A 44,285-nucleotide genomic window follows, 5' to 3' on the forward strand; every position below is an offset into this window, starting at 1 on the left:
AAGGCACGCCAGAAGCTCGGCGTCCTGCCCGCCCAGACCTACTCGACCTCACAGCGCGACGAGCCCGGAGTCGACGGCCACCCCCTCGGCAGAAACCCCGGCGACGTCTGGTCAATCCCCACCCGCCCCTACCCCCAGGCCCACTTCGCCGTCTTCCCCATCGACATCCCGCTCCGCTGCATCAAGGCCGGCTGCAAGCCCAACGGCACCGTCCTCGACCCCTTCAGCGGCTCAGGAACCACCGGCGCCGCAGCACGACAGCTCAACCGCAAGTACATCGGCATCGACCTCAACCCCACCTACCACGACCTCGCCAAGGAGCGCTTCGCCCAAGGCGTCCTGGACTTCGGAGGAGCCGCATGACCCTCACCCTCCCCGACCTCACCACCCCGTACGACTGGGAGCCCGCCCCCCGCATCCACGTCGTCGTCCACGGCATCGCAGGCCCCCAAGGCAGCAAGACCGCCGTCGGCTACGGACGAAGCCGCAAGACCGGCCGGACCATCCCCCTCATGCGCGAGTCCTCCGCCAAGGTCAAGCCCTGGCGAGACAAGGTCACCGACGCCATCAAGGCCGCCATCCTCCGCGGGGAAGCCCAGCCCATCGTCGGCCCCGTCTACGCCGAGATCACCTTCACCATGACCAAGCCCGTCCGCGCACCCAAACGCCGGCGCACCTACCCCGCCGTCACGCCCGACATCGACAAGCTCGAACGCTCCACCTACGACGCCATCACCAAAGCCCTCGCCTGGAAAGACGACGGCAGCGTCATCGAGAACCACAACCGCAAGGTCTACCCCGGCGAGCACCCCGACGCCCTTGCCGAGCCCGGAGCGATCATCCGCCTCTACGCCCTCAACGGAGCCCTCTCATGACCACAGCCCACGCCCCCGTGGAGACCGCGCGCAGCACCGCAACTGGCCGCGCCACAACAAAGGCCGCGCAGAGCACCCGTACGGCCCTTCCCGAGCCGGCCGTCAGCGGCTGGTGGAACCTGGCCGCGTGCCGGGAGGTGGACCCTGAGCTTTTCTTCCCGGCCAACTGCAACGACCTGGCCCGGAACGCGAAGAAGGTGTGCGGAGGCTGCCCCGTGCAGCTGGAGTGCTTGCAGTGGGCGTTGGATGCCCGGCAGGACTTCGGGGTGTGGGGCGGGCTGACGGAGCGGGAGCGGCGCCAGCTGCACCGCAGGAAGCCACGGATGTACAACACGTCGATCCTGTCGGCGGTGGATCACATCCTGGCTTACCGGCTGGATGAGTTCCGTGCGGCGCAGGCGCGGGGGCTGACTTCGGGGCAGATGGCGAGGGAGCTGGGAACGAATGTGCAGACGATCAGCAAGGTGGCGGCGGCGCTGAAGGGCGCGGAGGCCCTGGACGCGGCCGCGGAGGCGGTGGACTCGGCATGACGGCAATGAGCGCTGAGGAGCGCGGGGACCTGGCGCAGGCGCTGCTTCCGGAGGCCGCCGGCCTAGTGTGCGCGGTGCGGGAGGAGAGGCCGGAGCAAATCGCCGCACGTCTGCGGGGCCTGTCACGGTACGAGCTGGAGGCGCTGGCTGTAGTGCTGGCGGCGATCGTCGACCCGGACCGTGGGCTGAAGGAAGCTTTGTCGTGGGTCGACTTCGATGAGTACGGAGAGCCGACGAAGTACCGGCCGTCGACCCGTCGGACTGTACGTGAAGCCGCCCCGGATGTGGCGCCTCGAGGCCGCGGCGTTGACCGGGTTGCAGTGGAGCGGGCCCTGCGCGGCGGCCAGGTCAACCTCAATGCCGCCGAACGTTCCATGGCTGTGGACATCGGGCTCCGGCGCGGCATGAGCTACGACGACGTTGCCGCGGCGCTGCGCATGGACCGGGAGGCGGTCAAGCGGTCGTGGGAGCGGTCGAAGACCAGGGCGCGGAAGGAAGGGCGCTGGGTTCCTCCGATGCAGGTCGGCGAGATCAGCGGTGTGGCGTGACCGAGTACAGCCCCAGGCGCCGTGTGGTCCTGGGTCAACCGAGTTGAGGAGTGCAGCCTGATGGCTGGAGAGTGCGTGATCACAATCGTCGGGAACCTGGTGGACGACGTGGAGCTGCGATTCACCCCGGCCGGCGCCGCGGTCGCGAAGTTCCGGATCGCTTCGACGCCGCGGGTGTTCGACAAGCAGACGAACGAGTGGAAGGACGGCGAGGGCCTGTTCCTGTCGTGCTCGGTGTGGCGTCAGGCGGCTGAGAACGTCGCTGAGAGTCTCACTCGGGGCATGCGGGTCATTGTGCAGGGCCGGTTGAAGCAGAGGTCGTACGAGGACCGTGAGGGTGTGAAGCGCACGGTGTACGAGCTGGATGTGGAGGAGGTCGGCCCGTCGCTGAAGAGCGCGACGGCGAAGGTGACGAAGGCGTCGGGTGGTCAGGGGCGTGCGGGTGAGCAGGCGCGGCCAGCTCCTGGTGCCGGGGCGGGGGATCCGTGGGCGTCGGCTGCGCAGGGGGCTGCTCAGCAGGGGGCTGGCGGTTGGGGTGCTGGGCGGGAGGACGAGCCGCCTTTCTGATCATGGCGGTGTGGTGTGGGGCCCGGTCCTGGGTTGGGGCCGGGTCCTTTTGTGTGGAACCCCCCGTGCGTAAGTCATTGCGTACGTAGCGACTTACGGCTAGTCTGGTGGAGCCGACAACGACCCGCACACCGCGGGCCGGAGTACCCAAAAGGGGCCCACCATGCAGGAACTCCGCCTCATCGACCCGTATGGCTACACCGTCCCCGGCACCGTCCAGTCCAACGTCCCGGACGCCAACGCCGGCCAGGTCACCGACCGCCTCCTCCACGAAGTCGCCCCCGGGCACGCCGCCGCGTGGGACAGCGCCCAGCACCGCTTCGACGCCCGCGACTACACGGTCCAGCCCACCCGGGTCTGACCCCCTCAGCAGGCGCTCCCTTCACCACCCCTCAACGGAGGACACCATGCCGAACTACCACCCCACCGCCGGAGACCGCGTCCGTGTCACCCGCACCAGGCCCAACGGCTCCACCCACTTCATCAAGACCGGCACGATCCTCAGCACCGACCGGCCCGACATCTTCGGGTACCACTTCCAGGACGACACCGGGCCCCGCGTGCACATGGCAACCGGTGCGCAGCTGGCCCAGTCGATGCGCGGCTGGACTCAGGTGATCCGGCCCCTCTAGCGGCGCCGGGGGCGGCCTCGCCGCCCCCCTCATGACCGGTCTCCCCTCGCCCCCTTGCGGGGAGACCCTGCCGCCGTACGCCCCGGCATCCCCCACCGGGGCGTACGGCCCACCCCTCGCACTGCCACCGCGCGAAAGGCGCCCCATGGCCACGTCAGACCCCACGAAGCACCTGCTCGGCTACGGGCGGCAGGACCCGGCGACCGGCATGCTCCACGGCCACGTCCGCCACCCCGACGGCAACCCGCCCGTTCCTTACGGCTGCCGCTGGTGCGGCACCGCCCAGGGAGGTCACGGCCGCCGGTGGAAGCCCGGACAGGGGATGCACGCGTGGGAGCAGCCCACCCAGGCGCAGATCAAGGCCCGCATGCTCGCCCGCCGCAACGCCCGACTGACCGCCGAGCCGGCCAAGTACCACGCCACCACGAACTGGGCCGCAGACCTCACTGGAGAAGAGGGCATCCCGTACTGCGCGGACTGCAAGACGGACACGTGCTTCCGCTGGATGCGCATCCAGGCCCGCCTGGACCCCGAGGGTTGGGGCGTTCCCCGGCCCAGCGGCCGTACGCCTGGCGGCTGGGGCTGCGACGCCACCTCGCCCTGGTGACCACGTGCCTGCTGTGGCCGCTGGCCGCCCTCCACCTCACCCCCCGCGCCCTCACCCACTTGTACCGCGCCCTCACTCCGAAGAAGGCCCCATGAACCCGTACAGCCCTGCACAGGCCCGCGACGACGTCACCCTCCAATGGACCCGCCGCATGACGAACAAGGGGCGCATGCCCGCCCCGCTGGACTGGGACACCAGCACCGCAGCGGACGGCTCCCCGCTCGTGTCCGCTCGTATCGACAGCCCCTTCGCGAACAGCTCCCTGCTGATCTTCGTCCAGGTAGGGACGCTGGTCTTGGACGAGTCGGGGCCGTGTCAGCAGCCGCAGTTCGACTACAGCATCCCGGGCCGCACGGCGTGCCTGTGGCGTACGGGCGGGGTGTGGGTGGAGCTCTGGCACCCCGAGTCCGCCCTGGCCGTCCCCGCCCAGCCTGCCGCCCCTGCGCTGGCCTCCGTGCGGAAGCCCCGCCTGCCGCGGTTCAGCCCGTCCGCACGACTCCCGCTTCGCCGCAAGCAGCGCGCCGCTGCCCGCACCACCAAGGAGAACTGACCTATGAGCGACACCGCCCTCGAGCCCGGCCCGTTCAACCTGTCCGCCGGCCCCGGCCACCAGCCCTACACCGTCGAAGCCATCCAGCCCCAGCCCGGCCTGTATGTGTACCGCTACCCCGAGGACATCCCCGACCAGGACCCCCTGTACCGGTGGCGCCTCGGCCACCACTCCGGGTTCTCCATCGCCAAGTTCGAGTACCCCGGTGACGCCCAGGACGCCGCTTGGTACCTGCGGGACGTGGCGGACTGGACGGCGGAGGCAGATGCCTTGAGGGCCCAGGAAGGGCTCGGCGACAAGATCCGCGACCTGATCTACGACACCCCTGGCGTGTTCATGAGCCGCCCCGACACCGCCAAGCAGACCACCCCGAAGCGGAGTGACCGATGAGCGCCCACAAACCCGGTACGCGCATCGCCGCCGTACGTAATGCCGACGACACCACCGTGTACTTGTACGGGCGTGGCGTGTACGCCGGCGACTTCCCCCGCCCCGGATCCGGGAACTGGCCGGAGAGCACCCGCCAGATGGCCCGCAACGTCATCGAGGGCGAGGACGACAACGTCGATGAGCTGCGGGCCGCTGACGATGCCTGGATGGTGCGGAAGCTGGCCGAGACAGTCGAGGCGGGCAAGCGGACTCAGGAGGAAGCCGACCGTGAGCTCGCTGAGTACCGGCGTATCCGTCTTGAGCGTGAGGCCCGCCGTGCGGCCATGTCCGTGGAGGACCAGGTCGTCGAGCTGCTCACGAACATGGACCTGAACCCGCGCCTGGACCTGGACGGTGGGGGCACGGTGTGGGGCTGCGAGTGCTGGTGGATGCCGGAGGAGGAGTTCGACAAGTTCCTCGGCGGCCGCACGGTCGTGGAGGTTCCCGAGCCGAAGCGGGATGGGTCATGACCGCCCTCGCCCGCGCGTTGGTGGGCCCGTCGCCTTCGGGTGGCGGGCCCGTCCCGTCCCTGACCGACCGCGAACTTGAGCTGCTCCAGCGCGTTGCTGATGGGACGACCTACGTGCAGCTCGCGGAGGAGTGGGTGCTGGCCGAGGTGTCAGTGCGTTCCATCGGGGCGCGGGTGCTGCGGAAGCTGGGCGCGGCCACGATCGCCCATGCCGTGTATCTGGCCTGCCAGGCCGATCTGCTGGATGGCCGGCCGCGCCGTCATGGGGACCATGCGGGTTTCCGTGCGCATGAGCGCCGCGGTGAGGACCCGTGGCTGTGCCCGCCGTGCGCTCAGGGGGAGCGGGCGTACCGGGCTGCGCGGAAGGCCCCGGCACGGCAGCTTTCTGACGCTGCGTAGCTGTCGTAGCGCCGTATCGGCCCGTTGGTGATCTCTGGGCGCGGGGTGGAGACCCCTACCCGCCAGTACCGCGCCCGTTTCAGTAACCCACCGTCACACCCCTGGAGTTCGTCATGCGTTACCGCCCCTTCGTTGTGTTCTCCCTCCTCGCCGCCCTCCTCGGGGCTGGCTTCGCCCTGGTGTGGATAGCCGCCACCGGCGAGTACCGGCCCCCGATCTGGGTCACCTGCCTGGCCGCCATCGGGACCGGGTGGGTCGCCGACGTCCTCGAGCAGGCCCTCGCCCGTCGGCACACCCGCAAGGCCCGCGCCCACGTGGAGGGCCCCAAGCCCACGAACCCTGACGGCACCCCGTACGGCTACCACCAGATCAGGGCCTTCGGTTGGGAGCACTGCGACGGCTGCCACAAATGGGGCCAGACCTGGACCCCTGAGAACCCGCACGAGTGCCGACAGACCTACACGAAAGGACCGGTCGCATGAACGACTGGTACACCGCAGGCTGTGCCCGAGCCTGCACCATCAACCACACCCGCAAGCCCGGCGAGTGCTTCTACGCCCGCACCACCGACCCCGAGCCCTGCCTCACCGTCCTGCGCACAGAGAGCGCGTCAGACGGGGGGATGTCGATCGTCGGCGTCACGTACACGCTGACCGAGCTGGCCACCCTGCTGGAGGTCGCGATGCGGGAGGTGGGCCTCACGCTCAGCCCGACGTCGCTGGCCGCGCTCAAGGCCGGGAACCGGATGGACCTGCCCGGCGCCGAGTACCAGGCCCTCGCGCTGACTGCCGCACGGTCCCTGATCAAGCCCGACAACCCCACCGGAGGCCCCAATGCCTGACCAGCCCGCAACCGTGAAGCCCACGCCCCTCTGGGAGCGCCTCACCGAACTGTCCAAGCTGGAGCCCGGTTGGCTGGATGGCCACGGGGCGGCGCCCTCCACTGAGGTCCTGGAACTCACCAGCCGGCTCGTCTCTGCTCTGCCCCAGGATCTTGCGCCGATCCTGGTGTGCCCCACGGAGGCAGGCGGCGTGCAGCTGGAGTGGAAGGACCAGCATGGTGGGCACGAGATCGAGATCCTGCCCGACCTGCATCTCTTCCTCCTTACGGTGGAACCTGGCGGGCAGGAGCACGTCTGCAAGCCCGGCGCCAGCCTCTACTACTGCCCCACCGTGGGTGAGGTCGAGTCCGACTGCCACGGCGGGTTCGACGTCTGCTGCGGCAAGCCCGAGCTGCACGTCCCCATCGACCGCACGGCGCACGAACTGGCCCAGCTACGCGCCGAGGTTGCGGCCGCCCGCCAGTACGCGGCTGAGATGCGGGACTTCGCCTCCCCACACGGTGTGTCCGTGCACTACGCGGACGCCCTCCTCGAGGCCATGGACCACGCGAAGGAGCAGAGCCGATGAACGAGAAGCCCGACCAGGAAGTACGGGAGCGCGGATGAGCGTCTACGGCAGCATCCCCGGCGTCGACGCGGAAGAGGAGTGTGGGCCCCCGTGGGTGTACCTCGGGTCGCACATCCTGCCCGCCGACGAAGACCCCCGCGGCGGGCAGATCACGCTGGCGGAGATTCCTTCGCACATCACCCGGGACGGGCGTGACGACCAGCCGGAGGACGGGGTGCCGTGGCCGTGGCTCCGAGTGTCCGTTGATCCTGACGACCGCACGTGCGAGCCGACCATCCTTCTTAATCCGAAACAAGCCCGACACCTCGCCGACCAACTCACCGCATGGGCCGACAGCACTGAATGCGCGGGAGCAGCCGTGACCTGGACCCCGCCTCCGCCTGGCAGTACCGCCGAGCAGCTCCCCGACGATGTCCTCGCTCTCCTGCTGCCGGGCCGGTACTACCTGTCGACGGCGTGCCAGACGTCCCAGTACATCGACGGGGCGGTCATCCGGAACCCGGAGCGGGAGGATTTGCCGGGGTGGTCGGAGCGCATGCATGCCCGGTGCCGGCTGAATCACAAGTTCACCGGCACGTTGTGCGCCTGCCACTGCCACCGGCCTGAGGGGGAGCAGTGAGCGCCGCGGGAAGGTCGGCGGACGCGTGGGCTAAGTCGTTGCGCGCGGGGGCCAGGCGGGGCCTGTGGCGGCGCCTCCTGGCCTGGCTGGGGGTGGGCTCGTACGTGCGGCGCGCGGAGGCTCAGGCGGCCCAGGCGGAGGCTGGGGCGGAGGGAGAGCGGCGTACCGCAGCACTGCTGGCCCCGTTGGCTGAGGAGGGCTGGTACGGGCTGTACGACCGGGCGCTGCCCCGCGGTGGGAAAGCGAACGCGGACTTCGTGCTTGTGCCGCCGTGTGGCCGGCTGGTGGTGAACGTGGACGCGAAGCTGTGGTCGGGGCGGTGGGAGGTCCACTGCGAGGGCGGCCCGCTGTTCCACGGAACCCATGACCGGTCCCGGTCCGTGAGCTCGCTGCTGTACGAGACGCGGGAGATCGTGGCTGCCCTGGGTGTTCCGGTGGTGCCGGTGATGGCGGTGCATAACGCGCCGGTGGCCGACGGCCGGTTCGTCACGGCGGGGATCACGGTGCTGCCCGCGGATCAGCTGGTGGTCTTCCTGCGGTCTCTGGTGGGCCGGCCGGATCCGGGGCGGGCGGCTTCTTTGGCTGGTGCGGCGGGGCGGGTGCTGCTCCCTTACGTGGAGCGTGGGTAGGGCGTACGGTGGCGGTCACCGCGAGGGGGCTACCCGCTGGCGGGAGCGGTCCGGCATTCCTGGGGGATTGCCGGGCCGCTTTCGTGTGCCTGGGGGTGTTGTCAGACCCGGCGCTTAGCATCCTGACCTGTGGCGAAGAAGAAAGAACTGGGCGATGAAGAGCGTGCCGAGCTTGAGGCGCGTGAGCCGCTGGTGGAGTTGAAGCGGTCCGTGGAGGCGGCTCGGGCGGAGGCGGTGTCGCAGCCGTACACGAAGGCGGGGTGGGCGCCGTGGTTGGCGGCGGCTGAGGAGCTGGAGGTCGCGGTGACGGAGCACGCGGACCGGTATGGGGTGAGCCGGCTGGTGGTGCACGAGTACGTCTCCTCGCGGGTGCTGCACCCGGAGCTGCATGCCGGGTCGGAGGCTGCGGAGTAGCGAGCGAGGGGGCAGCTGCCCGGCGCGGGCGGAACGTTTCGGCGCCCGCTCCCTGAGGTCAGTAGGGGGCGGGCGCCGACGTGCGCCACCGTGGTGGCGAGGCCGGACGGGCTGGGGATCCGTCCGATGGGGTACCTGGCACGATTGTGACACCAGTGGCCGAAAATGCACCCTGTTACGCGGGAATCAAGCACGCTTCATCCCGTCCGTCACCGCGCCCCTCTCTGGTCATCACCGTCGAGCTTTACGATCATCGGGTCGACCACGGCCTGGCCCGACTGGAGGTCGTAGATCGCCTCACCCCCGTCGTAGTCGCCTCCGTGGCGGATGACGATCTCCTCAACCTCTAGGTGCCGCTCCACCAGGCCACTGATCTCAACGTCACGCGCGGCCAGGAGCAGCCACCGCGGGACGCCCCCAATCGGCTCACGGACGCGTGTCACGTAGTCCGCCAGGCCCTGCGCGCACTGCTCGGCGCTGGACCGGTCTGGGAAGTACGCCCAGTGCGTGTAGGGGATCTTCAGAGCTCTCTCCACGTCGGGAAGGGGGCAGGGCCAGTCTGCCCACACAGGCAGCGGCGAGCGTTCGCGCGCCGCAGGTCATTCCACCGCTGCGTCGCCATACGGGCCGCCGTTGTTCTTGGCCAGCACGACCGGCATGACCTGCTCGCACTCGGCCCCCTCCTGGCCACTCATACGGGAATCCACCGGCCGCTGCTACTCATGGTCATACGCGCGCCGCACAGCGGGCAGGTTTCCGGCCGCTCCTCCGGGTCGTCGAAGACCAGCATGCTGTGTGGGCAGTGGCTCTCGAGGATGTGCCAGACGAGGGTGCCGTACGGGGTGATGGCCGTCGCAACGTGCGAGGCGCCGGCAGGGATGGACTGCCCGGTGCCGACGACCTGGAACGTGCGGTGCATCGGCTCCATCCTCTCGGGCCGCGCGTACGCCCACACGTCGACCACGCCGTGGCGCCGGCACGCGGCGTGCAGAATGCTGCCGATCAGGTCGATGAGGTGCGGCCGGTCGTCGATGGGGATCTCGAAGCGGTCAATGACCCGGGTGTCCATCAGCCGGTTCCCTTGACTCTGAGCTCGGCCAGCTTGGCGTGGCCCTTGTCGGTGAGCCAGCTGGTGCGGAGGCTGACGCCGCACTCAAGGTGGCCGCGGTCGTCTTCGCGGATGTATGCGGCGGTGACGACCTTCTCGGGGTAGGCGGTGCCCAGGATCCACCAGGCGCCGGGAAGTTCCCACCTGTACTTGCCCAGCGGCACCTCACGGGTCGCGTGGTCGTCGATGGCCGTGAGGAGCGCGAGGGTGGTGATGTCGCTGCGCTTGGGCTGGGGCGGCCGGGTCTTCAGCGGGGTGCTGCGCGCTTCTGAAGCGGGCTGGTTCGGGCTCTCCGGGGTGACGTACCTGTGCCCGGTGGCGTTGCGGAGGTGCACGGTGTGGTGAATGGCCTGGGTGCCGTCAGGCGTGGTGATGATGCTGAGCGGTTCGTCCACGGACACGTCGGCCGGGTCGATGCCGTTGTCGGCCAGCCAGGCGTTGAGCGCCTTGTGCCGGGGTGTGCCGGCGATGTACGGCCACGTCTCGGGGGTGACCAGCAGCTCTGTGGTGGGCTCTTGGGCGTCCGCCTTGGCCATCAGCTGCTCGCCTCCGCCTCAGCGGCCCGCGGGACCGACTTGGACCGGTGGAGGGGCGTGGTCAGCAGGTCACCTGCGGCTTCCTGCTCGGACAGCAGGTAGTACGTCTTGCCGCCGTCCTGGCTGAAGGCTTCCGAGTTGCGTACGGACTGCCAGAGCGGGGAGGGAGCCATCCCCTCGGCGTGCCGGTCGATCCACTCGGCCGGGTCGTCGGTGAGCTCGGACAGCGGCTGGTACCGGAGGAGCTTGTCCAGGTACTGGGCGGCGAAGTGGGCGCTGCTTCCGCTGTGTCCCATGTTGGCGAACGCCTGGACGACTTTGCAGAGGCCGCGGATGGTGTCTCGGTCCTCGCCGATGATGCGGAGTTCGCGTCGGGCGTGGGCGACGAGGTTCGATTCGTGAGTGCGGGCGGCGGCGCGGCTGCGGCGTCCTGCCGGGGCCGACTCGAGTGCACCGGGAACGGCGGGGGCGTCAGGGCTGCTCTTCGGGGAGGGGGCCATGTCCCCATGCTGGCGCTGATTCGGGGTTTCGTTCCCCCCGCCCAGTCTCGGTGCCCGGCGGCGGCATCGGCTTCGAGGTGACGGGCGCCGCCGGGCAACTGGTCCAGGGTGACACGGGGCACTGACAACGGGCCGGCCGCGGGTCAGCTGGGGCCGGGGCAGAGGAACGGGTACGGCGGGTTGGTGCCGTCGCAGGCCGGGCAGTCTTCGGCGTTCCCGCCGACGTGGGCGGGGGTCTCCCTGTCCTGGATTTCCACGACGCCGTTGGGGTGTCCGAGCTGGGCGAGCTTGAAGAGGGCCTCGTCCCGCTGGCGTTCCGCACGAACGGCCCGCTCGGACAGTTCGCGGGCCTGGACGTGGTCGTAGCGGCCGGTGTGCCCGCGGTACAGCTCCTCCCAGGCCCGCTGGAGGTCCCGGAAGCGCTGGCGGATCTCTTCGGGGTCGTGTTCGGCGCGGAGTTCGGCGTTCTCCTGCTCGAGGCGCCGCATGTCCTCGGCGGTCCACTTGGCCTGCCTCTCCTTGCCCCTGTCCCAGCCGCGGCGGAACGCGGCCCGGCGCTCCTCCCGGGGCGCCGCCTGGATGTACGGGAGGAGGGCGTGGGCGGCGTCCATGTGCTTGCGGGCGTCTTCAGGGCTCTCCTGGAGCGTCTCGTCGTAGCCCACGCCGTACGTGTAGGCGTGGCACAGCTCCTCGGCAAGCTCGAGGAGGCGCTGCTCCTTGGTGCGCTCCGGGGCGTCGTCCTCGGGCGGCTGGCCTGCTGCCTGTCGGCGCAGTCGGCTGAACTCGGCCAGGAGCGCCTCGGACTCCTTCGGGTTCTGGGACTGGGCGGCGCGGGCCTCAAGGTCGGCAAGGTGGGCTTCCAGGCCGGGGGTGCGGGCGATGGCGTACTGGGTCTCCCACAGGCGCATGAACGCGGGAACGGCGGCGAGGTCGAACGCGTCCCCGATCGTGCGGTGCCAGTGTGCTTCGAAGTCGGGTAGCAGGTGCGGGGCGTGTTCCTGGATGGCGAGGCGCAGGGCTTTGGGGGTGCGGTCGGGCGGCTGCTCACTCATGGGGGGCCTCGGTCCTGTTCGAGGGTGGAATGGGCCGGCCCTCGTCGAACAGGGCGCCCTGCTGCCAGGTGAGGTTGAGCGGCAGGGCGGCCTGTCCGGCCAGGGGTTCGGGTGTGGGGGTGGTGAGCTGCTCCTTGAGGGTGCGGAGCCGGGCCCGGGTCTCAGGCGTCGTCACCCGCAGTCCCCAGGTTGCCGACGACAAGGCGGAGCCGTGCCCGTTGCGGCACCGGGTCCTGTCCAGGGATGGGCCAGTCGTCTGCTCGGACGCCGTACACGGCAGGTGGTTCCCACGTTGGGTTGTGGGTGGCCCACCGGTAGAGCTCGGTCCATTCGGATTCGAAGTACGACGGCAGGAGACCACCGCGGTTCGGGACCGGCGGGGGTGCGGCCGCGTTCTGTTCGGCGATTTGCGCAGCGACGCGCTTCAGGTGGTCTTGATGCCGGGTGCAGAACCAGTGATTGGTGTGCCATCCGGTGACCGGGTCCTTCTCCACGACCATGTCGTGGGTCTTCTCTCCGCAGATCTTCATCTTGTTGCGGAAGTCGTCCGGGCCGTTGGGGTGTACGCGAACACGGGGGCCGCGGCACCTCTGATCCAGGACGTTGCTGCGTGACCACCGCCCGGGCGGCTCGTAGCGGGGGACGTCCTGCCGGACGCAGCTGCGCAGGTCGTCCCAGCCGCGGACGGAACTCCCGATGGCGTTGCAGATGGCCCGCCACACGGTGGTCTCTTCGTCCAGAGCGGCCATGGTGACGGCGTAGGCGGTGGCGAGGAGGAGTTGCCGGGCCTGAGTGTCGGCTCGTTCGTCTTGGTAGATGCGGTGGGCGATCTCGGCGAACTTGCTGCCGTCTCCGCCGCCGGTGCGCTTCGGCCGGCGCTTCTTCACCGGGGCCTGGTGCACGTGGGCCAGGTGCAGGGCTGCTCCCATGCGTTACTCAGCTCCTCTCGGCCGGGGCGGCCTTCGCTTCGGGATCGGAGATGGCGTCGAGGGTGGGGCACGGGTGCGGGATGAAGGCCACCCATTCCTCGTCCCGGGGGCCGGTGGAGCGGCGTACGGAGCATGCGGAGCACCAGGTCTGGCCAAGGTGCTGGACGGGCTGGTGCAGGGCGGTGACCTGGTCCAGCTTGGTGCGGAGGCGGTCGAGTTCGGGCTGGACGATGGCCATGGCCTCGTCGGCGGCCGCCTGGGAGTCCTCGGGGTGGCCGTCGTTCTCGAAGCGCAGGTAGTAGGCGCCGACGATGCGCTGCCACAGGTCGTCCCGCAGGTCTTCGGGGAGCGGCTTCGGGGAGCACAGGGTGCCGAGCGCCTGGGCGACGTCGGCTGTGCGGATCGTGTCGGGCAGGTTCACCAGCCACGCGTGGGCGGTCTGCTTGACCTGCCGGATGAGCTGCCGGATCGCGGCCGCGTACTGGGCCCGCTCGAAGGCCAGGCGGTGCTGCTCGTCCTCGGTGGGCTGCGTCTCGGTGCTGATGGCCGGGTACAGGTCGGGGAACGCCATGCACTCGCCGACGACTTCGGCGAGGACGTGACTGTCCTTGGGGTGCGGCTCGCCCTTCGGGTGCGTCTTGCCGCGGACGTAGCCCATGACGGCGGCGTCCTTGATCAGGGCTCGCTCCCAGTCGGTGTACGAGGCCAGCTTGGCGGCGAGAGTGTTGGCGCGCCGGTCGTCTTGCCGTTCCAGGTAGGCGACCAGTTCCGCGGGGAGGGCGTTCGTCATGGGGTCGGCTCCTTGCGTGCTGCGCGTCGTACGGCGGTGGCGATGCTCGGGCCTGCCATCAGAATCGCCACCAGCCGTCGTAGCCGTCGGGTACGGCCGGGAAGCTGGCGAGCATCGGCTCCAGCACGGTCATGTCGAGCGCCATGCGGAAGGGCTCTTGTGCACCCCAGTAGCGCTCGCCGTCCCAGCGCGCATGGCAGTCGCCGCCGTAGCGGCCATCCAGGTCTGCGTTGAGCACGGCCACCGGGTCGCTGGCGTCCAACGGCTCAGTCAGATAGTGGCGCCACAACTTGAGCGAGCCCATGCATGCCCGGGTGATTCCTGCCTTGCGCCGAAACCAAAGGGCGTCCGCCGATCCGCTGAACGAGTAGCGGCCGGAATCGCCGTGCTTCTGGCCCGAGCCGGACAGGGTCGAGAGATCGATGGCATAGGGCTTGTTGGAGATCAGGAAGCGGTCTTCGCGGATCATCGGGTCGGCTCCTGCTCGAGCTGCTGGTGGATGGCGTGCAGGACGTCGGCGGGCGGTGTCCAGAAGCTGAGCGCTCCCTTGCACGGGACGGGGACGGCCAGGGCGGTCACGTTGTCGAGGGTCCAGTGGTAGGCGTTCTCGAATCCCCAGGGGCCGCAGCATTGGCCGTCGTCGGACCAGTGGCAGTCGGTGAGGGTGGCGGTGCCGATGATCGCGCCGTACACGCCGAGGTTCGGGCCGTAGATGGTGGCGTTCGGGTCGAGCTGGGCGCCGGCGTGGATGAGGATGCGTGCGCCGTGCTGCTTGGCGGGGAGTTTCCAGGTGCGGTTCTCGACCCGCTTCGTCAGGTGGACAATAGCGCCGGCCCAGGGTTGACGGATCGTGAGGGCGCGTGGTTTGTCTGTGGTGGGCATGGGGCGGCTCCTTTCGGAGCTCCATGGTGGGGTGGATGTGGGGTGGGGGTTGCCCCCGGTGGCCCATCATCGCAGTAAGTTACTACGTACGCAATAATTTACCCGTCGCGGTGTTGTCATTCCGTGACCGCCAACTCCCCCTGGACGTCGTTGGGCAGGGCGAAGTACACGAGACCCCTAGGCGCATCCCGTCCCGCGCCTGGGGGTCTTTCCATGCCGCGTGCCGTGCGGGGCCGTGCGGCGCTGCTGGGGGGTTGGTCAGGCGCACCAGGTCGTACGCAGGGCCGCGGTGGTGAAGCCTGGGCCGAAGGCAACGGCGATGCCGCGGGACTGGTCGGCGGGCGGGTCGGTGTGGGTGCGGTCCAGGACGCGGAGCATGCTGACCCCGCCCAGGTTGCCCTCGTCGGTGAGGGTGTCGATGCTGTGGCGGGTGTCGTGGTCGTCCATGCCCAGGCCTGCGGCGACGGCGTTGATGATGGGCCGGGATCCGGGGTGGATGAGGGTGTAGTCGAGGGCGTGGGGGCCGGCCCAGCCGGTGAGGTGGGGCAGGACGTCGGCGGGGGCGTTCAGGGCGGCTTTGGTGGAGTCGAAATGGAGGCCGGTGGGGTCGAGGCGTCCGGTGTAGCGCTCGGTGGAGGCGGGGAGGAGGTACTCCCAGGTGTCGTCGATGCGCAGCCCGGGTTCGAGGGGTTCGCTGGTGACGAGGCAGGCGCCGGCGCTGTCCCCGAACAAGGCTTTGTAGATCATGCTCTCGATGGTGTTGTCCGCGTGGTTGTAGACCGCGGATATGACTTCGGAGACCACGACGAGGACGGTGGTGCCGGGGCGGGCGGTGACCATTTCGGCAGCGCGGATGAGGGCCTGGGTGCCGCCGGCGCAGGCCAGGGTGGTCAGGCCGAGGCGCCGGGTGGTGGGGGCGAGGCCGAGGGATTCGGTGAGGAGGATTTCCAGGCCGGGGACACCCCAGCTGGTGGAGTGGCTGGTGATGATGGCGTCTACGTCGTGGGGGAAGAGGCCGGCGGCGTCGAGGGCACGCTGGGCGGCGTCGTGGGCCATGGCGACCGCGTCGGCCCGGGCGGTGGTGATGCGTTCTTCGAGGGGGGCGGTGCCGGAGATGGTGGCGGCATCCAGGGGCTGGGTGAAGTACCTCGTGTTGACGCCGCATCCGGCGACGACGCGCAGGATCGCGTTGAGCCGGGGGTGGTCGGGGTGGTGGGCGGCGATGTCGTCGAGGATCTGCCCGGTGGTGATTTTGTGGGCAGGGAGGTGGATTTGAGGGCGTGTGACGTAGGCAGGCACGATTGGTCTCCCACAGCTCGGAACGGGGGCGCAGGGGGTGCGGCTTAACCTACGTTGGCTTGATCGTGTTGTTCCCCTGTGCGGGAAAGAACGGCGGCCCCTTCCCTGGTGCGGGAGGGGCCGTGGGGGGTGCCGTTGCGGTTGGTGCGGTGGTGGCGCGTTCGTAACGCCAGGGTTCGCCTCCGCGGCGCCGGGGTTGCCGGGTTAGTGGAGGTGCCGTTAACGAGCGGCGAACCAGGTGACAAGCAACCCGCCAGTTAGTGGGCGCGCAGGACCGGGGGGCGCAGGTGCAGGCGCTGCTCCCCGGCCCGGAATATGAGGATGATCAGGCGGGAGCCGGGGGCGGCCATGGGCTGCGCCGCGCACATCGTGACCCAGCCGGGCCCTTTGCGGGCGTGGTAGAGGGGGCGTTCGTCGCCGTCGGGGTGGATGTAGGGGACCCCGGACTCGTAGATTTTCCGGGTTACCGGGTCGGCCAGGACGTCGGCTTCGATGCCGTGGAGGATCGGGTCGTCGGGCCGGGCGGCGATGGCCGCACGCAGCTGGGGCAGGACGAACGGCGCCCAGGCGTGCTCCCAGTCCAGGAGGATCTGGCGGGCCTCGGAGGACAGGAGCATCCACCTCATGGTGTTCTGCGGGACCACCCCGCTGGGGAACATCTGCTGGCAGGGCGCGTTGTGGGCGACGACCTCCCAGGAGCAGTCCGTGACGTACGCCATGTCGACCATGCCGTCGAGGGCCCGCTGCCACGCCCCGGGGACCTCTTTGCCGGAGCGGGGGTACAGGGGTCCGGGCGGGTCGCCCTTGCCGGCGTACCGGTACAGGGACACCCAGTCCTGTTCGTCGAGGCCGTACAGGAGTGCCACGTCCCGCAGTACCTGGTCGGGTGGGTTTTTCCAGCGGCCGTTCTCGAGGCGGTAGCAGGAGCCGGGTGAGCGGTTGATGAGCTGGTCGACCTGGTGCTGGGAGAGGCCGGGGGTGCGTCGTCCGCGCTGATCCGCGCGGACAAAGCCGTAGTGCTCGGGGTTGATGAGGCCGCGTCGGCCTTCCAGCAAGTCCTTAAGCGCCTGCTTATCCACGAAAAAGTTCTCCTTGGCGCGGTAAGGGGGGTTCCCTAAGTGTATTTGTTCGTACCGTTTTTAGGAGTAAAAACCAGCAGAACATACAAGTCGTTTGGTAGGGCATCCTGGTGTTCGTGGGGCGCTGGCCTGCCGGTACGGGGGCAGTAAGGGTCCCCTGCATTACCGGAGCGAAGGTCTGCCAAGACGCCCCAAAAGGGCATTTTCGCTTCCTGCTTGACATTGCATGACCGCACGGTTCACCGGGCGGGGAGGGTCAGGAACGTCCGGCCGCAATTCACATCGTGGTGGGTGCGGATTTCGCAGCGGGCCGGTACGTGGCAGCCTCTCCCCGCCGAACCCGCGGCCAACCAATTTCATACCCCATGGACTAGTCCAATGGCGTCTGCCCCCAGCTGCCACTGGACAGCGCGCAGGCCCCGACCCCCATCGCAGCGGGGGCGGGGCCTGTGTCGTGGGCCGACAACAGGGTCAGCGAATCCGGTCTCCGTGAGCCCGCTCGCCCGACAGACTGCGGCCATGAACGACCCGATCCCGCACCTGCCATGGCCCACCCCGGACCCCAGGGCCCGCCACTGGGCCAGTACCTACGCGGACATGCACACCATCGTCGAGGACCTCGTCATCCCCGGGGGAGCCCCACCGGCGGCGGTCAGCGTGATGACCACCGCTCGCGAGCTGATCCGCCACAGCTACTACCGGCACGAGTTCACCAACGTGGCCGTGGCCGTTTCCATCATTTCCCTGGAAGCTGCGCTCGTCGACCGGTATGGCAAGAAGGCCCTGGTCCGCCTCATAGACGAGGCTGCGGCTGAGGGGCTGATCGACGAAGAGCAGCGCGACTTGCTCCACACCGGCCGTGAGATCCGTAACCGCTTTGCGCACGGCAAGACCACGGGCGCGGCCCTCACGCCGCCGATGGCAGTGGGCATGGTGCAGACGTCGCTGAGGATCCTCATGGTGCTGTCCGACCCGCCGGCCCCGGCCGTGGAGCACACCCCGCCCGGGCCCGCGGCGGCCGCCCTCGGCGTTGTCGACTCACCGTAGACGCGCACCGGGTCAACTGGCGCTCCCGCTGTCGGCCTCGCGCGCGACCTCCAGGCGCCGGCGCAGCATCCGCAGGTCCATTCCCGCCCCGACGGCCGCCTGGACCTCGCTCGTCGTCAGCGGCCTCGGCGTGCTGCCTGTCCAGGCCCGTACGGCACCGGCCATGCACCCCTCGCACAGTGCCAACGGCTGGCGTGACCCGAGGTCGCGGACCGTGTCGTGCTGCTGCCCGCACTCGTCACATGTCTGGAGCTCCCCCATGCCCATGGTTGAAGGGTGAACGCGGAGCCGTGTGCGGGCCAGAGCGCGAACCAGCCGCGCCGGGCGAGGAGTTGGCGGACCAAGGTGCCGTGAGACGCCACAGGGGCCGTACAGGGCCGCCGTGGGGCCATGCGGCGGCATCCTCGCTACTGAGTGAGCGTGTCGGCCGGTGGTGGGGCCGCGAGGCGGGGGACAGTGGTCGGAGTCCAACTGCACGACCGACGGAGTCAACCCATGAGCCTTGGCGTCTACACAACCTCGGAGAAGCTCCTTGCCGACGTGACCAGGGGGATCGGCAATGAGCAGATGCTCGCTGCGACCCGGCTGCTCGCTCAGCATGATGACGCCTTCTGGCTCCGTCAGTTCCTGGACGCGGAGGACTTCGCCACCCACAAGCGGTACGAGCGCGCGACGGAGATCCCGGACGTAACCCGCCGCTCGCCGTACCACCTGGGTCCCATCCAGCATCTGCGCTGGGACCAGATCGGCGACCTCCTTCGCGAAGGGCTGCCGACGTCCAGCAGCGCGACGGCCATCCTGGCTGTTGCGGCGTCACTTGTCGGGGAGTACAGCATCAACTTGCGCGACGTCCTGGCCGTGCTTGACGACCACCAGGTGCAGCTCGTCATCGCCGCCATCGCTGCCGCTTCGTGAAAGCCGCACGGGTCACCGCCATGGAGGGGTAGGGCTGCACCGAACTCCACCACCGCGGTGCCGGCCGGGCCTACGCTGAGATCTCCGGGCGGTCCGCGGGCCGTCGCATCCCCGGGGAGGGCACATGGAACCGCGTACGGACACCGCCGCCGAGCACACGCCGAGCTACCCGCCGAAGACCCCGCCTCCGCCGAAGCGGCCCCTTTCCCCGCCCAGGCCGACCACGCAGGCCCCACCCACCACCCCACTGGCCACGACCGCGCGGCGTGGGGTGGCGATGCGGAACCGGCGCGGGGTGAACTGGCCGATGGAAGCCGCCCCCTGGACGATCGCGAAAGCCCGGCGCCGGGTACTGGTCCAGCTTCAGGAGTGGGGCCACCGGCCCGACGAGGCTGTTGCCGCCGTCATCACCAAGCTGGTGGGCGGGGTCCTCGAGGACGGCAGCCGCCGCATCAGCGTCCACCTGTCCGACCAGGACGGGCAGGCGTGCATCCTCGCCCTCTCCCACCAGCCCGCCCTGACCGCCGGCCAGCCGCCCGCCGGCGACGACGTCCTGGCCGCGGTCGGCGCCATCCCGATCGTCTCCAGCTGCGGCACCGACACCGCCCCCGACGGCCGCCGCCTGTGGGCCGTCATCGACCTCTGACCCTGGTGAAGAGCAGTGCGACACTCCTGGGCATGACCACCGACCGGCCGAAGAGGCTCACCGAGGCGAAAGCCCGCGCGGTTGCCGACGCCGCCCGCATCGTGAAGGCGCCGTCCTGGTCCACGACGCGGGAGTGGGATGTCGAGGCCGAGGACGGGGCGGTTCTCCTGGTCGTGGTGCCGGCGTACCGGGCAGGGTCCCGCGGTGGGTGGACGTACCGGTTGGAGGCGTCCGCGGCGGCCGGCCGGTGGCCTACCCGGGAAGCGGCCGCCGTTCAGGGGCTGATGGCGTGGATCCGCTGGGTGACCGCACCCCGGTAGCCGCCGCCGGTAGGCCGTCATCAGCCTCTGCCCCGTTCCAGAGCTGGGGCCTGCTAGTCGCTACGCCCCAGGCGTCGCCCTTCAGGGCTCGGAAGTCGGCGGTTCGCCAGCCCACATACAAGATCCAGTTCTCGTTTCGCCACGACCGCGCTACCGGAACGATCCGTGAGCGGGCTCAGCCGCCGTAGCGTCCGCCGTACGCGGCCGGCACGCAGGAGCATGCTCAGGCGCTGGTCCAGGAGGCTCCGCATCCACCAGGTGCCCTCGTCGTCACAGAAGAGGACGGCGGTGGGCCGGCTCCCCTCAGGAGCGACAGCCTCCATGTGCTCGTGGTCGGCGACACCAGGCGCAAGCACTTTGTAGAGCAAGGCCGGCTTGTTCACCGTTCCGGTCTTGCTGTCGGAAGTGAGCAGGTAGACGTGGTAGATCGGGCGTGCGCTGCGGTTATCGACATTGGCCGTCCAGGAGCTGGCCACCATGCCGTATCCGCAGCAGTTACGGCGCCCGTCCCGGCAGCCCACAGCCTCGGCTGCCTCCCGGTCCTCCTTGAGGCGGGAACGCCGGTAGGTGAGATAGCCGACCCCCGCGGTTCCGAAGGTGGCGGCGCCGAACCAGGCGGGGAAGGAGCCCAAGTCGATGGTCATACCGGAAGCCTGACGGAACACGGGCCGGGCCGTACGCGGCTTGAGCGGGTCCTGAGCTTCCCAGGACGGGCCGCCTTCCCCGGCGGCTTCGGTGGACACCGGCACCACCGCGGTGCACACGACAACGCCCCGACCTCACCAAGGCCGGGAGCGTGTCGCTGCTGGCGCTACTCCGTGGTCATCTCGCCCCGCAGAGCCTTGCGGACCTGCTCCGGGCCGAGCCCGATCTGCCGGGTGATGGTCTCCCGGTCCACGCCGTTCGCGTACGCGGCGCGCATCGCGGCGTTCCGGCGGGCGACGTGGGCTTTACGGCGGTGCTTGCCGGCGACGGTGGATTGAAGGAGCCGCGCCCATGCGAGGAGGGCGCGGCCTTTCCAAAGGGTGATCGGGCTGGGTGCGGGTGTGGTCGGTGCGGCCAACAGGTCCCCCTCGATCGGCTGAGTATCCGATCCGACAGTGGGGGCCGCGGCTGGGGCTGACAAGGGCGCGCACCCACCAAGTGGGGGCAAAGCCGGGAGCACGGGTCGAGACGGCGCCACTGGAGCCTCACCAGTCTCTAGGCTGCGGGATGAGCCCTGATGAGCGTGAACTCCTGCGCCTGATCGCCGAGGCTGACAAGCCCGTCGCGATGTCCGACTTCTTCCACACCATCCACCCGCCGAACTTCAACAGCAGCGTCCCCGAGGACGACCCCGACCGTCTGGCGTGGACAGAACGCCAGTTGGGTCTGTACGGGGCCTCCATTGCCTTGTGGGAGGGCGAGCTCGTACACGTGGTGCAGCCGGCGAACGGGCACACCTCGGACCTGGTGCAAGTGACCGATGCCGGCCGGGCCGCGCTCGCCTGACCAGACACGACAACGCCCCCCGACCTCGCCGAGGCCGGGGGGCGCAGTGCGTGCTCTGGTCAGTAGTTCCCGTTCGCCATGATCTCCCCGTCTTTGTCATAGACCGTGACCAGACCGTTCTTCGAGTCCCGCCAGTCCGCGAACGCCGACGCGATCAGCTTCGCGTCGGACTGATTGGCGCTCATGAACCCACCCGTGTAATCCGTGTACACCTCAGCCGTGTCCAAGATGTCGTTCTGCTTGTCAGCGCCCTGGACCTTGGTGATGTGCTCGGCCGCGGCCTTCTCGGTGGCCGTGCCGTTCTTCGCCACGTACGCCTTGAACTCCTGGGCCTGCGACAGCTCCTTCTTGGGAGCCGGGGCGGGCTTCTGCTTCTCCTCCGGCGCCTTCTCGGGGGCCTTGTTGTCGGCGGACTGTGACGGGGCGGTTGTCACGGTGCCCGCGTCCTCCTCCTGGTCGCCGCCTCCGACCGCGATCCCCAGGATGATGAAGAACCCGATCACGCCGCCGGTGATGGTGAGGCCTTTGTGCCGGGCCGGCCAGCTCTTCTTCGGCGGTACCGGCGGCTGGTAGGGGGCCGGGGGCACCGGGTAGCCGTGCTGCGGCGGATAACCCTGCTGCGGCGGATAGCCGTACTGCGGCGGCTGGTTCGGGTGGTGCGGGGGCTGGTTCGGGTGGTGCGGGGGCTGGGTCACGTTGGTGCCCTTCGGGTGGGGTTGGTGAGGTGTGTGACAAACGGGGGGCTGGGATGGTTGCACCAAAGTCGCCGGCGAACTCAGGACCGGTTTGGGGCCGGCGGCAGGCGAGGTACAGGGCCGTGACGCTGGTGATGAGAGCACCGACAACGGTGGTCAGGTACTGCAAGCCGCCCGGGCTGAAGGGAAGCACTGCCGGAGCGAGCAGCAGGAGGAGCAGCGGGGGCAGTATCCAGGCGCGGAATCCGAACGGGCGTCGGGTACTGGCTTGGATGGGGGTGGTCGGGTGGCTGGTCATGGTCTTCCCCGTAGCGGTCTTGTAGGTCAGGCTCGACGGGCCTGCCGTAGTCCGCTACAGGTGGGTGGAACACCGTCCCGGGGGCCCTCTTGTCAGGGGTAAGCCCCCGGGCGGTGCACCTACAACCTAGCCGTAAGTTACTACGTCCGCAATAACTTGGGCTGGGGTCTCGGTCAGAACGGCGCCGAGCTGCTCTGCTTTGCGGCCACGGACTCCCTCCAGCGGCAGTTCGCGCAGATCCGGTCGGCCGGCGGCTCCCCCTTCCCGGAAGCATCGCAGGACACGCAGTCCCACCACACGGCCTGCTCGAACCGCTGGGCGGGCATACGCGGCTGGGCGCCAACCCCGTTGGCCCGGGCGGACTCAGCCTGCTCCAGCGCCCTCACACGCCGCCGCTCCGCCTTCCGCTCCTCGAACCGGGCCGGGCACGTCTGGCACGCCTCGCCCGTGTCCACGTCCACCCCGGCATCACACCGCGGGTTCGCGCACCCGTACCGGTCGTCGGCCTTCAGCGGCCGCACCATCGCGACAGCGGCACCGACCAGGCGCTCAATCTCCCCGGCGTAATACTTCACCGCCCACCCGTGGTGATTCCACCGCTGCTCAATCCGGGCACCCAGCTGGGCCGGCGTACGGTCGGCGCCCGGAACATCACCGGCGAGGGCCTCGAGGATCGCGTCAGTCAGCGGCGGCACGTCCGGCAGCGCCTTCACCTCAAGCCCGGTCTTCGAGCTGATCCACCCCTCAAGGAAGTCCTTCGGGAAGAGGGCCCGCACGGAGCGCGCCAGCTCGAGCTGCTCGCGGGTGTGCTTGGCCTTCTTGCTGCCGCCCTTCTCCCCACCACCCGACCGCCGGGTGCCGTCCATCAGTTGATCGACGGGGCCATCCTTGCCGGACGCGGCGGAGCCGCCTTCAGCCGGATTTCCCCTACTACCCGAGGTTGAAGTCCTACGGACGTCCCCACCGCTTCGCGGCGAAGCTGCCTCATCCTTCTTGTTCTTCTTGTTAAGGCTTCTTCTAGTTACCACCCCCATTTGAGGGGCCACGTGGCCCCCCGTTTGAGGGGCTACGTCTACCCCCGTTTGGGGGTAGACGGCCTGACCTGCTGTTTCTTCTTCATACGCCTCGTTCAGTCTGGAGTAGAAGACACTCAGGGACAGTGGTCCGGCGTAGTCCGGAGGTGGGTTCCGGCGCAGCTTGTACGTATTCCGAAGTTGCGGCCCGTTCCCATCTGGAACGGGAATGACGCGGACTGCGCCGATGGCGACAAGCTCGTCAACGAACTTCTTGATCTTGTCGCCGCGCGAGTAGCCGAGCATGTGGGCCAGGATGGACGTGGTTGGCCATACGTACCGATCACCCCGGGTCTTGTTCAGGTGCATGGCAAGCATCCAGTACAGGGCGAGCGCGCCGGGACTGACGCCCGACAGGGCGACCCAGTGGCCGAGCATCACGAAGGGGAGGTCGTCCTCGGCCTCTACTTCGAAGGGGTCGTCGGTACCGTCCTGCTCGCGGATCTTGTTCAGCATCTTGGCGATGCCGCGGATGCTTGCGACGCTCATGCGATCACCTCGTGCGTGTGGGTGATCACGTTGCGTGGGCTTGCGGGAGTGACGCCAACTACGGATACCCTCATTGGTGAGAGCCCTTTCGAGAGGTGCCTTCTCGTGCAGCGGGGTGCGAACCCGCTGTTGTGCTTGGACGGCCGGTGGGGCTGCGATCCCGCCGGCCGTTCGCGCGTCCTGGACCAGGACGTAACCGGGCAGCGTCAGCTGCCGTCACAGTCGTTTGGGCGGCCGGCCGCGCCCACCTCGGGGCGGGCCCGTCCGGAAGTAGTCGAGGAACACCTCGGTGTCCATCGTCTTGGCATTGCCCAGATGGCCGTACTGGTGCTTCTTGTCCGGGCCAAATGGCCAGTCGCGTCGGCGCGAGATGTAGCGCAGGCCGTCAGGGGTGATGCTGTCGACCAGCCCCTCATCCATCAGAAGCGCTGCTCCTGTGGTGAAGGTGACGACGGGGGGCAGTGACTTACCGGGGGTCACAGGGGACCTCCCTCGGCAGAAACTTCGATGTCACCGAAGTTTCTAGATACAGTCGACACACGCAGGTCCTCTCGCAAATGAAGTGATCTGTGCGGCCGCTTGTCTTCGCAGGTCGGCGGCCGAAAGGGCGGTCGATCGGTCTGGTAAACCGGTCGGCCGCTCGCCTGCTTTACGGGGGACTGCGCATCCGCTGCTCCTTCCTCATCACGCCGCCAAAGCGTTGATCGCAGCGACTGCTTCAGCCGCCGTACGGTTCCCGGCATACCGGGGCGCACTAAGCATTCCGGCCAGACGATCCATGCGCTTCACGATCCACGAGATCTGCTCTTCCACTGGCAACGACAGCACCGGCCGGATGGCGTCGGCCGCACCCTCGACGTCGTCGAGCTGCACCCGCGCCGTCGCCAGGTAGACGTGCGCCAGGCGCTCGTCATCCAGCGAACGGTCCGCCTCCGGGCCCGTACGCCACATCTCAATGGCCTCCGAGGCTTCCCGTGCCGCACGCTCCGCGTCGTGCCCACCGTCCAGCCAGATCAAGCTCGAGCCGGCGTAGTACGACTGCTTCGCCCGGCTGAACCCGAACAGCCCACCCAGTGAGTCCTCCCGGCGGATCCGCTCCCGTGCCAGCTCGGCACCATCCAACGCAGCGTTTGCCGCGCGGCTATCTCCGAGATTGGCCAGGCACTGCGCCTCACCGCACCGGAGCCGGGCCTCCCCGGTCCCGTGACCGGACCCAACCCACTGGTAGCCGTCCTGGATGTACTCCATCGCCTGCCCGTAATCACCCTGGAACCGGGCGATCAGCGAGCGGGTGCCGGCCACCCAAGCGGCCAGTTCCGTATCTCCGGCGTACTCCGCGCACTGGCCAGCTGCCACGGCGTGAGCCATGGCCTGCTCCGGATCGCCCAGGTCGAGCAGCGCGTACGACAGGACCCCAGAGAGGCGACCCGCCGTTACGTACAGATCGGCCCGGTCTGCCTTGCGGTGATGACCGGAACGCAGGCGCTCACACGCCTCTGCGCGCATCGCGTGAGTGCGCTCCAGCATCGGCCCAGGAGGAGAGGCCAGGTAGTCGACCGCGGTCGCGGCTACCCCTTCCTGAAGCTCGGCGATGTCGAGATCTGCCATCGCGGTCAGGTCCCTCGACATGGCCAGCGCTGCCGCACGGACCTGGTGTGACGCTGCTTCCTCTCGGCGCTTGGCGTCCTCGCGTGTCCACACCTCCACCAGCCGTCCATTTGCGCCCAGCGCCTCGTCGGCCTGCGCGGCCATCTCGAAGGGCGCGGTCCGGCGGCCGGTCTCGAAGGAGTGCACCGAGGTCCGGTCGTACTGGACGTGCGCAGCGAGCTGCTTGAGCGTCAGGCCTGCTTCCAGGCGCAGGGATCGGAGCGTTTCTGGGAAGGTCGTCATGCGACTGAGTGTTCCTCCTCTCCGTGTTCAGGGGCAGTGCTTCATGCGGCTTATGAGCGGGATGTCAGGAGCTTCGCTGTTGTCAGTCTGTCGAGCATCTGATTGACAACAGCCGCCTCATCCCGCCCGGGCCGGGCTGGTGTTGGCATGGCAGACGTGGTCGACCGCGTCTCGCTAAGGAGCTTCATGGCGCCGCTAATCGACGTCCCCTTCCTGTCCAGCCACTGGCCGGCGCCTGCTGTCTCGTGCGGCAGCCTTTTCGGCGTGCGCTGCGAGGTACGGCTTCAGCAGGCGCCAGTCGACGACGTTGGCTCGACCGATCTTTCGCACGGGAGGGAAGCCCTCCTTCTTGGACAGCTGCGATACCCGTTGGTGGGTCAGGCTCGGGGTGACGCCTTCGTCCACCGCGCGCCGCGCGGCCTCTCTGAAGGTCACCAAGTCCTCTCCTCCTTCTTCGGTGATGGTTTCTGCCTCCATTCTCACCTAGTGACTTGCCATATGGCAAGCCACGGTCTAGCGTGGTTCTCAGCACAGCAGAACGACCCCGGGCCAGCAGAAGCCGGACCGGGGTCGCGTGTCCCGAGCAGTGGTCTCAACACCGCGACGGACGTGAACCCGCCCACCTGCGCTTACAGGGAGGCCGATCCGTATGGATCGTAACCGCCATATGGCTACCCGCACCATCCACCCCACTGAGGCAATCTCCGAGATGGACGTGGCGCTCAGCCAGGTCGTCGCCGACGAGATCGGCCCGCGCCGGCCCGGCGTCCTCTACCGCAACGTCGACGGCGTCTTCAAGGTCCTCAACGTCACGACCGACCGCAGCGAAGCCCGCCGGATCCTCAAGCGCCGCGCCGCCCAGTTCGCGATCACCGTCATCGACGTGCTCCGCCCCGACGCCGAGCCGTTCACCATCTGCACCGTGTGGACCGGCAGCGACCGCGTCCTCAAGGCGGTGGCCTGATGGACGCCAACGACCAGACCGCCCTGCGCCTCCTCGCCGAGCTCCTGCGCCTCAACTCGGCCGGCAGCAGTGACAACGCCGCCCCGGCCGTACGGCTCACGATCCGCTCCGCGACCGGCGAGTACATCGGTGAGGTGCCCTTGTCGCTGAAGCCCGCCCAGTCGCTGACCGACGCGGTCAGTGCCGTCGGGGACTATGCCGAGGCGATGCCCGCCGACTTTAAGGCCGGCCAGACCCCGGTCCCCGACCTCGACCCGGCCCTCATCGCCGACATCGAAGATCACTTCGCGGCCATCAGCCCCAAGGACTTCCTCGACGACGTTTTCGGTTCCCCCGACGCCGAAGCCTCCCTCGCCGCGTACGAGCGGCTGGTCACCGGCGAGTGGGACGGGGACCTGTGATGGGCGGCCGCTGGGACGACGAGCCCCTGGCCCCGAAGACATGCACACCGCCGCCAACGCCGTCCCCCCGCTCGACGACGAGCTCGAAGGTCTCCTCGAGGACCTGGACGGCATCCACCCCGGCATCCAGCAGATCATCGACGGCTTCCGGCTCCTCGCCATCGCCCGCCTCACCCCCGACCAGACCCAGACCACCCTCGCCGTTTTGGCCGGCGCCAACGGGATCGACGTCCTGACCCTGATGGCCACCACCATCCAGCGCCTCACCAACCCCGCCACCAACCCCGCCCTGCGCCACCTGCCCACCGACCAGCAGAAGCTCGCCCAGCACCACGGTGAGCAGGCCGCGTACCTCCTGAACGACCCCGAACTCCACCAGCCCGCAGCCGAAGCCTGCGCCGCCATCAGCGGCATCTGACCACCCTCCCCGCGGGGCCCGGCCGCCGAGCCGACAGACGACCGGGCCCCGCACCCCCCACCACCCCAGCCACCGAAGGGAACCACCGTGACCCGCACCCAGCGCGCGAAGGTCTGGATCTTCTTCCTCACCCACCGCAACCTCCGCCGCTCCTTCCGCACCCCCGCCCCGGCCGCCAAGAACTACAACCCCGCCCACATCGGGCCCTGGACCTCCGACGACTTCGAGACCGTCCAGCACCTCGCCCCCACCACCCCGACCGCCGCCTGACCACCGGGAGGAACAGCGTGCTCGCCGACCTCATCACCCGCCACGCAGCCCAGGCCGCCCAGGACATCGCCCACGAGATCGCCGCGCAGCCCGAGCAGAGCACCGAGCTCATCACCCAGCTCGAACGCATCTGGCGCGCCGAGCGCGTCGACCACGACGCGGCTGACCGGATCTGGCTGACGGCCCTCACCCACCTCACCCACGACCAGCGCAAAGACCTCTACGCCCGCGCCTACAGCAGCCAGCAGTACGCCGCCGCCCGCTGCCTCGCCCACCACAACCTCTGACCGCAGCACCACCAGCCAGAAAGGACCCGCCCATGCTTTCCCAAGTGCAGACCGCGGTCGAGCAGGTGCCCGTGCAGGCATGGGCCGTCCTGCTCGCCCTCGTCACCCTCGCCTTCGGCTACCGCATCGCCCCCGCAGTCCGAGCCCGCTCCGCCGGCCGGAAGTCCCGCGACCCCAAGAAGCGCCGCAGCCTCGTCGGGTTCCTCGGCATGGGCCTCGTCGTCATCGCCGGCCTCGCCCTCTCCACCAACACCTCCAGCCGCTTCGCCGAGCAGCGCCTCCACATGGAATCGCCCTGGCACATGACGGTCGGCCTCGTGCTCGAGGCGATCGTCCTCGGCCTGTCCGTGTACTCGTGGGCGTTCAACGACAAGGGCGCGGCAAGGGCCGCGTACGTCCTCGTCTTCGCCCAGGCGATCGGCGCTATCGAGGTCGTCCGGCAAGAACACGAGGACATCGGTACCGCCCTGGTCCGCATCGTCGGCCCGGTCATGCTCGCCTACGGCCTCCACAAGCTCCTCGGCCTCGAAGCGAAACTCGGCAAGGTCGAGATCAACGCCGACGGACTCCTCGCCCGCGCCTGGCGCGACCGGAAGAACCGGATCGAAAGCCGACTCGGAATCGGGGCACGCGGCGCCGATGCCGAAGCGATTTCCCGCAGTAACGCCGCCGACAAGTTCGTGAACCTGAATTCGGTTGGAAAGCCCCGCCGCATGACTAACCGGATGTACCGGCGCGCTCTCGTAAAGACCGGCCGGGCCGCACTGCACGGCTTGGAAGGACTTGAGCGGCAGATGGCGGAAGCACACCTGGTCGACCGGATCGCCTACGAGAAGGGCATGCAGGTCGGTGGCGACCACTTCGAGACGGCACTGATGCGGGGGGTGCGGTCGAACACCGGGCCGACGTACCCGGACGCGGCCAGTCCGGATGGAGTCAGCCTTCTGACCAGCGCGGCTATCGAAGCCGCACCCACCAGCCAAACCGAAGACACGGACGAGCCGCAGCCCGACAAGCCGCAGCCGCGTTCGAACCCCGCAGCGACCGACGCCGAACGGAAGTCCCGTGCCTTCAACGTCTACGCCGACCTCGGCCAGCCCTCACAGCGCGCCTTCATCAAGCTGTGGCGCCAGCGCGGATTCGGCGAGTCCGACCAGACCGTCCGAGACCTCTACAACGAGATGCACGCCGCCTTCGAGAAGTCCCGAAAGGGGAGCACCGACTGATGGACAGCCAGGAATTCGTCTACCTCGTTGGCATCGTTCCGGGCCCGCCAATCCCTTACGTGAAGATCGGATACGCACGGGACGTGTGGAGCAGGCTCGGCGAGCTTCAGTGCGGGAACCCCTTTGAGCTGCGTGTTCTGTCGTTCCTTCCCGGAGGCAGAGAGGTGGAGGGCTCGATCCACTGCGCACTTGCCGCGCACCGGGTGCGAGGCGAGTGGTTCAACCTGGGAAACGACCCCCTGAAGATGTTCATGGACGCTTACCAGGGCCGCCCAGTCATGCTTCCCCGGATCACCAAGATGCCGGTGCCGAGGCAGAGCGCACAGGCTGAGAAGCGTGCGTTCGACCTCTTCTTCGACCTCCGCCAAGGGGACGACCACCCCTCGCAGAACGCTTTCGAGCGTGCATGGCGCAAGGCCGGCTACGGCCTGAAGACCGACGACATCCGCGCCCTCTACAAGGACATCCACACGAAGGTCACCGGCCAGTGAGTAAGTCCCTTCAGACCGCCCAGCCTGAACTCGTTGAAAGGAAGTGCAGGAGGTGAGCGCAGAGACGATTGCCTCGCTTGATCCCGGCTTGACGACACCCCCGAACGCTACGTTGAGTGACAACGTTGGCGGCGGGGCGGGGCGGGGCGGGGCCGACAACCCCTCACAGGGCCCCCTTGTGGTCGTCCAGCAGCCCCGATCCGCTTCCCCGCCCCGCCCCGCCCCTCGCCAATCTCGGGGTGATGCTGACAACTCGTTGCGAAACGGATACGCGGCAATCTCACATAGTGTGAGCGGCGAAACGGCAGCCATCGGCCTCGGATTCCTCGTCGCCGGACCCGCCGGCGCCATCATCGGCGGTGCCGCCCTGCCCGTCCTTGTCGCCGCATCCATGTGGCGCGCACGCCGCCGCGAGCACGACGAGAACGCCAACAACGGCACCAACGAGGCAGGCCGGAGCGACCGCAGCGGCTCGGGCCGCGACCGCTCCGGCTCGGATTCCGGCGGCCGAGGCAACAGCGGCGGTCGCGGGAACGGCAGGGGAGTGGCGGCGGCCGGCACCGCTCGCCCAACGGATCAGCGGGCGGCCGGCACAAGACCCGAAAAGCCCCGACACCGGCAAGGACAACGGCAGCGGGACCGGACTGGGCGGCGGTAAGAACCGCAAGCCGAAGGTGAAGGACCCGGTCGTCGACAAGCTGAACAAGCTCAGCAAGGGCCTCGCCGACAAGGTGAAGCCGAACAAGGCCGCCAAGGACAACCTCCCGGAGAACGGCAAGGGAGCTGGCGGCACCCACCCGAAGGGGAAGGGCGACAGCGGGAACGGCCAGGGCAACAAGGCGAAGAACGACAAGGGCTCCGGAGACTCGTGGACCAGCTCCCCCGACGGCCTGGACCCGAAGAAGCCGAAGGACAAGAAGGACCGCAGGCGTAAGGACCGGAAACACAAGGACGACGACGCATCGAGCTCGACGGCGCGCGACGGCCTCGACAAGAACGACCCGAAGGGCCCGAAGGGCGGCGGAGGAGATGCTCTTCCGCCGAAGCCGGATTACGACCCGGACGAGTACGTCGACGCCGAACTCGTCGACGACGACCTGCCACCGAAGCCGGACGGCGTACCCGACGAGGTCATCGACGCCGAAGTGATCGACGAGGACCGGATCGCCCTCGTCAAGGCGAAGCGCGAAAGGCAGCGCCGCCGTGAAGCGATCGCCGCAGGCAAGAAGGCCGAGAAGGAAGCCGCTCGCGACGGCACCATCGGCGACCCGCACACGGTGAAGGTTGAGCGCATCCGCACCGAGAACCAGCGGATCGACCTCGAACTGCACTGGCAAGACCAGCTGCTCGCCCTCGCGGCGGGAACCGAACAACGAAGGAGCACCCCCGTGACCTACCCCGTAGCCACCACGCAGCCCGCGGGAACCCGCACGGCCGGCGTAGCGGTTGCCCGGCAGATCGACATGCGCGCCTCCACCGCGTACAAGCTCCTCGTCGCCGCGGCGGAGCAGCTCGCCAACGGCCTCCACAACGACGCCGACGCCGACATGGCCGACCACGTCGTGGAACTCGTCGGCATCCCCGCCCTGTGCCGCAACCTCTCCCTCGCCGTACGCGAAGCCGCCGCCGCCCTCCAGAAGACAGCGCCGCTCCACCCCAGCGTCGTCAAGCACCTCAACAACGCCGCCGTCTCCGCCCTCACCGCCGCCCGCATGGCCGACACGATCATCGTCGTGTTCGTACAGGCACACCGCGAGGACATCTACCGCGTCATGGAACCCCGCATTGGCGAAGAACGCTGGAACATCCGCAACGCCGCCGGCACCCTCGACGCCGCGAAGATGCGGGCCGCCATCATGTCCTCCGGGCAGAAGCGCCTCGCCCTCCCGCTGGCAGCACCCCGACCGGATCCACCAACAGCGGCACCGGCAAGCTCGCCCCCGCCTCTGCCGACAGCACCAAGAAGCTCATCCACCTCATGGAGGGCATGGACCGCGGCCACATGGTCGTCTGCCTGTCCGAAGTCGCTGGTGCCGCCGCAGGCGTCGAGACCGTCGCTGACGCCGTCACCAAGCTGTATCGGCGCATGGCCAAGACCTGGCCCACCGAGACCGCCGTCGACAACACCGTCCTGGCCACCGCTTCCAAGGTGAAGAACGTCGCCGCCGAACTGCGTAAGGCCATTAAGGCCGCCCAGCGCGCCCACCAGCGCGAACTGAAGCTCAACGCCAGCCCTCGCAAGGGGGCCCACGCCGAACAGAAGTGGGACGTCGTCGGCCGCCCGGGCCAGCACTGAACCCGAGAAGGGAGATGAAGACCATGACTAAGACCGAGATCCCCGTCGGCCTCGAAACCCTGTCCGACAAACCGAAGCGCTGGGACTTCAGCCGCGACGCCGTCACTCCCGGACGCCTCACCGCATGGGGCGCCGAACTTGCCTGCGCCAGCGCCCTCGTCGCACCCCTTGCCGACATCCCCTGGCAGGCTGGCGCATCCGCCGGCGTCGTCTGCACCGGCGCAGCTGTCCTCTACGAGAGGGCCCGCGGGTCCTGGCGGCGCGTAATGGTGGCGCGCGCCTCCTCCTGGCTGGCCACCACCGGATGGCTGTCGTACGCGCTCGCTACCCGCCCGACCTTGCTCACAATGACGGTCGGCGTCGCCACGTGGGGCGCCGGCGCCGCCGTGAACATCGGGATGGACCGATGGGGAGAGCAGACCCGCGAAGCCGAGGCCGAGCTCGACCGCCGAATCGAGCAAGGCGAAGAGATCGCGAAGGCTCAGCAGGGTTGGGCGAAGCTCCTGTACGACATCTGCGGGATCGAGGGCGCCGTCGCCGACCCCATTGTCGACCGCTGGCCCTCCGGTGCCGGTGAAACCGTGAAGATCACCCTCCCGGCGCACCTCAACATCGACTCTCTCCGCGGCTACGAAGCCGAACTGGCCGGGGCGCTGCACCTGCCTAAGGGCGGCGGCGTCGCCTTCTCCGCCGGCGGGCCCGAGGTGCCCCGCAACGTCGTCTTCATTGCCATCACCCGCAAGAACATGATGTCCGGCGCCATCCCCTACCCGAAGCTCACCCCCACCACCATCAACAAGCCCGTCGGGTTCGGCCGGATCGGCAACGGCGACGAAGCCGCCCTCAACCTGAAGGACGAAGGCGTCATCGCGGTCGGCGCGCAGGGCTCCGGCAAGACCGCCCTCATGAAGACCCTCGGCCTCGGCTTGGTCCGCTGCGTCGACGCCCTCGTCTGGGACCTGGACACCTCAGCGAAAATGTCCGCCGTCTTCGTCAACCCGTACCTTCGCCACGGCATCGGCGTCCCGCTGGTCGACTGGCCAGCCACCAACGACGACGAATGCAGGCTCGTCGTCCAGGCCGCCCGAGCAGTGATCGCCGCACGGAAGACCGAATACGCCGACCTTCTCGAAGACGAAGACGTCGACAACCTGCCCGCCACCGCCGAAATCCCGGCGATCCACATCCGTGTCGACGAGACCAAGTCGATGGCCGACGACGTCCTCGAGGGCATCGACTTCATCATCGAAGAAGGACGATCGGTCAACGTTCGCGTGGACACCACCGGCCTGCGCGCCACCCGCGACTACATCACCGCCACCATGGACGAACTGACCCCGGGCCGCATCGGCCTACGCACCAACAACGCCAGCGAACTCGACATGCTCTTCCCCGGGTTCGGCGCCCCAGACATGGCGATCTTCACCGATCCCGGAACCGTCGTCTACATGAGCGCCACCAAGGGCCCCTTCCAGCCCGCCCCCGCCAAGGCCTACGCCACCATGGCTGAAGCCTTCCCCGAGGGCAGCGAAGAGCACAGGCGCATGTCGACCCTGTTCATGGATGCTGCGCGCCAGCTGTCCAGCATCCGCCCCGACCTCGACGAAGTCTCAGCCCGCGCCGCCGGCCTTGCTTATGGGCAGCGCTGGGCCCGCTGCATCCCCAACCTCCGCGGCGACTCCTACGGCAACGTCGGCCCCGACCGTATGCACGAATCCGTATGGGAGCTCTACCGGTCCTGGCCCACCCCCGCCTCCTACGACGTGCTCCTTGGTCGGGCCATCGACGAGGACGGTGACACCGTCACTGCGCAGGGCGCATCCATGACGATCCCGCGGCTCACCGAGACCATGCTCGACGAAAACGAACTCGAGCGGGCCGCAGCCCAGGAAGCAGCCATCGAACTCGCCAAGACCCGCGTCGCCCCCAAGTCCAACGACGAACTCGCCATCGAACTCTTCGCAGCACGACGCGCCCCGGCGAAGCCGTCCGAGGTGTACCCGCTGATGGTGAAGGCCGGCTACGACAAGTCGGACCGCACTTTCCGCGACCTGTGCGCGAAACTCGCCCTTCAGGACAAGCTCATCAAGGGCGATGATGGAACCTACGCGGCTATCGAATGCGGTGAGGTTCCCGATGCAGTCGGACGAGTTCCCGGATCTGAAGATGACCCCGATGGACGAGGCGATGCTCCACATGAGTGAGCTGATCTCCGGCCTGAAGAAAGCCGGTCTCAGCGAAAACTCCGCTGTGCGCTTCGCAGCCATCTACTTCGCCGAGTCGTCAGGCAGCGTCGACGACTCGGACGCCGACTGAACCAACGACACGACCAGAAAGCCCCCGGGTCGTACCCGGGGCTTTCTGTATCCGCCCCCACCGCCCGCCGCGTTGAGAAGGAAGCCCCCGATGAACGTTCGCCTTACCGACCCCCAGCAGCCCCACGCCCCCCAGGCCGGGCAGCCCACCCTCAACGACAACGCCCGCGCCTTCCTCACCGAAATCGAACAAGCCCTCGCCGAAGCCCAGCGGCCCGCGCCCACCGTCCCCACCTCATACAAGGACTTCACGCCCGTGCCCCCCATTGGCACAGCCCCGCCCGTACCCCAACCCGGTCGGGCCGCCATGAGCGCCAAGGCCGTCGACGACTGCGCCCGCATGATCGGAGCCAGCGTCGTCATCGCCGTCACCGGAGGCGCAGGGACCAGCATCATGTGGGCCTCCGGACACGCCGACCCCGAGGTCATCGCCTGGGTCTGCGCCGCCCCCGTCGGCCTCGCTGCCCCCATCCTCGCGGTCAGCTGGCTCATCAAGCGCGTCAAGGACGTTGCCGAGGCTGCTCCCGCCGAGCACCACCACCACTACGACGGCAACGTCTACCAAGACCACCGCACCACCCACACCGAGACCCGTGGCATTTGGGCCAAGACCAACAACCAACTGCCCCGCTGAGGGCCGGAGGATCCGTGAATCTCGACCTGTGCGCTGTCCTGCGATGCACGGATCAGCCGTTCATCCGGCACCCGTTGCTGTTGTGCCGACGACACGCCCTGATGGTGTCCCTGAACGTGACTGACGTCCTCCACGCCAACGCACTCGAGGGCCAACCAGCCAACGTGCTGGACGCCGACCGAGCCGCCGTCGCTTCAGACGACGTGTGGAACCGCTCGTCCCACCAGCCAGTGGTCTACTTCGTCGTCAACGGCGACCGGGTCAAGATCGGGACCAGTACCAACATCACGGCTCGACTCTCCGCGCTCTGTCTGCGCAAGTCGAACGCCCCGCTCCTCCTGAACGGAGGAAACGACCTGGAAGGCGCTCTGCACCAGCACTTCGCGTCTGACCGCCTCGGACAGACCGAGTGGTTCATCCTGTCCAAGCGAATCCAAAACTACATAGCTGGCCGGAAGGCGGCAGCGGCTGCCCTGAAGCAGCCATCGCTCGTCGATGAAGAGTCCACCACGCGCCCGGCCGGCGACCGCATCAACGTCCCGTCGTATCCGAGAAATCCCACGGCCTGCGAGACGATCCTGAGTGTCCTCAACAAGTACGCGGACCCTGCTGGAATCGACATCGTCTACATCGACCGGCCCGCCCTCCTCACCGCCACCAGCCTGAATGAATCAACTTTCGCCAACGCGCTCAGCAAGCTGGCAGGCGCGAGCAAGATCCACCGCATCGCGGAAGGCAAGTCCGTCCGCGTCGGCCTCGGCCACCAACCCGCCAGCGGCTCCAACGACTGAAAGACCGGCATGAGCACCACCCCGAACCCTGAGGCCGCGATCGCTGCCCGTCTCCCCGACGGGCGGCTGATCATCGCCAGCCTCGACCCCAACACCCCCGAATCCCGCAGCCCTCTCCAGCGAGCCCTGCGCGCAGCCGAGAACCCCGATACGCCGCCCACAGCCGTTCCGTTACGGCCAGCCGATAAAACCCACCCACGGGAGACCAGCATGGACAACATCAGCACGCGCAGCATCATCACCTCCTTCGGTGAAAACCACACCGACATCCCCCACGGCAACGCCCTCCTCGTCGACACCCGCGCCCTCCGCAACCCGCCCGAAGACCCCGCCGTACGCGAACGCATGCTCAACTCCAACGGCCTCGACCCTGAAGTTCGCCGCTACGTCATGGCCACCCGCGGCGCCCGTGAAATGGTCGACCAGACCACCGAACGAGTCCGCACCCTCCTTGAGGAGAACAACCTCCGCCGCTGGGCCGGCGAACAGCTCCTACGCGTCGATGTCCACGTCATGTGCGGCGGCGGCCGCCACAGGTCAGTCGCCGTAGCCGAAGAAATCGCCACCGCACTACGCGCCCACGGCATCGGCGTCGAAGTCGAACACCCCCACATCGACAAGCCCATCACCCCCAAGCCGGCCACAGGGGATACCGCCTAAGACAAACCCCCGTTTGTGCGCCACGCTGGTACTGCACAGCCCGGTCGGGGGCCCCGGTGTCCCCGCGCCCAACCCCCGACCAGGCCGTGCCCAAACAACCCGCATGAACGTTTACCCACCGGCCGGACGACACCCCCCCCGTCGTCCAGGCCCGAGATGGCCCCGCGAACCCACCCCCCCCAGGGAACGCGGGCCACTCCCATTCCCGGCCCGAACTACTTGACGGGCTTCCACGTCCCGCACTGCTCAGACTTGAACATGCCGTCCGACGGCAGGATCGTCACCGTGATGTCCGTCGCCGCGTTGGCGAAGTTGTTGTCCAGGATCTCCCCGGCCTTCGTGGCCCGCTCCCAGTAGCAGTCATCCAGCCGGCCCTTGGTTCGGTACGTCCCCGGCGGGATCGTCGCCCCCACATCACCCTTCGCCGGCGGAACAGCCCGCACCTCGTACTCCCCATCCCCGAACCACCGCTCGTACCGCCCCGACGACGCGGCCTTCACCGCCCACGACCACTTCGGACACAGCTTCGGCACCCCCGCCGACAACACCGCCCCCCGGTCACCCTCCATCTGGCCGCTCTCCACCAGCCACTGCGGCCGCGACGCCCCACCAACCGCACTCACCGGCAGCGACTCACAGATGTCCGTCACGAGGTCCGACGGCTTCTCGTACAGGCTGTCCTCCACGGCCCAGCCCTTCTTGGCCGCCAGCCGGTCTAGGTCACCCTCCGGCGTGCGAGGGAACGTCTCCTCCGTCTCCGTCACCACCGGCTCAGGCACCATCTCCGGGGCCTCCGGCGTCACCGACGGGGACGGCTTCGCGTCCACCTCACCGCCGCCAGAGCACCCGCCGGCCAGCATCACCACAGCCACCGCCACAACGGAAGACCCCACCCCACGCACACGTTTCATGAGCGCAGGATGACAGCGCACACGAGCAGGGGGAACCAAAACGCCACGATCAGGGATCATCAAGGTAGGCGCGGGGCCTGACCGACCAACATGCGGGAGCCCCGACCGCCATGCCAATCTCCAAAGCACAGCAAGCCCTCATCTCCGAGCGCCGCACCATGCTCATCCGCCTCCGCCGCAAGGGCGTCCCCTTCGACGACCCCCAGATCCTCGACCTCGGATACAGCAGTTCCGGCGCCGCACGCAAAGACCTCATCCGCGCCCTCGAGCAGAACCGCGACGAGGAAGCCGCCGAAGCGTCCGTCTACCGGCAGCAGGAGAACGAACGCCTCGACGCCGAACTCGAACGCCTCGAAGGCCTCGAAGCCGCCGCCCGCCAAGTCCTCAAGAACCGGCACATCCTCGTCAACAACGGCCGCGTCATCCTCCACCCCGACACCAACGAACCCATGGAAGACGACGCCCCCGTCCTCCAAGCCATCGACCGGCTCGTCAAGATCGACGATGCCCGGCGACGCAACGGGGAGCGCCGAGCCAAGCTCAACGGCCTCGACATGCCCGTCAAGACCGAGGTGTCCGGACCCGAAGGCGGACCGCTCTCCGTATCGACCGCAGACCCGGAGAAGCTGGCCGCGATCATCGCCGCAACTAGTCGGCTCGACACCGGCGACCCCGCCAACACGGCCACCTCCACCCCGGCCGACGACGAGGCCACGGAATGAGCGCCGAACACGCTGACGCCATCGCGAAGGAACTCCACCGCCGCACTACCCGTCTCTACGAACTGGTCGCGACCGAGGCATTCACTGCTGCCAGCCGAGAAGTCTCCGAATCATCCACCTCCGTGGCCGAGCACGTACGAGGCGAGGTCATCGGACTTCGTGGCGCCCTTGGCATCCTCCTCGGTGGAACTGTGCCAGGCGGTACAGCGGACCAGCTCGCCCTCGCCTACTACGAGCAGTGGCTGAACCGTCAGGAACCCGACGGGTGACCACAGCCCTTGAACGGCAAGTCGCGGTGTACCGCACCCTGCCCCCCGACCAGCGCGCCGCCATTACCCGTCTCGCCGACAAGGAGACCCGCGCCGCCCTGGCGTGGGCCGAGCAGCAGATGGCCATCGAGCGTTCCCCCGGGCAATGGCGGCCGCGCTCACCGGAGGCCGCGAGTGGCAAGCCCGCCACCTTGACCTCATCGACATGGCCTTCGTTCGCATCGCCGCTGGCGAACGCATGCGGGTCCTTCTGAACATGCCTCCACGTCATGGGAAGAGCGCTCGCGCCGCCCGCTGGGGGCCCTTGTGGTACCTGGCCCAGAACCCCGACCACCGCGTCATGATCGCCTCCTACGCTGCCAAGCTCGCCGAAGGCCACGGACGGTGGATCCGGGACAGCATCCGCGCGCACGGCGACACCATCGGCATCAATCTCCGCTACGGGTCGCAGGCGGCGAACCGCTTCGACCTGGAGAACACCGAGGGCGGTCTCGTCACCGCCGGTGTCGGAGGCTCGCTGACGGGCATGGGCGCAAACGTCGCCATCGTCGACGACCCTCTGAAAGACGCCAAGGACGCCGACAGCCCCGTCAAGCTCGCCACCCTCTGGGACTGGTGGCAGCAAGTCATCAACACGCGCATGGAACCCAACGGCTCCATCATCGTTATCCAGACCCGTTGGTCGGAGAACGACCTCGCCGGCCGCATCCTCCAGAGCGGAGCCGAGGACTGGACCGTCATCAACCTCCCTGCCCTCGCCATGACCGCCGACGACCCCCTCGGACGAGAAGTCGGCGCACCACTCTGGCCCGAGCGTTTTCCAGCGCAAGCACCTCGACCAGTTCAAGAAGGCCGTCGGCGAACGAGGCTGGTGGGCCCTCTACCAGCAAGAGCCCCGCCCCCTCGAAGGAGGCGTCTGGAAATGGCCGTGGATCACCGACAACCGCATCACCCCCCAAGCCTTCCGCGGCGTCGACCTCACCCGCACCTTGGTCGCCATCGACACCGCAGGCGGCCGCGAAGACAGCGACGAAGTCGGCCTCATCGGTGGCGGCCGCAATGCCGAAGGCGAGATGTACCTGCTCGCCGACCGGTCGAAGAAGATGGGCGCCGCAGAATGGGGCCGCGAAGCCTGCCTGCTGGCCATTGAACTCGAGGCCGACGCCTGGGTGGTAGAAGCGAACTTCGGCGGCGACATGGCCGCGCAGATCCTCCGCCAAGCCTGGCAAGAGCTCCAGCGTGAGGGCCTCACCAACGGCATGCTGATGCCCCGCATCATCGAAGTCACCGCCAAGGTAGGAAAGAGACTGCGCGCCGAACCCATCGCCCAGCTCTACGAGAACGGCCACGTCCACCACGTCGGAGAGTTCCCCGGACTCGAGGTCCAGTACGTGTCCTGGATCCCCGGCATGGACTCCCCAGACCGCCTGGACGCCGCCGTCCACCTCATCACCGAACTGGCCGACCCGGCCTCCGCAGCCGTCGCCAGCACCCCGTACAAAGACCAGCGGCTGGCCGGTCGCCGGTGAACGCCCCGACCCGGGCCGAGAAGGGACCAGGGCACCGTCGTCCTGGCGGCCGACGGCCTCAGCCTGCCTGACCTGCACAAAGAGCAGTGACCACTTAGATGCCAAATAAGTGGTCACTTTGGGGGACCCAGTTTGGAGAAGCCCGTGTGGAATCACCAGACGTGAATTAGATTGGGCGACGCCTCACTGAACGCACTGCACAGTGCGCTGGGGGTGAGGCAGAGAGAAGCCCGGGAACCGGCAACAGCCGGCCCCCGGGCCAAGTGGTAGCGGCCGCCCTGAGTCAGAACCAGGGGATGTCGCGAACAAGACCGATAGCGCGGTCTACGTTCGCAACAAACGACAGCCCCAACAGGATCTTGCTCAGGGCCGCCCGCCACTTTGCACGCGGCTTCCGATGCCGTCCAGCCATGCTTGGTACTCCCTCCCTAGTGAGTTGCAGAGGGGGACCACAGGCTCGAGATGGCGTGAGCCACCGCGCGAACCGAGCCTACGCACGGCCGCGTTCCACTGCGCCGCGAATCCAGAAATCTCCCGCCCGGGGAACGACCTGCGGATACGCCCGTACTCTGATCACAAGGCGCGGGCCTGGTACGGAGGAAAACTCTGTGGGCCTCAGAGAGATCGCCATCCACGCGTGGAGCTGGCTGAACTACAAGCCGGTGTACTCCGACGCGCAAGGCATGCCCAGCCGCCGGGCGTTCCCTGAAGCGCAGGCCATGTGGGTGCCAGCCGACGCCGAGCACCGGCTCGCCGCCTACAAGCTCCTGGCCGCCTACGACCACAACCAGGCCTCCGAGATCGCCGAGGTCGTTGACGGGCCGCTCGCCCGGGAGCGACGCGAGTTCGGCGACCCTTCGATGTTCATCGACACCCTCGTCGCGAACGTCCTGGGCCGGGACCAGAAGATCGTGGTCCCCGGCGCCGAGCAGACCGGCTCCAAAGAAGGCGAAGCCGCAGCGACAGCCGCAGCCGAACGCGTCCAGAACCTCCTGCGCGCCTGGGCCAAGGCCGAGCTGCTCCCATTGCGCCTCCAGCAGTGCGAACGCAAGGCCGTCGCTCTCGGAGACGGTGTGTACCGCATGGCGTGGGACCCGGCCAAGCGCCGCCCCACTTTGCGCGTTACCGACCCCGGCTTCTACTTCCCCGTCATCGGCGAGGACGACGACGACGGCGAGTACCCGCGGCGCGTCCACTTCGCGTGGGAACTGCCAGCCGATCCGAAGCGCGGGCTGAAGACCAGACTGCGGCGCATCACGTACGAGCTGGACTGGATCCGCCCCTGACCGTGGCCGGGGTAGACGAGACGGGAACCCGCGCCGTGCGCGCCCTGCCGCCGCCGGCCCAGGCCCTGGACGGCGGTGAACTCGAGGAGCCCGCACCCCCCGTGCTGACGCCCGGTGACACGATCGAGCCCGTCTCCGGGGCCATCGCCCGCCAGTACGCGTGGAACGACGAGCCCTCGTACGTCACCTGCTACCTCACCGACGCCACCTGGGTCATCGACGACCTCAAGGGCCCCGTCGACGTCGACTCGCTGCCCTGTCCCTGGCCACGTACGCCACCCGGTCCGACGGGGAAGTCCTCGACCACCTCGACCTGCTCATCGATTTCATCCCGGTCATCCACGTCCCCAACACGGTGCCGCCGGCCGAAGAGCACTGGGGCCAGTCGTCCCTCGCGAAGGTCCTGCAAGTCTTCGACGAGCTCGCCGGCTCCGACACGGACTCCGCCCGGGCCTCGGCGACCACCGGTCTGCCCATGCTCGCCATCTCCGGCGCCAACCCGCAGAGGAAGTGTCGGCCAGGCCCGGCATGGTCTTCAAACTGGCGGACAACGGCCGCCTGACGGCCGTCGATACCTCCGCGGCCCTCGCCGAGCTCCGCAACCACGTCGGCGAACTGAAAGAGCGGGCTGCCGCCATCGCCCGACTGCCCGCCGTGTCCTGGGCACCCTCAGCCCCTCCGAAGTCCCCTCCGGTTTCGCCATGCAGATCTCCCTCGGCCCGCTGGACTCCTCATCGGCAGCATGCGCCTGGCCCGCGAGTACAAAGAGAAGCTGCTCCTGAAGTTCGTCCAACGCCTCTACCTGGCAGGCCAGCACCCGACTGGGCAGGCATCACCCCGCAGGACGCCGAACTCGTCCGCGGCCCTACACCCCCACCGACAAGGCGTCTGTCCTCGAGCAGGTCGCCAACGGCGTCTCCAAGGGCGTCATGTCCCTCGAGACGGGCGTACGGATGCTCACCGACGCCGGGTTCCCCATCGACGACATCGAGCAGGAAATCGAGCAGATCCAGGCCCGCCAGTTCGAGCAGGCCCGGTTCCTCGCCGACGCCCTCGAAACCTTGACGAAGTCGCCGACTTCCTCGGACGCAAAGCCCCCGAGACCCCGGACCCGCCCATACCGAACCTGCCGCCGGTTCCAGGCGGCGACGAAGACGAAAACCCGCTGGAGCCGGGGCGGCAGGCAACCGGGGGCAACGAATGAGCAGACTCGTGCTTTCCTTGATCTCAGGCGCGGGGCCTGGATACCTCTTGGAGGACTTGCCCCTATGCGCCGCCCCGCGCTTGACCGCATCACCGGACCCGTCGACACCACGGCGTGGGCCCACCCGTACCCGGCGGCCCCTTCTCCCCGGTTTTCTACGCCTCCGGCGACCCCAGCCGGATGCCGTGACCCTCCGGCAGGTGACACCGACCCGGCAGACCCGCCCAAGCCCAAGGCGCCGGCCACCCGCCCCGGACCCGCGGACGGCGAACTCATCGTCCGAAGCGACTGGCTCGAACAGAAACTCACCGCGGAAAAGGACTCCGGGCGCCGCAACGGCAACCAGCGCCTCGCCTCCGACCTCGGATTCGACGACGTCAACAGCCTGCGCCAGTACGTCGAAGACAAGAAGAAGGCCGAGCAGGCACAGCTGTCCGAGACCGAGCGCCGCGCGAAGGAACTCGAGGACCGGGAACGCAAGCTCGCAGAGAAGGAAACCCAGGCAGCCGCCCGCGAACGCGTCGCCAACCGCCGCGCCATCCTGGTCGGCCTCGGAGCAACCGGCACCGACCTGGACGACGCCACCGCACTTCTGCGAGTCGACAACGACGCCAGCGACGACGACGTCACGGCCGCCGCCGAAGCCCTCAAGGCCCGCCGGCCCGAACTCTTCGGCGTACGCCCGCAGACAGACCCGGCCGCCCCGCAGCTGCCGCCCGCCCCCGGCGGAGCACCCGCCGGCGGCGCCCCCGCACGCCAGGCCACCACCGGCAAGCCCGGCGACCGCGGACGAGAAATGGCCCGCCTGCGCGGCCACAAGGCCGCCTGACCACCAGACTTCCCGGTCGCACAGCGGGGTTGGGACCACGCCCTCTCCTCGTGGACGCGCACCCGCGGGTGCCGCTGGCACCAAACACGCCACATCACGAGGAGAGCTGTGAACGACTTCCAGCCCTACTCCTACACGGACAGCGTCACAGCCGACAGGCCGTGGCTCGCGTCCCTGGTAGGAGTCCAGGACACCAACACCATCACCCTCGACCTGAGCAAGTTCGTCGCGGGCACCCACTACACCGTCTCGGCGAACCCGATGCTCCAGGGCCGAAACGTCATGCGCTCCGGCATCCCGCTGGGCAAGGTCACCGCATCCGCCTGTACGCGCCGTACGCCGGCCCGACATCCGAAATCCAGACCGTCACCGTCACCGGTACGCCCACCGGCGGCACCTACACGCTGACGTTCTCCGGGCAGACCACCGCCGGCATCCCCTACAACGCCACCGCCGCACAGGTGAAGACAGCCCTCGAGGCCCTGTCGAACATCAACGCCGGTGACGTGCTCGTCTCCGGGGGCCCGCACCCCGGAACCGCGATCGTGGTCGCCTTCGCCGGCCAGTACCTGGGCGACGACCAGGCGCAGATGACCGCCTCCGCAGCCGGACTGACCGGCGGCACCACCCCCGCCGTGACCGTCACCACGACCACCGCAGGCGGCGGCGCGGCACCGGCGGACGGCACCGACATCCTCGCCGGATTCCTGGTGTCCGAGATCAGCTTCAACCCCGGCTCCACCAAGGCCGCCGGCGCGCTGCTGTGGCACGGCGAGATCTTCGCCGAACAGTGCCCCGTCCCGTTCGACCCCACCGATGTTGGGCCACCGCGCCCGGCGTCAACATCCACTACCGATAGTAGGAGGAGCAGACGATGGAAGCCCTTGAGCTCCTTCTGCGAGACACCAGCGCCACCGACCTGACCGTGTTCGCCCGCCAGATGGACACCCCCGCCAAGTACCGGCTGACCCGCGAAGTCCTGCCGGAGACGCAGATCCAGGGCATCAAGTTCCGCACCACCAGCGCAAAGCGCCGCGTCAACGCCGCGAAGTTCCGGGCCTACGAC

66 protein-coding genes and 2 pseudogenes (1 of these 68 cut by a window edge) are annotated in these 44,285 nt (G+C 68.6%); 47 read left to right on the forward strand and 21 right to left on the reverse strand.

From position 1 onward, the window contains the following. The 18 genes from BN1555_RS34770 to BN1555_RS34855 form a co-directional block, all read left to right on the forward strand. Nucleotides 1-363, forward strand: partial view of a DNA-methyltransferase gene (locus tag BN1555_RS34770; RefSeq protein ID WP_093803946.1) — the 3' portion only. It extends 657 nt beyond the left edge of the window; the window shows 363 of its 1,020 coding nt (coding positions 658-1,020); its start codon lies off the left edge, out of view; its stop codon occupies nt 361-363. Next, complete coding sequence (locus tag BN1555_RS34775; protein WP_093803947.1) at nt 360-875, forward strand: RusA family crossover junction endodeoxyribonuclease; 516 nt, start codon at nt 360-362, stop codon at nt 873-875. The genes BN1555_RS34770 and BN1555_RS34775 overlap by 4 nt, the downstream gene beginning before the upstream one ends. Further along, nucleotides 872-1,405, forward strand: coding sequence for a WhiB family transcriptional regulator (locus BN1555_RS41820; RefSeq protein ID WP_093803948.1), 534 nt, complete (start codon nt 872-874; stop codon nt 1,403-1,405). The genes BN1555_RS34775 and BN1555_RS41820 overlap by 4 nt, the downstream gene beginning before the upstream one ends. Beyond that, nucleotides 1,402-1,953, forward strand: a complete 552-nt coding sequence (locus BN1555_RS34785) for a hypothetical protein (RefSeq protein ID WP_093803950.1) — start codon at nt 1,402-1,404, stop codon at nt 1,951-1,953. Before BN1555_RS41820 ends, BN1555_RS34785 begins: the two co-directional genes overlap by 4 nt. A gap of 60 nt (nt 1,954-2,013) precedes the next feature. After that, on the forward strand, nt 2,014-2,520 hold the full coding sequence (locus BN1555_RS34790; RefSeq protein WP_093803951.1) for a single-stranded DNA-binding protein: 507 nt from the start codon (nt 2,014-2,016) through the stop codon (nt 2,518-2,520). Nucleotides 2,521-2,683: 163 nt separating this feature from the next. Further along, nucleotides 2,684-2,881 (forward strand): hypothetical protein, encoded by a 198-nt coding sequence (locus BN1555_RS34795; protein ID WP_093803953.1) that lies wholly within the window; start codon nt 2,684-2,686, stop codon nt 2,879-2,881. A 46-nt stretch (nt 2,882-2,927) separates the two neighbouring features. Then, entirely contained in the window at nt 2,928-3,152 is a 225-nt protein-coding gene (locus BN1555_RS34800; RefSeq protein WP_093803954.1) for a hypothetical protein, read from the forward strand. Between the two features lie 145 nt (nt 3,153-3,297). After that, on the forward strand, nt 3,298-3,759 hold the full coding sequence (locus BN1555_RS39380; protein WP_176710334.1) for a hypothetical protein: 462 nt from the start codon (nt 3,298-3,300) through the stop codon (nt 3,757-3,759). 91 nt (nt 3,760-3,850) lie between these two features. After that, the gene (locus BN1555_RS34810) at nt 3,851-4,309 is read left to right on the forward strand and encodes a hypothetical protein (RefSeq protein ID WP_093803955.1); all 459 of its coding nucleotides are present in this window, start codon (nt 3,851-3,853) and stop codon (nt 4,307-4,309) included. Nucleotides 4,310-4,312: 3 nt separating this feature from the next. Then, on the forward strand, nt 4,313-4,699 hold the full coding sequence (locus tag BN1555_RS34815) for a hypothetical protein (protein ID WP_093803956.1): 387 nt from the start codon (nt 4,313-4,315) through the stop codon (nt 4,697-4,699). After that, nucleotides 4,696-5,208 (forward strand): hypothetical protein, encoded by a 513-nt coding sequence (locus BN1555_RS34820; protein WP_093803957.1) that lies wholly within the window; start codon nt 4,696-4,698, stop codon nt 5,206-5,208. Before BN1555_RS34815 ends, BN1555_RS34820 begins: the two co-directional genes overlap by 4 nt. Continuing rightward, the gene (locus BN1555_RS34825; protein WP_093803958.1) at nt 5,205-5,606 is read left to right on the forward strand and encodes a helix-turn-helix domain-containing protein; all 402 of its coding nucleotides are present in this window, start codon (nt 5,205-5,207) and stop codon (nt 5,604-5,606) included. The genes BN1555_RS34820 and BN1555_RS34825 overlap by 4 nt, the downstream gene beginning before the upstream one ends. 113 nt (nt 5,607-5,719) lie before the next feature. Further along, a complete protein-coding gene (locus BN1555_RS34830; RefSeq protein ID WP_093803960.1) occupies nt 5,720-6,088 on the forward strand; it encodes a hypothetical protein in 369 nt (122 codons plus the stop codon). Then, nucleotides 6,085-6,447, forward strand: coding sequence for a hypothetical protein (locus BN1555_RS34835; RefSeq protein WP_093803961.1), 363 nt, complete (start codon nt 6,085-6,087; stop codon nt 6,445-6,447). The genes BN1555_RS34830 and BN1555_RS34835 overlap by 4 nt, the downstream gene beginning before the upstream one ends. A 13-nt stretch (nt 6,448-6,460) precedes the next feature. Continuing rightward, nucleotides 6,461-7,015 (forward strand): hypothetical protein, encoded by a 555-nt coding sequence (locus BN1555_RS34840; RefSeq protein WP_141662951.1) that lies wholly within the window; start codon nt 6,461-6,463, stop codon nt 7,013-7,015. A 34-nt stretch (nt 7,016-7,049) separates the two neighbouring features. Continuing rightward, nucleotides 7,050-7,634 (forward strand): hypothetical protein, encoded by a 585-nt coding sequence (locus tag BN1555_RS34845; RefSeq protein WP_093803963.1) that lies wholly within the window; start codon nt 7,050-7,052, stop codon nt 7,632-7,634. Beyond that, entirely contained in the window at nt 7,631-8,263 is a 633-nt protein-coding gene (locus BN1555_RS34850; protein ID WP_093803965.1) for an NERD domain-containing protein, read from the forward strand. Before BN1555_RS34845 ends, BN1555_RS34850 begins: the two co-directional genes overlap by 4 nt. A 129-nt stretch (nt 8,264-8,392) precedes the next feature. Beyond that, the gene (locus BN1555_RS34855) at nt 8,393-8,677 is read left to right on the forward strand and encodes a hypothetical protein (RefSeq protein WP_141662952.1); all 285 of its coding nucleotides are present in this window, start codon (nt 8,393-8,395) and stop codon (nt 8,675-8,677) included. Between the two features lie 209 nt (nt 8,678-8,886). On the opposite strand, the gene BN1555_RS34860 is transcribed toward BN1555_RS34855, so the two are convergent. The 12 genes from BN1555_RS34860 to BN1555_RS34915 form a co-directional block, all read right to left on the reverse strand. Continuing rightward, nucleotides 8,887-9,213 carry a ribonuclease E inhibitor RraB gene (locus tag BN1555_RS34860; protein ID WP_141662953.1) on the reverse strand — a complete coding sequence of 109 codons (327 nt, stop codon included), beginning with the start codon at nt 9,211-9,213 and terminating at the stop codon, nt 8,887-8,889. Nucleotides 9,214-9,368: 155 nt separating this feature from the next. Further along, on the reverse strand, nt 9,369-9,746 hold the full coding sequence (locus BN1555_RS34865) for a DUF7352 domain-containing protein (protein WP_093803971.1): 378 nt from the start codon (nt 9,744-9,746) through the stop codon (nt 9,369-9,371). After that, nucleotides 9,746-10,321, reverse strand: a complete 576-nt coding sequence (locus tag BN1555_RS34870) for a hypothetical protein (RefSeq protein WP_093803972.1) — start codon at nt 10,319-10,321, stop codon at nt 9,746-9,748. Before BN1555_RS34870 ends, BN1555_RS34865 begins: the two co-directional genes overlap by 1 nt. Then, nucleotides 10,321-10,821, reverse strand: a complete 501-nt coding sequence (locus BN1555_RS34875) for a hypothetical protein (RefSeq protein ID WP_255306499.1) — start codon at nt 10,819-10,821, stop codon at nt 10,321-10,323. The genes BN1555_RS34870 and BN1555_RS34875 overlap by 1 nt, the downstream gene beginning before the upstream one ends. A 143-nt stretch (nt 10,822-10,964) precedes the next feature. Continuing rightward, nucleotides 10,965-11,873, reverse strand: coding sequence for a hypothetical protein (locus tag BN1555_RS41825; protein ID WP_369689045.1), 909 nt, complete (start codon nt 11,871-11,873; stop codon nt 10,965-10,967). Further along, nucleotides 11,866-12,048, reverse strand: a complete 183-nt coding sequence (locus BN1555_RS34885; protein ID WP_093803973.1) for a hypothetical protein — start codon at nt 12,046-12,048, stop codon at nt 11,866-11,868. Before BN1555_RS34885 ends, BN1555_RS41825 begins: the two co-directional genes overlap by 8 nt. Continuing rightward, nucleotides 12,035-12,802 carry a hypothetical protein gene (locus tag BN1555_RS34890; protein ID WP_093803974.1) on the reverse strand — a complete coding sequence of 256 codons (768 nt, stop codon included), beginning with the start codon at nt 12,800-12,802 and terminating at the stop codon, nt 12,035-12,037. The genes BN1555_RS34885 and BN1555_RS34890 overlap by 14 nt, the downstream gene beginning before the upstream one ends. Nucleotides 12,803-12,809: 7 nt before the next feature. After that, a complete protein-coding gene (locus BN1555_RS34895; RefSeq protein WP_093803975.1) occupies nt 12,810-13,592 on the reverse strand; it encodes a hypothetical protein in 783 nt (260 codons plus the stop codon). A 58-nt stretch (nt 13,593-13,650) separates the two neighbouring features. Continuing rightward, a complete protein-coding gene (locus BN1555_RS34900; protein WP_093803977.1) occupies nt 13,651-14,061 on the reverse strand; it encodes a hypothetical protein in 411 nt (136 codons plus the stop codon). Beyond that, nucleotides 14,058-14,474 (reverse strand): ASCH domain-containing protein, encoded by a 417-nt coding sequence (locus BN1555_RS34905; RefSeq protein ID WP_093803978.1) that lies wholly within the window; start codon nt 14,472-14,474, stop codon nt 14,058-14,060. The genes BN1555_RS34900 and BN1555_RS34905 overlap by 4 nt, the downstream gene beginning before the upstream one ends. Nucleotides 14,475-14,732: 258 nt before the next feature. Next, the gene (locus BN1555_RS34910) at nt 14,733-15,773 is read right to left on the reverse strand and encodes a beta-ketoacyl-[acyl-carrier-protein] synthase family protein (RefSeq protein WP_093803980.1); all 1,041 of its coding nucleotides are present in this window, start codon (nt 15,771-15,773) and stop codon (nt 14,733-14,735) included. Between the two features lie 257 nt (nt 15,774-16,030). Beyond that, a complete protein-coding gene (locus tag BN1555_RS34915; RefSeq protein ID WP_093803981.1) occupies nt 16,031-16,852 on the reverse strand; it encodes an MmyB family transcriptional regulator in 822 nt (273 codons plus the stop codon). Nucleotides 16,853-17,371: 519 nt separating this feature from the next. On the opposite strand from BN1555_RS34915, the gene BN1555_RS34920 reads away from it, so the two are divergent. Continuing rightward, a complete protein-coding gene (locus BN1555_RS34920; protein WP_176710335.1) occupies nt 17,372-17,899 on the forward strand; it encodes a DUF4145 domain-containing protein in 528 nt (175 codons plus the stop codon). Between the two features lie 12 nt (nt 17,900-17,911). On the opposite strand, the gene BN1555_RS34925 is transcribed toward BN1555_RS34920, so the two are convergent. Further along, complete coding sequence (locus BN1555_RS34925) at nt 17,912-18,166, reverse strand: hypothetical protein (protein ID WP_093803982.1); 255 nt, start codon at nt 18,164-18,166, stop codon at nt 17,912-17,914. Nucleotides 18,167-18,394: 228 nt separating this feature from the next. Between BN1555_RS34925 and BN1555_RS34930 the strand changes: the two genes are divergently transcribed. From BN1555_RS34930 to BN1555_RS34940, 3 genes are all read left to right on the forward strand, one after another. Next, the gene (locus tag BN1555_RS34930) at nt 18,395-18,814 is read left to right on the forward strand and encodes a hypothetical protein (protein ID WP_093803984.1); all 420 of its coding nucleotides are present in this window, start codon (nt 18,395-18,397) and stop codon (nt 18,812-18,814) included. Nucleotides 18,815-18,938: 124 nt separating this feature from the next. Further along, complete coding sequence (locus tag BN1555_RS34935; protein ID WP_093803985.1) at nt 18,939-19,460, forward strand: hypothetical protein; 522 nt, start codon at nt 18,939-18,941, stop codon at nt 19,458-19,460. A gap of 32 nt (nt 19,461-19,492) precedes the next feature. Next, the gene (locus BN1555_RS34940; RefSeq protein ID WP_093803986.1) at nt 19,493-19,780 is read left to right on the forward strand and encodes a hypothetical protein; all 288 of its coding nucleotides are present in this window, start codon (nt 19,493-19,495) and stop codon (nt 19,778-19,780) included. A 53-nt stretch (nt 19,781-19,833) separates the two neighbouring features. On the opposite strand, the gene BN1555_RS34945 is transcribed toward BN1555_RS34940, so the two are convergent. Both BN1555_RS34945 and BN1555_RS38635 read right to left on the reverse strand, forming a co-directional pair. Continuing rightward, the gene (locus tag BN1555_RS34945) at nt 19,834-20,424 is read right to left on the reverse strand and encodes a hypothetical protein (protein ID WP_141662954.1); all 591 of its coding nucleotides are present in this window, start codon (nt 20,422-20,424) and stop codon (nt 19,834-19,836) included. 167 nt (nt 20,425-20,591) lie between these two features. After that, nucleotides 20,592-20,843, reverse strand: a complete 252-nt coding sequence (locus BN1555_RS38635; RefSeq protein WP_141662955.1) for a hypothetical protein — start codon at nt 20,841-20,843, stop codon at nt 20,592-20,594. 149 nt (nt 20,844-20,992) lie between these two features. Here BN1555_RS38635 and BN1555_RS34950 point away from each other — a divergent pair, with 149 nt between their 5' ends. Then, nucleotides 20,993-21,271, forward strand: coding sequence for a hypothetical protein (locus tag BN1555_RS34950; protein ID WP_093803988.1), 279 nt, complete (start codon nt 20,993-20,995; stop codon nt 21,269-21,271). Nucleotides 21,272-21,330: 59 nt separating this feature from the next. Here BN1555_RS34950 and BN1555_RS34955 read toward each other — a convergent pair whose 3' ends face one another. From BN1555_RS34955 to BN1555_RS34975, 5 genes are all read right to left on the reverse strand, one after another. Then, on the reverse strand, nt 21,331-21,966 hold the full coding sequence (locus tag BN1555_RS34955) for a hypothetical protein (protein WP_369689046.1): 636 nt from the start codon (nt 21,964-21,966) through the stop codon (nt 21,331-21,333). 471 nt (nt 21,967-22,437) lie between these two features. Beyond that, nucleotides 22,438-23,826, reverse strand: a complete 1,389-nt coding sequence (locus BN1555_RS34960) for a helix-turn-helix domain-containing protein (protein ID WP_093803989.1) — start codon at nt 23,824-23,826, stop codon at nt 22,438-22,440. Between the two features lie 216 nt (nt 23,827-24,042). Continuing rightward, entirely contained in the window at nt 24,043-24,306 is a 264-nt protein-coding gene (locus BN1555_RS34965; protein ID WP_141662956.1) for a hypothetical protein, read from the reverse strand. A gap of 204 nt (nt 24,307-24,510) precedes the next feature. Next, on the reverse strand, nt 24,511-25,716 hold the full coding sequence (locus BN1555_RS34970) for a helix-turn-helix domain-containing protein (RefSeq protein WP_093803991.1): 1,206 nt from the start codon (nt 25,714-25,716) through the stop codon (nt 24,511-24,513). A 195-nt stretch (nt 25,717-25,911) separates the two neighbouring features. Next, a complete protein-coding gene (locus BN1555_RS34975) occupies nt 25,912-26,193 on the reverse strand; it encodes a hypothetical protein (protein ID WP_141662957.1) in 282 nt (93 codons plus the stop codon). A 190-nt stretch (nt 26,194-26,383) separates the two neighbouring features. On the opposite strand from BN1555_RS34975, the gene BN1555_RS34980 reads away from it, so the two are divergent. The 13 genes from BN1555_RS34980 to BN1555_RS35040 all read left to right on the forward strand — a co-directional run bounded on the left by BN1555_RS34980 (nt 26,384) and on the right by BN1555_RS35040 (nt 36,469). Continuing rightward, nucleotides 26,384-26,680: a hypothetical protein gene (locus BN1555_RS34980; protein WP_255306500.1), complete on the forward strand. Its 297-nt coding sequence runs from the start codon at nt 26,384-26,386 to the stop codon at nt 26,678-26,680. Then, entirely contained in the window at nt 26,680-27,081 is a 402-nt protein-coding gene (locus BN1555_RS34985; RefSeq protein ID WP_093803994.1) for a hypothetical protein, read from the forward strand. Before BN1555_RS34980 ends, BN1555_RS34985 begins: the two co-directional genes overlap by 1 nt. A 40-nt stretch (nt 27,082-27,121) precedes the next feature. Beyond that, entirely contained in the window at nt 27,122-27,499 is a 378-nt protein-coding gene (locus BN1555_RS34990; RefSeq protein ID WP_093803995.1) for a hypothetical protein, read from the forward strand. Between the two features lie 87 nt (nt 27,500-27,586). Beyond that, a complete protein-coding gene (locus BN1555_RS34995; RefSeq protein ID WP_093803996.1) occupies nt 27,587-27,769 on the forward strand; it encodes a hypothetical protein in 183 nt (60 codons plus the stop codon). 17 nt (nt 27,770-27,786) lie between these two features. After that, on the forward strand, nt 27,787-28,056 hold the full coding sequence (locus BN1555_RS35000) for a hypothetical protein (protein ID WP_093803997.1): 270 nt from the start codon (nt 27,787-27,789) through the stop codon (nt 28,054-28,056). Nucleotides 28,057-28,088: 32 nt separating this feature from the next. Continuing rightward, nucleotides 28,089-29,282, forward strand: coding sequence for a hypothetical protein (locus BN1555_RS35005; RefSeq protein WP_141662958.1), 1,194 nt, complete (start codon nt 28,089-28,091; stop codon nt 29,280-29,282). Beyond that, on the forward strand, nt 29,282-29,773 hold the full coding sequence (locus BN1555_RS35010) for a GIY-YIG nuclease family protein (RefSeq protein WP_093803999.1): 492 nt from the start codon (nt 29,282-29,284) through the stop codon (nt 29,771-29,773). The genes BN1555_RS35005 and BN1555_RS35010 overlap by 1 nt, the downstream gene beginning before the upstream one ends. 674 nt (nt 29,774-30,447) lie before the next feature. Further along, nucleotides 30,448-31,926, forward strand: coding sequence for a hypothetical protein (locus BN1555_RS35015; RefSeq protein ID WP_093804000.1), 1,479 nt, complete (start codon nt 30,448-30,450; stop codon nt 31,924-31,926). Further along, the gene (locus BN1555_RS35020) at nt 31,860-32,069 is read left to right on the forward strand and encodes a hypothetical protein (RefSeq protein ID WP_093804001.1); all 210 of its coding nucleotides are present in this window, start codon (nt 31,860-31,862) and stop codon (nt 32,067-32,069) included. The genes BN1555_RS35015 and BN1555_RS35020 overlap by 67 nt, the downstream gene beginning before the upstream one ends. A gap of 23 nt (nt 32,070-32,092) precedes the next feature. Further along, nucleotides 32,093-34,273, forward strand: coding sequence for a hypothetical protein (locus BN1555_RS35025; protein ID WP_141662959.1), 2,181 nt, complete (start codon nt 32,093-32,095; stop codon nt 34,271-34,273). Nucleotides 34,274-34,475: 202 nt separating this feature from the next. Then, a complete protein-coding gene (locus BN1555_RS35030; RefSeq protein ID WP_093804003.1) occupies nt 34,476-35,018 on the forward strand; it encodes a hypothetical protein in 543 nt (180 codons plus the stop codon). A gap of 14 nt (nt 35,019-35,032) precedes the next feature. Next, nucleotides 35,033-35,809, forward strand: a complete 777-nt coding sequence (locus BN1555_RS35035) for a GIY-YIG nuclease family protein (RefSeq protein WP_141662960.1) — start codon at nt 35,033-35,035, stop codon at nt 35,807-35,809. A 9-nt stretch (nt 35,810-35,818) separates the two neighbouring features. After that, on the forward strand, nt 35,819-36,469 hold the full coding sequence (locus BN1555_RS35040; RefSeq protein WP_255306501.1) for a RapZ C-terminal domain-containing protein: 651 nt from the start codon (nt 35,819-35,821) through the stop codon (nt 36,467-36,469). 215 nt (nt 36,470-36,684) lie between these two features. On the opposite strand, the gene BN1555_RS35045 is transcribed toward BN1555_RS35040, so the two are convergent. Then, the gene (locus tag BN1555_RS35045; protein ID WP_141662961.1) at nt 36,685-37,380 is read right to left on the reverse strand and encodes an Rv1352/Rv1906c domain-containing protein; all 696 of its coding nucleotides are present in this window, start codon (nt 37,378-37,380) and stop codon (nt 36,685-36,687) included. 110 nt (nt 37,381-37,490) lie between these two features. Here BN1555_RS35045 and BN1555_RS35050 point away from each other — a divergent pair, with 110 nt between their 5' ends. The 11 genes and pseudogenes from BN1555_RS35050 to BN1555_RS38285 all read left to right on the forward strand — a co-directional run. Further along, nucleotides 37,491-38,102, forward strand: a complete 612-nt coding sequence (locus BN1555_RS35050) for a hypothetical protein (RefSeq protein ID WP_093804007.1) — start codon at nt 37,491-37,493, stop codon at nt 38,100-38,102. Next, nucleotides 38,099-38,371, forward strand: a complete 273-nt coding sequence (locus BN1555_RS35055; RefSeq protein WP_093803878.1) for a hypothetical protein — start codon at nt 38,099-38,101, stop codon at nt 38,369-38,371. Before BN1555_RS35050 ends, BN1555_RS35055 begins: the two co-directional genes overlap by 4 nt. Next, nucleotides 38,368-38,625: a hypothetical protein gene (locus BN1555_RS35060; RefSeq protein ID WP_093804008.1), complete on the forward strand. Its 258-nt coding sequence runs from the start codon at nt 38,368-38,370 to the stop codon at nt 38,623-38,625. Before BN1555_RS35055 ends, BN1555_RS35060 begins: the two co-directional genes overlap by 4 nt. 2 nt (nt 38,626-38,627) lie before the next feature. After that, a pseudogene (locus BN1555_RS41035) lies at nt 38,628-39,077 on the forward strand (terminase family protein); the annotation flags it as partial. 283 nt (nt 39,078-39,360) lie between these two features. Continuing rightward, nucleotides 39,361-39,900, forward strand: coding sequence for a phage terminase large subunit family protein (locus BN1555_RS35070; protein ID WP_093804010.1), 540 nt, complete (start codon nt 39,361-39,363; stop codon nt 39,898-39,900). Nucleotides 39,901-40,508: 608 nt separating this feature from the next. Beyond that, nucleotides 40,509-41,186: a hypothetical protein gene (locus BN1555_RS35075; RefSeq protein WP_093804011.1), complete on the forward strand. Its 678-nt coding sequence runs from the start codon at nt 40,509-40,511 to the stop codon at nt 41,184-41,186. 160 nt (nt 41,187-41,346) lie between these two features. After that, nucleotides 41,347-41,748 carry a hypothetical protein gene (locus BN1555_RS38640; RefSeq protein WP_141662962.1) on the forward strand — a complete coding sequence of 134 codons (402 nt, stop codon included), beginning with the start codon at nt 41,347-41,349 and terminating at the stop codon, nt 41,746-41,748. Between the two features lie 706 nt (nt 41,749-42,454). Next, on the forward strand, nt 42,455-43,219 hold the full coding sequence (locus tag BN1555_RS35085) for a DUF4355 domain-containing protein (RefSeq protein ID WP_093804013.1): 765 nt from the start codon (nt 42,455-42,457) through the stop codon (nt 43,217-43,219). Between the two features lie 108 nt (nt 43,220-43,327). Then, nucleotides 43,328-43,627: a hypothetical protein gene (locus BN1555_RS35090; RefSeq protein ID WP_093804014.1), complete on the forward strand. Its 300-nt coding sequence runs from the start codon at nt 43,328-43,330 to the stop codon at nt 43,625-43,627. Between the two features lie 53 nt (nt 43,628-43,680). Then, nucleotides 43,681-44,142, forward strand: a complete 462-nt coding sequence (locus BN1555_RS35095; protein WP_093804015.1) for a hypothetical protein — start codon at nt 43,681-43,683, stop codon at nt 44,140-44,142. Continuing rightward, nucleotides 44,094-44,285, forward strand: a pseudogene (locus BN1555_RS38285) (major capsid protein E); the annotation flags it as partial. The gene BN1555_RS35095 and the pseudogene BN1555_RS38285, both read left to right, overlap by 49 nt.

This window comes from Streptomyces sp. Wb2n-11 (assembly GCF_001049855.1).
Taxonomy (GTDB): Bacteria; Actinomycetota; Actinomycetes; order Streptomycetales; family Streptomycetaceae; genus Streptomyces; species Streptomyces altiplanensis.

Excerpts from the sequence above, each read along its gene's own strand:
- BN1555_RS34795 (WP_093803953.1), top strand. The coding sequence starts at position 2,684 with ATGCAGGAACTCCGCCTCATCGACCCGTATGGCTACACCGTCCCCGGC.
- BN1555_RS35010 (WP_093803999.1), top strand. The coding sequence starts at position 29,282 with ATGGACAGCCAGGAATTCGTCTACCTCGTTGGCATCGTTCCGGGCCCG.
- BN1555_RS34985 (WP_093803994.1), top strand. The coding sequence starts at position 26,680 with ATGGACGCCAACGACCAGACCGCCCTGCGCCTCCTCGCCGAGCTCCTG.
- BN1555_RS39380 (WP_176710334.1), top strand. The coding sequence starts at position 3,298 with ATGGCCACGTCAGACCCCACGAAGCACCTGCTCGGCTACGGGCGGCAG.
- BN1555_RS41825 (WP_369689045.1), bottom strand. The coding sequence starts at position 11,873 with ATGAGTGAGCAGCCGCCCGACCGCACCCCCAAAGCCCTGCGCCTCGCC.
- BN1555_RS34835 (WP_093803961.1), top strand. The coding sequence starts at position 6,085 with ATGAACGACTGGTACACCGCAGGCTGTGCCCGAGCCTGCACCATCAAC.
- BN1555_RS34875 (WP_255306499.1), bottom strand. The coding sequence starts at position 10,821 with ATGGCCCCCTCCCCGAAGAGCAGCCCTGACGCCCCCGCCGTTCCCGGT.
- BN1555_RS34865 (WP_093803971.1), bottom strand. The coding sequence starts at position 9,746 with ATGGACACCCGGGTCATTGACCGCTTCGAGATCCCCATCGACGACCGG.
- BN1555_RS34790 (WP_093803951.1), top strand. The coding sequence starts at position 2,014 with ATGGCTGGAGAGTGCGTGATCACAATCGTCGGGAACCTGGTGGACGAC.
- BN1555_RS34940 (WP_093803986.1), top strand. The coding sequence starts at position 19,493 with ATGACCACCGACCGGCCGAAGAGGCTCACCGAGGCGAAAGCCCGCGCG.
- BN1555_RS34830 (WP_093803960.1), top strand. The coding sequence starts at position 5,720 with ATGCGTTACCGCCCCTTCGTTGTGTTCTCCCTCCTCGCCGCCCTCCTC.
- BN1555_RS34845 (WP_093803963.1), top strand. The coding sequence starts at position 7,050 with ATGAGCGTCTACGGCAGCATCCCCGGCGTCGACGCGGAAGAGGAGTGT.
- BN1555_RS35040 (WP_255306501.1), top strand. The coding sequence starts at position 35,819 with ATGAGCACCACCCCGAACCCTGAGGCCGCGATCGCTGCCCGTCTCCCC.
- BN1555_RS34870 (WP_093803972.1), bottom strand. The coding sequence starts at position 10,321 with ATGGCCAAGGCGGACGCCCAAGAGCCCACCACAGAGCTGCTGGTCACC.
- BN1555_RS34925 (WP_093803982.1), bottom strand. The coding sequence starts at position 18,166 with ATGGGCATGGGGGAGCTCCAGACATGTGACGAGTGCGGGCAGCAGCAC.
- BN1555_RS34905 (WP_093803978.1), bottom strand. The coding sequence starts at position 14,474 with ATGCCCACCACAGACAAACCACGCGCCCTCACGATCCGTCAACCCTGG.
- BN1555_RS34920 (WP_176710335.1), top strand. The coding sequence starts at position 17,372 with ATGAACGACCCGATCCCGCACCTGCCATGGCCCACCCCGGACCCCAGG.
- BN1555_RS34945 (WP_141662954.1), bottom strand. The coding sequence starts at position 20,424 with ATGACCATCGACTTGGGCTCCTTCCCCGCCTGGTTCGGCGCCGCCACC.
- BN1555_RS34785 (WP_093803950.1), top strand. The coding sequence starts at position 1,402 with ATGACGGCAATGAGCGCTGAGGAGCGCGGGGACCTGGCGCAGGCGCTG.
- BN1555_RS35030 (WP_093804003.1), top strand. The coding sequence starts at position 34,476 with ATGAACGTTCGCCTTACCGACCCCCAGCAGCCCCACGCCCCCCAGGCC.
- BN1555_RS34800 (WP_093803954.1), top strand. The coding sequence starts at position 2,928 with ATGCCGAACTACCACCCCACCGCCGGAGACCGCGTCCGTGTCACCCGC.
- BN1555_RS35005 (WP_141662958.1), top strand. The coding sequence starts at position 28,089 with ATGCTTTCCCAAGTGCAGACCGCGGTCGAGCAGGTGCCCGTGCAGGCA.
- BN1555_RS35085 (WP_093804013.1), top strand. The coding sequence starts at position 42,455 with ATGCGCCGCCCCGCGCTTGACCGCATCACCGGACCCGTCGACACCACG.
- BN1555_RS34930 (WP_093803984.1), top strand. The coding sequence starts at position 18,395 with ATGAGCCTTGGCGTCTACACAACCTCGGAGAAGCTCCTTGCCGACGTG.
- BN1555_RS34990 (WP_093803995.1), top strand. The coding sequence starts at position 27,122 with ATGCACACCGCCGCCAACGCCGTCCCCCCGCTCGACGACGAGCTCGAA.
- BN1555_RS34980 (WP_255306500.1), top strand. The coding sequence starts at position 26,384 with ATGGCTACCCGCACCATCCACCCCACTGAGGCAATCTCCGAGATGGAC.
- BN1555_RS34960 (WP_093803989.1), bottom strand. The coding sequence starts at position 23,826 with ATGAGCGTCGCAAGCATCCGCGGCATCGCCAAGATGCTGAACAAGATC.
- BN1555_RS35050 (WP_093804007.1), top strand. The coding sequence starts at position 37,491 with ATGCCAATCTCCAAAGCACAGCAAGCCCTCATCTCCGAGCGCCGCACC.
- BN1555_RS34950 (WP_093803988.1), top strand. The coding sequence starts at position 20,993 with ATGAGCCCTGATGAGCGTGAACTCCTGCGCCTGATCGCCGAGGCTGAC.
- BN1555_RS34815 (WP_093803956.1), top strand. The coding sequence starts at position 4,313 with ATGAGCGACACCGCCCTCGAGCCCGGCCCGTTCAACCTGTCCGCCGGC.
- BN1555_RS34900 (WP_093803977.1), bottom strand. The coding sequence starts at position 14,061 with ATGATCCGCGAAGACCGCTTCCTGATCTCCAACAAGCCCTATGCCATC.
- BN1555_RS34970 (WP_093803991.1), bottom strand. The coding sequence starts at position 25,716 with ATGACGACCTTCCCAGAAACGCTCCGATCCCTGCGCCTGGAAGCAGGC.
- BN1555_RS34825 (WP_093803958.1), top strand. The coding sequence starts at position 5,205 with ATGACCGCCCTCGCCCGCGCGTTGGTGGGCCCGTCGCCTTCGGGTGGC.
- BN1555_RS34975 (WP_141662957.1), bottom strand. The coding sequence starts at position 26,193 with ATGGAGGCAGAAACCATCACCGAAGAAGGAGGAGAGGACTTGGTGACC.
- BN1555_RS34810 (WP_093803955.1), top strand. The coding sequence starts at position 3,851 with ATGAACCCGTACAGCCCTGCACAGGCCCGCGACGACGTCACCCTCCAA.
- BN1555_RS35045 (WP_141662961.1), bottom strand. The coding sequence starts at position 37,380 with ATGAAACGTGTGCGTGGGGTGGGGTCTTCCGTTGTGGCGGTGGCTGTG.
- BN1555_RS34775 (WP_093803947.1), top strand. The coding sequence starts at position 360 with ATGACCCTCACCCTCCCCGACCTCACCACCCCGTACGACTGGGAGCCC.
- BN1555_RS34935 (WP_093803985.1), top strand. The coding sequence starts at position 18,939 with ATGGAACCGCGTACGGACACCGCCGCCGAGCACACGCCGAGCTACCCG.
- BN1555_RS35025 (WP_141662959.1), top strand. The coding sequence starts at position 32,093 with ATGACTAAGACCGAGATCCCCGTCGGCCTCGAAACCCTGTCCGACAAA.
- BN1555_RS35020 (WP_093804001.1), top strand. The coding sequence starts at position 31,860 with ATGGCCAAGACCTGGCCCACCGAGACCGCCGTCGACAACACCGTCCTG.
- BN1555_RS34895 (WP_093803975.1), bottom strand. The coding sequence starts at position 13,592 with ATGACGAACGCCCTCCCCGCGGAACTGGTCGCCTACCTGGAACGGCAA.
- BN1555_RS34820 (WP_093803957.1), top strand. The coding sequence starts at position 4,696 with ATGAGCGCCCACAAACCCGGTACGCGCATCGCCGCCGTACGTAATGCC.
- BN1555_RS35055 (WP_093803878.1), top strand. The coding sequence starts at position 38,099 with ATGAGCGCCGAACACGCTGACGCCATCGCGAAGGAACTCCACCGCCGC.
- BN1555_RS41820 (WP_093803948.1), top strand. The coding sequence starts at position 872 with ATGACCACAGCCCACGCCCCCGTGGAGACCGCGCGCAGCACCGCAACT.
- BN1555_RS34890 (WP_093803974.1), bottom strand. The coding sequence starts at position 12,802 with ATGGGAGCAGCCCTGCACCTGGCCCACGTGCACCAGGCCCCGGTGAAG.